The sequence below is a fragment of the Rickettsiales bacterium genome, from assembly GCA_029252805.1.
GTDB lineage: Bacteria > Pseudomonadota > Alphaproteobacteria > Rickettsiales > JALZUV01 > JALZUV01.
The window spans coordinates 1-56941 of record JAQXAR010000003.1; the positions used below are offsets into that span (position 1 = coordinate 1).

Annotated in this window: 58 protein-coding genes (1 of these 58 cut by a window edge); 36 read left to right on the top strand and 22 right to left on the bottom strand. The window is 47.0% G+C overall.

Annotated features, from left to right (window positions below):
- A partial coding sequence (locus tag P8P30_00225; protein ID MDG1285971.1) for an IS1595 family transposase occupies window positions 1-149 on the top strand: 149 nt, incomplete at its 5' end.
- A gap of 256 nt (window positions 150-405) precedes the next feature.
- Here P8P30_00225 and P8P30_00230 read toward each other — a convergent pair.
- Complete coding sequence (locus P8P30_00230; GenBank protein ID MDG1285972.1) at window positions 406-987, bottom strand: ubiquinol-cytochrome C chaperone family protein; 582 nt, start codon at window positions 985-987, stop codon at window positions 406-408.
- Between P8P30_00230 and bamE the strand changes: the two genes are divergently transcribed.
- From bamE to P8P30_00285, 11 genes are all read left to right on the top strand, one after another.
- Window positions 986-1438, top strand: coding sequence for an outer membrane protein assembly factor BamE (gene bamE, locus P8P30_00235; GenBank protein MDG1285973.1), 453 nt, complete (start codon window positions 986-988; stop codon window positions 1436-1438). The two genes, P8P30_00230 and bamE, sit on opposite strands and share 2 nt — an antisense overlap.
- 2 nt (window positions 1439-1440) lie before the next feature.
- The gene (locus P8P30_00240; GenBank protein ID MDG1285974.1) at window positions 1441-1971 is read left to right on the top strand and encodes a cytochrome b; all 531 of its coding nucleotides are present in this window, start codon (window positions 1441-1443) and stop codon (window positions 1969-1971) included.
- Window positions 1972-2021: 50 nt separating this feature from the next.
- Entirely contained in the window at window positions 2022-3266 is a 1245-nt protein-coding gene (locus tag P8P30_00245; protein ID MDG1285975.1) for a patatin-like phospholipase family protein, read from the top strand.
- A 106-nt stretch (window positions 3267-3372) separates the two neighbouring features.
- Complete coding sequence (locus P8P30_00250) at window positions 3373-4968, top strand: dipeptide ABC transporter ATP-binding protein (GenBank protein MDG1285976.1); 1596 nt, start codon at window positions 3373-3375, stop codon at window positions 4966-4968.
- A complete protein-coding gene (gene mnmE / locus P8P30_00255; protein MDG1285977.1) occupies window positions 4965-6269 on the top strand; it encodes a tRNA uridine-5-carboxymethylaminomethyl(34) synthesis GTPase MnmE in 1305 nt (434 codons plus the stop codon). Before P8P30_00250 ends, mnmE begins: the two co-directional genes overlap by 4 nt.
- Before the next feature lie 90 nt (window positions 6270-6359).
- Complete coding sequence (mnmG, locus tag P8P30_00260; GenBank protein ID MDG1285978.1) at window positions 6360-8213, top strand: tRNA uridine-5-carboxymethylaminomethyl(34) synthesis enzyme MnmG; 1854 nt, start codon at window positions 6360-6362, stop codon at window positions 8211-8213.
- Window positions 8213-8812 carry a 16S rRNA (guanine(527)-N(7))-methyltransferase RsmG gene (gene rsmG / locus P8P30_00265; protein MDG1285979.1) on the top strand — a complete coding sequence of 200 codons (600 nt, stop codon included), beginning with the start codon at window positions 8213-8215 and terminating at the stop codon, window positions 8810-8812. The genes mnmG and rsmG overlap by 1 nt, the downstream gene beginning before the upstream one ends.
- Window positions 8813-8819: 7 nt before the next feature.
- Window positions 8820-9620, top strand: a complete 801-nt coding sequence (locus P8P30_00270; protein MDG1285980.1) for a ParA family protein — start codon at window positions 8820-8822, stop codon at window positions 9618-9620.
- Between the two features lies 1 nt (window position 9621).
- Window positions 9622-10527, top strand: coding sequence for a ParB/RepB/Spo0J family partition protein (locus P8P30_00275; GenBank protein ID MDG1285981.1), 906 nt, complete (start codon window positions 9622-9624; stop codon window positions 10525-10527).
- A gap of 109 nt (window positions 10528-10636) precedes the next feature.
- Entirely contained in the window at window positions 10637-12424 is a 1788-nt protein-coding gene (locus tag P8P30_00280) for an acyl-CoA dehydrogenase C-terminal domain-containing protein (GenBank protein ID MDG1285982.1), read from the top strand.
- A 22-nt stretch (window positions 12425-12446) separates the two neighbouring features.
- Entirely contained in the window at window positions 12447-12887 is a 441-nt protein-coding gene (locus P8P30_00285; GenBank protein MDG1285983.1) for a hypothetical protein, read from the top strand.
- Here P8P30_00285 and P8P30_00290 read toward each other — a convergent pair.
- Window positions 12884-13081, bottom strand: coding sequence for a hypothetical protein (locus P8P30_00290; protein MDG1285984.1), 198 nt, complete (start codon window positions 13079-13081; stop codon window positions 12884-12886). The two genes, P8P30_00285 and P8P30_00290, sit on opposite strands and share 4 nt — an antisense overlap.
- 66 nt (window positions 13082-13147) lie before the next feature.
- Here P8P30_00290 and mutL point away from each other — a divergent pair, with 66 nt between their 5' ends.
- The 6 genes from mutL to P8P30_00320 all read left to right on the top strand — a co-directional run bounded on the left by mutL (window position 13148) and on the right by P8P30_00320 (window position 19608).
- Window positions 13148-14995 (top strand): DNA mismatch repair endonuclease MutL, encoded by a 1848-nt coding sequence (gene mutL / locus P8P30_00295; GenBank protein MDG1285985.1) that lies wholly within the window; start codon window positions 13148-13150, stop codon window positions 14993-14995.
- A gap of 34 nt (window positions 14996-15029) precedes the next feature.
- Window positions 15030-15161: a hypothetical protein gene (locus P8P30_00300; protein ID MDG1285986.1), complete on the top strand. Its 132-nt coding sequence runs from the start codon at window positions 15030-15032 to the stop codon at window positions 15159-15161.
- Window positions 15146-15346, top strand: coding sequence for a hypothetical protein (locus P8P30_00305; GenBank protein MDG1285987.1), 201 nt, complete (start codon window positions 15146-15148; stop codon window positions 15344-15346). The genes P8P30_00300 and P8P30_00305 overlap by 16 nt, the downstream gene beginning before the upstream one ends.
- 108 nt (window positions 15347-15454) lie before the next feature.
- Window positions 15455-18109: a preprotein translocase subunit SecA gene (secA, locus tag P8P30_00310; GenBank protein ID MDG1285988.1), complete on the top strand. Its 2655-nt coding sequence runs from the start codon at window positions 15455-15457 to the stop codon at window positions 18107-18109.
- Between the two features lie 4 nt (window positions 18110-18113).
- Window positions 18114-18632: a redoxin family protein gene (locus tag P8P30_00315; GenBank protein MDG1285989.1), complete on the top strand. Its 519-nt coding sequence runs from the start codon at window positions 18114-18116 to the stop codon at window positions 18630-18632.
- Window positions 18625-19608 carry an endo alpha-1,4 polygalactosaminidase gene (locus P8P30_00320; protein ID MDG1285990.1) on the top strand — a complete coding sequence of 328 codons (984 nt, stop codon included), beginning with the start codon at window positions 18625-18627 and terminating at the stop codon, window positions 19606-19608. The genes P8P30_00315 and P8P30_00320 overlap by 8 nt, the downstream gene beginning before the upstream one ends.
- A 19-nt stretch (window positions 19609-19627) precedes the next feature.
- On the opposite strand, the gene uvrC is transcribed toward P8P30_00320, so the two are convergent.
- The 4 genes from uvrC to rpiB all read right to left on the bottom strand — a co-directional run bounded on the left by uvrC (window position 19628) and on the right by rpiB (window position 22946).
- Window positions 19628-21424, bottom strand: a complete 1797-nt coding sequence (gene uvrC / locus P8P30_00325) for an excinuclease ABC subunit UvrC (protein ID MDG1285991.1) — start codon at window positions 21422-21424, stop codon at window positions 19628-19630.
- 110 nt (window positions 21425-21534) lie between these two features.
- Window positions 21535-22170, bottom strand: coding sequence for an OmpW family outer membrane protein (locus tag P8P30_00330; protein ID MDG1285992.1), 636 nt, complete (start codon window positions 22168-22170; stop codon window positions 21535-21537).
- Window positions 22171-22226: 56 nt separating this feature from the next.
- Window positions 22227-22457, bottom strand: a complete 231-nt coding sequence (locus P8P30_00335) for a hypothetical protein (protein ID MDG1285993.1) — start codon at window positions 22455-22457, stop codon at window positions 22227-22229.
- A 45-nt stretch (window positions 22458-22502) separates the two neighbouring features.
- Window positions 22503-22946, bottom strand: a complete 444-nt coding sequence (gene rpiB / locus P8P30_00340) for a ribose 5-phosphate isomerase B (GenBank protein ID MDG1285994.1) — start codon at window positions 22944-22946, stop codon at window positions 22503-22505.
- A gap of 91 nt (window positions 22947-23037) precedes the next feature.
- Between rpiB and P8P30_00345 the strand changes: the two genes are divergently transcribed.
- The 4 genes from P8P30_00345 to P8P30_00360 all read left to right on the top strand — a co-directional run bounded on the left by P8P30_00345 (window position 23038) and on the right by P8P30_00360 (window position 27240).
- Window positions 23038-23799, top strand: a complete 762-nt coding sequence (locus tag P8P30_00345; GenBank protein ID MDG1285995.1) for a prepilin peptidase — start codon at window positions 23038-23040, stop codon at window positions 23797-23799.
- 94 nt (window positions 23800-23893) lie between these two features.
- Entirely contained in the window at window positions 23894-25723 is a 1830-nt protein-coding gene (locus tag P8P30_00350; protein ID MDG1285996.1) for a hypothetical protein, read from the top strand.
- A 28-nt stretch (window positions 25724-25751) separates the two neighbouring features.
- A complete protein-coding gene (locus P8P30_00355; protein ID MDG1285997.1) occupies window positions 25752-26516 on the top strand; it encodes an ABC transporter permease subunit in 765 nt (254 codons plus the stop codon).
- Between the two features lie 64 nt (window positions 26517-26580).
- On the top strand, window positions 26581-27240 hold the full coding sequence (locus tag P8P30_00360) for a hypothetical protein (GenBank protein MDG1285998.1): 660 nt from the start codon (window positions 26581-26583) through the stop codon (window positions 27238-27240).
- A gap of 1 nt (window position 27241) precedes the next feature.
- Here P8P30_00360 and panB read toward each other — a convergent pair whose 3' ends face one another.
- Window positions 27242-28066 carry a 3-methyl-2-oxobutanoate hydroxymethyltransferase gene (panB, locus tag P8P30_00365; GenBank protein MDG1285999.1) on the bottom strand — a complete coding sequence of 275 codons (825 nt, stop codon included), beginning with the start codon at window positions 28064-28066 and terminating at the stop codon, window positions 27242-27244.
- Window positions 28067-28107: 41 nt separating this feature from the next.
- Window positions 28108-30018 carry a HAMP domain-containing sensor histidine kinase gene (locus P8P30_00370; protein ID MDG1286000.1) on the bottom strand — a complete coding sequence of 637 codons (1911 nt, stop codon included), beginning with the start codon at window positions 30016-30018 and terminating at the stop codon, window positions 28108-28110.
- Window positions 30019-30114: 96 nt separating this feature from the next.
- On the opposite strand from P8P30_00370, the gene dapB reads away from it, so the two are divergent.
- A complete protein-coding gene (gene dapB, locus P8P30_00375) occupies window positions 30115-30900 on the top strand; it encodes a 4-hydroxy-tetrahydrodipicolinate reductase (GenBank protein MDG1286001.1) in 786 nt (261 codons plus the stop codon).
- A 3-nt stretch (window positions 30901-30903) separates the two neighbouring features.
- Here the strand turns inward: dapB and P8P30_00380 are convergent, their stop codons facing one another.
- Window positions 30904-31626 (bottom strand): gamma-glutamyl-gamma-aminobutyrate hydrolase family protein, encoded by a 723-nt coding sequence (locus P8P30_00380; protein ID MDG1286002.1) that lies wholly within the window; start codon window positions 31624-31626, stop codon window positions 30904-30906.
- Between the two features lie 68 nt (window positions 31627-31694).
- Between P8P30_00380 and P8P30_00385 the strand changes: the two genes are divergently transcribed.
- From P8P30_00385 to P8P30_00395, 3 genes are read left to right on the top strand one after another with little or no spacing between them, the layout of a single operon-like run.
- Window positions 31695-32495: a MotA/TolQ/ExbB proton channel family protein gene (locus P8P30_00385; protein MDG1286003.1), complete on the top strand. Its 801-nt coding sequence runs from the start codon at window positions 31695-31697 to the stop codon at window positions 32493-32495.
- On the top strand, window positions 32495-33169 hold the full coding sequence (locus tag P8P30_00390; GenBank protein ID MDG1286004.1) for an OmpA family protein: 675 nt from the start codon (window positions 32495-32497) through the stop codon (window positions 33167-33169). Before P8P30_00385 ends, P8P30_00390 begins: the two co-directional genes overlap by 1 nt.
- Before the next feature lie 37 nt (window positions 33170-33206).
- Window positions 33207-35777 carry a hypothetical protein gene (locus P8P30_00395; GenBank protein ID MDG1286005.1) on the top strand — a complete coding sequence of 857 codons (2571 nt, stop codon included), beginning with the start codon at window positions 33207-33209 and terminating at the stop codon, window positions 35775-35777.
- Between the two features lies 1 nt (window position 35778).
- On the opposite strand, the gene metF is transcribed toward P8P30_00395, so the two are convergent.
- Window positions 35779-36681, bottom strand: coding sequence for a methylenetetrahydrofolate reductase (gene metF / locus P8P30_00400; GenBank protein MDG1286006.1), 903 nt, complete (start codon window positions 36679-36681; stop codon window positions 35779-35781).
- Window positions 36682-36775: 94 nt separating this feature from the next.
- Between metF and P8P30_00405 the strand changes: the two genes are divergently transcribed.
- From P8P30_00405 to P8P30_00415, 3 genes are read left to right on the top strand one after another with little or no spacing between them, the layout of a single operon-like run.
- Window positions 36776-37531: a VacJ family lipoprotein gene (locus P8P30_00405; protein ID MDG1286007.1), complete on the top strand. Its 756-nt coding sequence runs from the start codon at window positions 36776-36778 to the stop codon at window positions 37529-37531.
- A gap of 38 nt (window positions 37532-37569) precedes the next feature.
- Entirely contained in the window at window positions 37570-38148 is a 579-nt protein-coding gene (locus tag P8P30_00410; protein MDG1286008.1) for an ABC transporter substrate-binding protein, read from the top strand.
- A gap of 17 nt (window positions 38149-38165) precedes the next feature.
- Window positions 38166-38777, top strand: a complete 612-nt coding sequence (locus tag P8P30_00415; protein ID MDG1286009.1) for a pyridoxamine 5'-phosphate oxidase family protein — start codon at window positions 38166-38168, stop codon at window positions 38775-38777.
- Window position 38778: 1 nt separating this feature from the next.
- On the opposite strand, the gene P8P30_00420 is transcribed toward P8P30_00415, so the two are convergent.
- From P8P30_00420 to P8P30_00430, 3 genes are read right to left on the bottom strand one after another with little or no spacing between them, the layout of a single operon-like run.
- Window positions 38779-39501 (bottom strand): hypothetical protein, encoded by a 723-nt coding sequence (locus P8P30_00420; GenBank protein MDG1286010.1) that lies wholly within the window; start codon window positions 39499-39501, stop codon window positions 38779-38781.
- Between the two features lie 15 nt (window positions 39502-39516).
- Window positions 39517-39681, bottom strand: coding sequence for a hypothetical protein (locus P8P30_00425; GenBank protein MDG1286011.1), 165 nt, complete (start codon window positions 39679-39681; stop codon window positions 39517-39519).
- Window positions 39678-40496, bottom strand: a complete 819-nt coding sequence (locus tag P8P30_00430) for a carbon-nitrogen hydrolase family protein (protein ID MDG1286012.1) — start codon at window positions 40494-40496, stop codon at window positions 39678-39680. Before P8P30_00430 ends, P8P30_00425 begins: the two co-directional genes overlap by 4 nt.
- A gap of 222 nt (window positions 40497-40718) precedes the next feature.
- Between P8P30_00430 and P8P30_00435 the strand changes: the two genes are divergently transcribed.
- Window positions 40719-41057 (top strand): hypothetical protein, encoded by a 339-nt coding sequence (locus P8P30_00435; GenBank protein MDG1286013.1) that lies wholly within the window; start codon window positions 40719-40721, stop codon window positions 41055-41057.
- Between the two features lie 242 nt (window positions 41058-41299).
- Window positions 41300-43606, top strand: a complete 2307-nt coding sequence (gene metE / locus P8P30_00440) for a 5-methyltetrahydropteroyltriglutamate--homocysteine S-methyltransferase (GenBank protein MDG1286014.1) — start codon at window positions 41300-41302, stop codon at window positions 43604-43606.
- Window positions 43607-43822: 216 nt separating this feature from the next.
- Here the strand turns inward: metE and P8P30_00445 are convergent, their stop codons facing one another.
- Window positions 43823-44578 carry a hypothetical protein gene (locus P8P30_00445; protein MDG1286015.1) on the bottom strand — a complete coding sequence of 252 codons (756 nt, stop codon included), beginning with the start codon at window positions 44576-44578 and terminating at the stop codon, window positions 43823-43825.
- 134 nt (window positions 44579-44712) lie between these two features.
- Between P8P30_00445 and P8P30_00450 the strand changes: the two genes are divergently transcribed.
- On the top strand, window positions 44713-46002 hold the full coding sequence (locus tag P8P30_00450) for a glycosyltransferase family 4 protein (protein MDG1286016.1): 1290 nt from the start codon (window positions 44713-44715) through the stop codon (window positions 46000-46002).
- 9 nt (window positions 46003-46011) lie between these two features.
- Window positions 46012-46815: a methyltransferase domain-containing protein gene (locus P8P30_00455; GenBank protein MDG1286017.1), complete on the top strand. Its 804-nt coding sequence runs from the start codon at window positions 46012-46014 to the stop codon at window positions 46813-46815.
- Window positions 46816-46988: 173 nt separating this feature from the next.
- Here P8P30_00455 and P8P30_00460 read toward each other — a convergent pair whose 3' ends face one another.
- Entirely contained in the window at window positions 46989-48077 is a 1089-nt protein-coding gene (locus P8P30_00460) for a porin (protein MDG1286018.1), read from the bottom strand.
- Window positions 48078-48259: 182 nt separating this feature from the next.
- On the opposite strand from P8P30_00460, the gene P8P30_00465 reads away from it, so the two are divergent.
- Complete coding sequence (locus tag P8P30_00465; protein MDG1286019.1) at window positions 48260-48928, top strand: YggS family pyridoxal phosphate-dependent enzyme; 669 nt, start codon at window positions 48260-48262, stop codon at window positions 48926-48928.
- 57 nt (window positions 48929-48985) lie between these two features.
- Here the strand turns inward: P8P30_00465 and P8P30_00470 are convergent, their stop codons facing one another.
- From P8P30_00470 to glyA, 7 genes are all read right to left on the bottom strand, one after another.
- Window positions 48986-49288, bottom strand: a complete 303-nt coding sequence (locus tag P8P30_00470; protein ID MDG1286020.1) for a hypothetical protein — start codon at window positions 49286-49288, stop codon at window positions 48986-48988.
- A 178-nt stretch (window positions 49289-49466) separates the two neighbouring features.
- Window positions 49467-50561 (bottom strand): 3,4-dihydroxy-2-butanone-4-phosphate synthase, encoded by a 1095-nt coding sequence (gene ribB / locus P8P30_00475; protein MDG1286021.1) that lies wholly within the window; start codon window positions 50559-50561, stop codon window positions 49467-49469.
- A complete protein-coding gene (locus tag P8P30_00480; GenBank protein MDG1286022.1) occupies window positions 50558-51163 on the bottom strand; it encodes a riboflavin synthase in 606 nt (201 codons plus the stop codon). The genes ribB and P8P30_00480 overlap by 4 nt, the downstream gene beginning before the upstream one ends.
- Before the next feature lie 2 nt (window positions 51164-51165).
- Complete coding sequence (gene ribD / locus P8P30_00485) at window positions 51166-52203, bottom strand: bifunctional diaminohydroxyphosphoribosylaminopyrimidine deaminase/5-amino-6-(5-phosphoribosylamino)uracil reductase RibD (protein MDG1286023.1); 1038 nt, start codon at window positions 52201-52203, stop codon at window positions 51166-51168.
- Window positions 52151-52909: a hypothetical protein gene (locus P8P30_00490; protein ID MDG1286024.1), complete on the bottom strand. Its 759-nt coding sequence runs from the start codon at window positions 52907-52909 to the stop codon at window positions 52151-52153. Before P8P30_00490 ends, ribD begins: the two co-directional genes overlap by 53 nt.
- 2 nt (window positions 52910-52911) lie before the next feature.
- Window positions 52912-53397, bottom strand: coding sequence for a transcriptional regulator NrdR (nrdR, locus tag P8P30_00495; protein MDG1286025.1), 486 nt, complete (start codon window positions 53395-53397; stop codon window positions 52912-52914).
- 12 nt (window positions 53398-53409) lie between these two features.
- Window positions 53410-54777 (bottom strand): serine hydroxymethyltransferase, encoded by a 1368-nt coding sequence (gene glyA, locus P8P30_00500; GenBank protein ID MDG1286026.1) that lies wholly within the window; start codon window positions 54775-54777, stop codon window positions 53410-53412.
- 226 nt (window positions 54778-55003) lie between these two features.
- Here glyA and P8P30_00505 point away from each other — a divergent pair, with 226 nt between their 5' ends.
- Together P8P30_00505 and P8P30_00510 are read left to right on the top strand one after the other, a co-directional pair.
- Window positions 55004-56692: a flagellin gene (locus P8P30_00505; protein ID MDG1286027.1), complete on the top strand. Its 1689-nt coding sequence runs from the start codon at window positions 55004-55006 to the stop codon at window positions 56690-56692.
- 81 nt (window positions 56693-56773) lie between these two features.
- Window positions 56774-56941, top strand: the start of a protein-coding gene (locus tag P8P30_00510) for a hypothetical protein (protein MDG1286028.1). Its footprint extends 219 nt past the window's final position; 168 of the gene's 387 nt are visible here — the first part of the coding sequence; its start codon is at window positions 56774-56776; the stop codon falls past the right edge of the window.

A 56941-nucleotide genomic window follows, 5' to 3' on the forward strand; every position in this document is an offset into this window, starting at 1 on the left:
ATCAGGCAAAACGCCATCTTCGCAAGTTCAATGGCGTACCAAAAGAGCATTTTAATCTGTTCTTGAAAGAATGTGAGTGGAGGTTTAATATGGGCACACCAAGTGACTTACTGGCAGACCTGAAAAAGTTGCTCAAAGAACATTATTAGGTGTCAGCCCCAAAAGAATTAGATTTCTAAGATTGAAAATTCCGACCTGAGGAAAATTCTTGAAATGTATTAATTATGCCTGACATAGATGCGGGAATAATCAAACTCGTTGTTGGGGTGCGGGATAGATTTCCGGCATAAATGAAAAGAGACATAAGTAATACCCGAAGACTATACCCGATTTGCCTGTGGATAAATGTTACGGTTTGATGACAATTATGCGTGTTAGCGGCGCTCAGTCTGTAAAAGAGGCGGATTAGGCCTGTTCCATCAAATCATCAAGACTGGGGAGTTCTAGGCTGCCTTCGGCAAGTCTGGCAGCGTCATAATGGTTCAGGTGATCGGTGATATGGCCGAGATAAAGCTGCAGCAGGTTAATATCATCCGCATCGCCCTTGCCGGCGTAAACATTCTTCTGGATGGCTTCGTGGATGGCCTCCTTGCTCTCCAAAGCATCTTCATAGGCTTCCACCCTGCCATAGAGCGCTTGCCCCATCGCCTTAATACGGCGTGAAACACCGGTATCACCCACGCCGAGTTCACGCAGAACCGTATCCATATCGTCAAACAGCACTTCTAGCAGTTGTTTGGTCACGGGCTCATAAGCCTGAACATAGTTATTTTCCTGCTTCATACGGTTAATCCATAAGAAAATGTGGAGAATCAGCATCTCAAAGCGGCCATCGAGTGTATCGGGTACGTTGGCCGTCTCGTAAAACCACGGATCTCTTGCCTGTTCGTGTAGCTCGCCATAAATTAGCATTGCTTGCTCGCGTGCATCGGGTAGAAAGAACTGTGCAATATGTTTTAGCGTTGAGAGAAATGAAGAGGATGACATGGCTCGTTTTTGGCAGATAGTTTTAGCAGGGTCAATGGCCGTACTGTTATTGAGTGCGTGCGATCCGAAAATATCGGAGCGTGGCAAGCAGCAGCTGGTAGAGGCGGCTGAGCAAATTACACCGGATGAGACTACACGCGCAGAGGTGATAGAGCTTTTGGGCACGCCTTCAGCGGTTGGGCAGTTTGCTGATAAAGCGTGGTATTATGTCGCGCAGCGCAAAGAGGGCGTTGGTTTTTTTGCGCCTGAAGTGGTGGATAGCCATGTGCTTCGCCTCACTTTCTCCGGTGATACAGTGGATGATGTGCGCAACTATGATCAATCAGATACACGTCAGGTAAGCTTTTCAGATCGCGCAACACCGACAGAGGGTCAAGAATACGGCTTTATCGAGCAATTAATCGGTAATATCGGTAAATTTAACAAACAGGGTGCCGATTCGGTTCAGTAAAAATGCAGCGCTATAATAAAATTGCCATTGGATTTCATTGGATTGTGGCGCTAATCATGATTGGCCTGTTGGCGCTCGGCCTGATCATGGTTGATATGCCCAAGCCTGATAAATATGTTTTTTACGGATGGCATAAGGCGTTTGGTATTATTGTGCTGGGATTGGTGACGTTGCGCCTGATATGGCGAATCATGAGAAAACCACCCGAATTGCCCCAAAATACTCTGAAAATGCACAAAATAGCCGCTCATGTCACTCATATCGTACTTTATGTGCTTATGTTTGCGATGCCGCTTATTGGTTGGACGATGTCTTCTGCGGGAGGACATCCGGTTTCTGTTTTTGGTTTGAAGATTCCGGCGATTGTTGGGAAAGATAAAGAACTGGGTTCATTGATGCATGATTTGCATGAATGGGGGAGCTGGGCACTGATCGCCGTGATTATGCTACATTTAGGCGCGTCGCTCTATCACCATTTCATTTTGAAAGATGGCATCTTGTTGCGGATGCTGCCCGGCAAAGAATCTTCGTAAAGCCGCTCTCTGCTTAGAGTTTCTTAACATTTTCACGTTATAATGGATGCATGGTTGCCCCTTTAGAACAAAAACCCAAAATTACCCTACGGCCTGATGACTGGCCCGTTCTGACGGCCGATTTACAGAATATTGAAATGGTGGCACTTGAAGGCGCGGGGGTGACGGGCGTTGTTTATACGGGTGCGTTGCGGGCTTTGCATGAGCAAGGCCTGTTGGGGAAGGTTAAGCGATTCTCGGGAACGTCCTCTGGTTCAATTGTGGCTCTAGGGGCCGCTCTTGGTTACCGGGGCGCTGAACTTGAGTCTATCGCACTAAATCAAGATTTTAGATCCTTTTGCCGTACCAATGGTCGCTGGCTAAGGCAAATGCGTCAAAATTTTAAACGTGACGGGATCTTCAGCGGGGCTGAAATGCGTCGGTGGGTTAGTAACCTTTGTGCAAGACGCATTGGCCAAGATGCGCTCTCATTCGCTGACTTAGAAGAATATCGCAAGCAAGCTGAAGCAGGAAATAGGACATTCTTTGAAGAAAAATACAAATGGGCGATGGAGCATAAATTACATTTCCGCCGTCATTCACTCGATCGCTCCCAGTTCACATATGATTTTGAATGTGGAACACCAAAAGAATCCATTGCTAGAATGATGGAAGTGGCCGCTAGTTTTCGATCTTTAGAAGTCGCAGCAGCAGAAGTAAAAGAAGACGAAAGAGGCAATAAAAGTGAACATTCGGCCCTTTTTAACGAGAAAAACACCCCAAATCTCACTTTAGCAAGTGCAGTTCGCGCATCTGCTTCTTATCCGTTTGTGTTCCGCAATGTTCAAATTGAAGATGATAAGGGGGTAGTGCGCAGTTATACTGATGGTGGCTTCACTCAACCGATTCCGATGACTTCAATGGATGAAGAGGGAATTCCGAATAACAGAGTGCTGGGGTTCGTAAGTGAGTATTTCCCAGATAAACCACAAGAAGTGAGCCATACTCCAAAGGTGGGGTGGGCCTCAAAGAAGTTGACGAGCCTCATTGCAACAGCGGTCGGAAGAAAATATATAGAGAAACATGGTAGTGAAGATAGAACCTCACGTGAGGTCGGTTTGAGGCTGATGGATGAGGCGACAGCACGTTTTCATGAGAGAGGAAAAATCCGCGCAAATAATCCCCATTTAATGTGTAGAATCATACCTTTAGACCGAGATGGCGTGGATGGGAAAGACTTTGAACTTACGACGTCACGTAAAGAACAGCTTATCAAATCGGCTTACGCAACGACGCTGAATACGATTAAACCATAACCTGAGGCACGCAAAGAGTTGCCCCTTCTCGCTGAGAAACGAGATCATGGTCCGATTGGATTGAGAAATAGGGTGAAAAACATGCTAATTTCGTTAATCTGCGACGATGTTTGTATCTGTAAAAAACCTATCCATTTCATTTGCTAAACCTGAGGGCGGCACTGCTTTTGCGGTGAAAGGGGTTGATTTTGAGATTCAAGAGGGCGAAACCCTCGCTTTGGTGGGAGAGTCTGGCTCAGGCAAGTCTCTTACGGCGCTTTCATTAATGAAGCTTTTGCCGAGATCAGCGCAAACAAAGGGTCAGTTTGTCTTCCAAGGTGAGGAGGTTCATACAAAAACAGAACGAGAGATGCAGAAAATACGAGGTTCACGTATTGCAATGATCTTTCAGGAGCCGATGACAGCGCTAAACCCGCTTCATACCATCGGTAAGCAAATCACAGAGATATTAGAGCGGCATCAACCCTTAAGTAAGAAGTCAGAGCGGTTAGAGCAAATTCACGCACTCTTAGAAGAGGTGGGGTTGGGTAAACTAAAATCACGTCTAAGTGCCTATCCACATCAATTATCGGGAGGAGAGCGTCAGCGTGTGATGATTGCAATGGCGATTGCGTGTGAACCGGAACTATTATTGGCCGATGAACCGACAACCGCCGTCGATGTGACACTTCAGGTCCAGATACTTAGGCTGCTGAAAAAGATACAAAAAGAGCGAAATCTATCGATATTATTTATTACGCATGATTTGAAAATTGTTGAGCAAATGGCTGATCGAGTTGCCGTATTAAAGCAAGGCGAATTAATTGAAACCTCGTGTGTGAAAACTTTCTTTAAAAAGCCCAAACATGAATATTCGCGTTTATTATTAGATTCTCGTCCCAAGGGAGAGCCTCCCGCTCCCGCTTTTGAAGGGAATATTGTGATGAGTGCAAAAGACGTTAGCGTTAAGTTTGCATCGAAGAAGAACCTATGGGGCAAAGTAACTCACTGGAATATAGCAGCAAATGAGATTTCGTTAGAAATTAAGAAGGGGCAGTCTTTGGGAATTGTCGGAGAGTCTGGTTCCGGTAAAACGACGCTTGCGATGGCTTTGCTTCATTTGCAAAAGGCATCCGGGAAGATTGTCTTTATGGGAGAAGATATTTCGAATTTTTCCGCATCTGAGCTTCAGAGCTTACGTTCAAAATTACAAATTGTTTTCCAAGACCCTTTTGGGAGTTTAAACCCGCGCTTATCGATTGGTGAAATTATCGGTGAGGGGTTAAGGGTTCATCAACCCAAGCTTTCTCGTGAAAACCGCCGAGTCTTGTCTGCTAAGTCATTGGAAGGGCTGGGGTTATCAGCTGATATGTTGGACCGGTATCCGCATGAGTTTTCTGGTGGGCAGCGGCAGCGCATCGCGATTGCCCGTGCGATGATTTTAAAGCCAGAAATCGTCGTTATGGATGAGCCGACATCAGCCCTAGATGTGACCGTACAGGCTCAAATTGTTGAATTACTTAGGGATTTGCAGAATAAAACAGGCGTGAGTTTTCTTTTCATCAGTCATGATTTGCAGGTAGTTCGCGCGGTTTGTCATGAAGTGATAGTGATGCAGGCCGGAAAACTAGTCGAGCAGGGTTCGGCAAAGCAAATATTTGAGAACCCGAAACAAGAATATACACGCAATTTGGTCAATGCTTCATTGGGGGAGGCTTTATGAGTGAATTAGATACGATCTTTGCCAGAGCGACAGCATCTGGCCGTGCCGGAGTCTCGGTTCTTAGAATTTCAGGAAAGGATGCTCTAAAGGCATGCGAGCATTTTGGAAGAACGGAACCCCCTACGCCCCGACATGCGATCTTACATTCTTTCAAAGTGGATGAAGAATTTATAGATTCTGGATTAATGCTCTTCTTTCAAGGGCCACTCAGCTTCACGGGTGAAGATATCATTGAATTCCAGATGCATGGAGGTGTGGCAATCATGAACCGCATGATGAAGGAGCTTTCAGCCCTTTCCTCTTTTCGTTTAGCAAAGCCAGGAGAGTTTTCTCAACGGGCTTTTCTGAATCAGAAAATGGACCTTACAGAAGCGGAAGGGCTGGTAGATATTATCAATGCTGAGACGGAACGTCAGCGTATTCAGGCTTCTCGACTCACTCAAGGTCATGCAGCTGACTTCTTTGAAGCGCTCCGCAATAGAGTTCTAGAGCCAATGGCATTGATAGAGGCTTATATTGATTTCCCTGAGGAAGAGATCCCTGAGGAAGTGACGCGTCAGATTGATGAATCTATTGTGTCTTTGAAAGAAGAAATTACGTACCAACTTTCGTCCGGACAATCAGCAGAGCGTTTGAGGGAGGGGTTTGTTGTCCTATTGATGGGTAAGCCGAATAGTGGAAAGTCGAGTTTACTTAATGCAATTGTGAAGCGAGAAGCGGCAATAGTGACGGACATACCTGGAACAACCCGTGATTTGATAGAAATTGGATGTGAAATAAATGGATTGCCGGTTACATTAATAGATACGGCGGGCTTGAGAGAGTCGGAGGACGCGATTGAGCAGCAAGGCGTGGCCAAGGCGAGGCTTAGAGCCAAAGAGGCAGATATTATTCTCTATTTGAGAGATGCTGAGGATATGCAGAGTGAAGATGTGATTGTTTCCGAGGCTCCCATCTATCGAATTGCGACGAAAATTGACCTGGCGCCCTGCCCTGTATTTGAATCTGATTATCAAATTAGCACCCGATCACTTGATGGGCTTGATGAGCTGATGGATGCTATGAGTCGAGATTTGGAAAATAAGTTACCAGCATCTGACTGTTTTGCCCTTCACCAACGTCACCGACAATTACTCCAAGATTCGCTCAAGGCATTAGAGCTATTTGATGAATCCTCCGCTCTAGAAATTAGAGCGGAACATTTAAGAGAGGCTGCGACAGTGCTCGGTGACATTATTGGTTCTCATAGCGTTGAGGATCTTTTAGATATTATTTTTAGTTCATTCTGTATTGGGAAATAGTCTTACAGACTCATACTCTGTCCTGTATTTTATCAATCAGTCATGATATAGCCTCGTCCTGAGGCGGAACAAAAACGTTTCACGTGAAACATGGAAAACAAATTTGATGTAATTATAATTGGCGGCGGACATGCCGGAACTGAGGCTGCAAGCGCCTCAGCACGTATTGGCGCGCGTACGCTACTGGTGACACATAAGGCGGAAACTGTGGGTGTAATGTCCTGCAATCCTGCTATTGGCGGAGTTGGCAAGGGTACGCTAGTTAAAGAGATTGACGCTCTGGGCGGTGTTATGGGGCGTGCGATTGATCGCGCCGGCATTCACTATAAAATGTTAAATGCGAGTAAGGGGCCGGCTGTCTGGGGCCCCCGCGCTCAGGCAGACCGTGAATTATATCGAAATGCGGTTCAGGAAATTCTCTTTAATCATCTGAATCTGTCAATCCGCGAAGACGAAGTAGCCGATCTTTTGATTGAAGGTAGTGTTGTGCTAGGGGTGAAGTTGTCGAATGGTGAAGATATAAAGGCCTCAAAAGTTGTTCTAACAACCGGCACCTTCTTGAATGGCGTTATTCATTTTGGCCATGAGTCAGAAGGTGCCGGTCGTATAGGAGAGCGCCCCTCTCTATCTTTGGCCAAGAGGTTGTATGATCTAAAATTAAGGATGGGTCGCTTGAAAACGGGAACCCCTCCCCGCTTAGATCGTGAAACAATTGATTATAACCGATGTGAATCTCAGCCCGGAGATGATTCCCCGAGTCCATTCTCGTTCTTAACTACAGAGATTTCGATTCCGCAAATTCCGTGCCATATTACCAGAACGTCCCTAGAGACAAAGAAAGTTATAGAAGAGAATATTCATTTATCTGCTATATATGGAGGAAAGATTTCAGGGGCGGCCCCTCGGTATTGTCCGTCGATTGAGGATAAGATTTCACGTTTTGCAGATAAAGAAACACATCAAATATTCTTGGAGCCAGAAGGCCTAAATTCTAATTTGGTCTACCCTAATGGACTATCCACTTCTTTGCCACGTGGAACACAAGATGCTTTCATTCAGTCTATTCCAGCCTTAGAAAAGGCAAAAATCATCCAATATGGTTATGCAGTTGAGTATGATTATGTTGACCCTCGCGAATTGCGCTCCACCTTAGAGCTGAAAAGGATTCCAGGTCTGTATATGGCGGGGCAGATTAATGGAACAACCGGATATGAGGAGGCGGGTGGGCAGGGCCTTGTTGCGGGTGCAAATGCGGCGCTGAGTTTTAGCAATCAGTCGCTCACCCTCTCTCGAAAAGAGTCTTATATCGGGGTGATGATTGATGATTTGACGGCTCTGGGGGCGAGTGAGCCCTATCGAATGTTTACTTCTCGAGCGGAGCATCGATTGATCCTTCGCCAAGATAATGCCGACCGTCGATTGACCCAAAGGGGTCGAGAGCTGAATCTGGTTGATGATAGCCGGTGGGAGTTGTTTGCCGTGAAAAATGAAGAAATTCAGCAATGGAAATCGGTCATGGCTCAGGTTATGATGGCCCCGACTGAATTGGTTAAGCATGGAATAGAGGTGAAGCAAGATGGTCGTCGGCGTGCTATTTCAGAATTAATAGCTCACCGGCTGATGGGTTGGGAGGATGCTGAAGCGATTAGTCCGGCTTTTAAGGCTATACCCCCGGTGATCCGACGGGCATTGGAAAATGACTCTCTCTATGCTGCGTTTGAGGCTCGCCATAATCATGAGGTTGTGGCATTTGAAGAAATGCAGAATGTACGCCTTCCGGACGGCTTTGATTATTGGGCGATTAATGGATTGTCTTCCGAGCTCTCCGAAAAGTTGTCCTTGGCTCGTCCTGAAGCGATGTCACAAGTGAAGCGAATTGAAGGGATTACACCTTCTGCGGTTGCGGCGATTCTTGTCGCTTTGCGGAAACGAAAGGTCGCGTAATGGAATACGAAGAATTCACAAAATCTATAAGTGTTTCACGTGAAACACATTTGAGGCTTTTGCGTTACGTTGAGCTGTTAGAAGAGTGGGGGAGCGCTATTAACCTCGTTTCCAGCAATGAGAACCTGTGGCATAGACACATCATCGACAGTGCGCAGATGGCGAATTATGTTGATTCTGACGCGAGCAAACGGATTCTTGATTTGGGAAGTGGGGGAGGTCTTCCGGGAATTGTCCTGGCAGTTATGATGCCAAACCCAATAACCCTCGTTGAATCAGATAGACGCAAATCGCTCTTTTTAAAGCACTGCATCCATGAGCTAAAGCTTACTCATGCAGAAGTTGAGAATCAGCGCATTGAGAAATGTGAACTGGAGGGGGCTATTATTGTCGCTCGAGCTCTTGCGCCATTGAATGATTTGTTTGGCTATGTTCGCCCTTTTTTATTAGAAGACTCAACTTGCCTCTTTCCCAAAGGGCGAAATTACGTTAAAGAATGTGAAGAAGCTTCTCGCTTTTGGGAATATGAGAAAGAAGTCATTCCCAGCCTCTCTGGAGATGGTGCGTTGCTAAGAATAAGAAAAATAAGAAAAAAGTAGGGAATCAATGACCACAGTATTGGGTATTGTAAATCAAAAAGGCGGAGTTGGTAAGACAACGACAGCGATTAACCTGGCAACAGGTTTGGCCGCGATTGGCAAAAAGGTGTGTGTGATTGATCTGGATCCTCAAGGAAATGCTAGCACAGGCCTTGGTATCGAACGCAAGGACCGTAAAATAACCAGCTATGATTTATTGATTCATGGCCAAGATCCGCGCAAGGCGCTCCTAAAAACATCGATCCCAAAGCTAGATGTTATCCCGGCAACGATTGATTTATCGGGTGCTGATTTAGAATTGGCGCCGATGCGGAAACGCGAATTTCGTTTGCGCATGGCATTGGCAAAATTGGTTGCAGAGGGTGATTATCACACCATTGTTATTGATTGCCCGCCCTCTTTAAGTTTATTAACTCTCAATGCCTTAGCGGCAGCAAATAAAGTTCTGATTCCGTTGCAATGTGAGTTTTATGCTTTGGAAGGATTGAGCCATCTTTTGAAAACAATCAAGATTGTTCAATCTCGCTATAATGATGCTTTAAAGGTCGATGGGGTTGTTCTCACTATGTATGATCGGCGTAATAAACTGACCGAAAATATTGAACAAGATGTTCGGGCCTATTTGGGCTCACAAGTTTACGAAACGGTTATTCCACGAAACGTTCGTGTTTCGGAGGCCCCGTCATATGGAATGCCATCTATTCTTTATGATATGCATTGCGCCGGTTCGCAGGCTTATATTGCTCTGGCAAAAGAGATGATTAAACGAAATAAATTCAAAAAACTAACAGTAAAAATGGCGGCGTAATATGTCTCAAACAAAATTAGGAAAAGGCCTCTCAGCCTTGATGGATGAAGAATATAGCGATGCTCCAGAGAGCAAAGAGAAGTTGAATAAATTAAATAACTTGGATGTTCATAAAATTCGTTCAGGGAAATATCAACCGCGTAAGAGTTTTGAAGAAGGTGAGCTGGGTGAACTAGCGGCATCAATTGCTCAAAATGGAGTGATGCAGCCGATTGTTGTACGCCCAGTTGAAGCCGAAGGTGATGTCGCCTACGAAATTATTGCGGGTGAGCGTCGTTGGCGTGCCTCAAAGCGTATAGGCCTTGATTCGGTGCCGGCTATTATTCGTGTGATGACCGACCAGCAGGCTTTAGAACTAGCTTTGGTCGAGAATATCCAACGTGAAGACCTTTCTGGCTTGGAAGAAGCGGCTGGTTATCAACAATTAATTGAAGAATTCAATTACACTCAAGAGCAGCTAGCCGGTGCAGTTGGTAAGAGTCGGAGTCACATTGCAAATCTATTGCGTTTGTTAAGCTTGCCAGATGAAATTAAGGTGATGCTTGAAGCAGGAAATTTGAGTATCGGACATGCACGAGCTTTGATGACCGCTGAAAATGCGGTTGAACTTGCAAAACAAGTCGTCGCAAAGAATTTAAATGTTCGCCAAACGGAGAAACTTGCCAAAGGCGAAACATCTGAGGCTTCTAAGTTAAAGGCAAAATCATCGCCTTCTTCTGCGGTCATGTCACGCCAAGCAATTGAGAAGAATGAAGATATTTTGGCTCTTGAAGAAACGTTAGCAGAAAGTCTGGGACTTAAAGTTCAGATAAATGATTTCGGTGGCCAGCAAGGCGAAATCGTCACCAACTACGAGTCTCTCGAAGAATTGGATATGATTTTGCGTCGTCTGGGTGACGCCGCTTAGTTCGCTATCTACTTTCTAGGAATTTAGGACAGAATCTTAACACATTCTTGAGAATTATCGATTAGGGTGAAGTTGAATGTAATCAACTCATTGGTGAAAGAACACGCCCATGCCTAGCTATAATGCCCCCTTAGAAGATTTTGAATATCTGATTCGCGAATACCTAAAGATTGATGAGTATCAGTCTCTTGATGGATTTGCTGATGCCAGAGAACTTGTGACGCCACTGTTAGATGAGGCGGCAAAATTTTGTGAAAATGTGATTTTCCCGCTTAATCAGTCAGGTGATGAAGAGGGATTAAAATACGATGATGGCAAGGTCATCACACCGGCCGGATTCAAAGAAGCTTACAAACAATATTGTGATGCCGGGTGGATGAGCTTTACCTGTGATTCAAAATATGGCGGGCAGGGGCTTCCGGAAGTATTAAATATGCCAATGATTGAGATGACTTGCTCAAGTAATCTGGCATTTGGTATGACGCCGGGTTTGAGTCACGGCGCTTATAGTGCCATTCACCATTTTGCGAGTGACGAATTGAAACAAACCTATTTACCAAAAATGGTGACAGGGGAGTGGTCGGGCGTGATGTGTCTGACAGAACCGCACTGTGGAACTGACTTAGGGCTGATTTATACCAAAGCGGAGCCGGCTAATGACGGGTCGTTTAATATTACCGGCGGCAAGATTTTTATTTCCTCTGGTGAACAAGATAAAACCGAAAATATTATTCATCTGGTATTAGCGAAATTACCGGACGCTCCGGAAGGCGTGAGGGGTATTAGTTTGTTCCTTGTTCCGAAAGTGATGGTCAATGAAGATGGCTCGCTAGGCGATCGTAACGGTGTGCGCTGTGAAAGCATCGAGCATAAAATGGGTATCCATGCCTCGCCAACCTGTGTGATGAATTATGATAATGCTAAAGGGTATTTAGTGGGTGAGCCTAATAAAGGCTTGAAGGCTATGTTCACTATGATGAACGAGGCAAGATTACTTGTTGGAATTCAAGGGCTTGGGCTTGCCGAGGTTTCTTGGCAGAATGCGAAAGCTTACGCGCAAGAGCGGCTTCAGGGGCGTGCGTTAAAAGGTGGGCCTGCGGCTCCCGAAAAAGCCGCCGATCCGATTATTGTGCATCCGGATGTACGCCGCATGTTATTGACAATGAAGAGTTTTACGGAGGGTGCGCGAGCATTGGCTTTGGAAACGGCATTGAAATTGGATATTCTGAAACGTTCGGATAATGAGGAAGATAAAGAACAGGCTGATCATTGGATGCAACTAATGACGCCGATCATTAAAGCGTATTATACCGATATGGGTTTTGCCGTTTCAAGTGAGGCGATGCAGGTGCATGGCGGTTTTGGTTACATTAAAGAATATGGCGTAGAGCAATATACGCGCGATGCCCGTATTGCGATGATTTATGAAGGAACGAATGGAATTCAGGGGCTCGATTTAATTGGTCGGAAGTTGCCTTATAAATTTGGTAAATATGCGCGTGTTTTCTTCCATCCTGTTACGGAATTTATTGAAGAAAATCGTGTGGTTGAGGGAATGGCTGAATTTACTAAGCCATTGTATCAGAATATAAAGCACCTTCAAAATGCAACGCTTTGGTTGGCCAAAACTGGAATGGGAAATCCCAATGACCCGGCAGCCGGTGCAACAGAATATCTACGTATGTTTGCACTTTGTGTGATGGGTTATGTATGGGCGCGTCAGGCGAAACTAGCATTAGAAAAAATTGAAAGTGGCGACGGCCTACACTCAAAAGAATTTTATGAAGCGAAACTCGATACGGCGCGCTTTTTTATGCAGCGTCAATTGCCGGACTGTGTAAGCTTATTGTTGAAAATCACCAATGGCAGCAAATCGATTATGAAAGCTGCAATTTAATTATTTATTTACGGAGAATATAATGACCGAAAAAAGTCATAACACAGAAAAGAAAATATCTGTTCTGGGGTTATTAAGTATTATTTTTGGTGGCCTGAGTATGGTGCCGCTTATGGGAATATTATCCTTTCCGGGATTGGTATTGGGAGTGATCGGTCTTGTCAGGAAAGGCGGAACTTTGGCCATTGTTGGAACCGTGCTTTCTTGTGTAGGTGTGGCAACCAGTCCGACACTTTGGGCGATGGTGGGCTGTACCTTTAATCCCTCAGCATGTGAAGAAATGGCAGAAGAAGTTAAAGTTAAGCACGCAGCAAGAACAGCCGAATTGAAGAAAAAAATTAAACTGTTAGAGCGTCAGCAGACCGAGGCTGATAAAGCAGAAGAGAAACTTGAAGCGGTCACAGAGAAATTCCAAGACCTAGAAGAAAAATCAAATCAAGCGCTCGAGACACCCGCTTTTTAACGAATTAAGACTTTTATTAAAAACACTGCACCAATAATGAGGGCAAATAGATTAAATCCGAGCCATAGCGCGTAAGCACAGGCACCTAAAATGAGAGCGGGGCCGATATAGTCGCGAATATCGTGAACTTTATCCATACCTATAAGCGTGCCAAAAGCGGTAAGTGCAATGCAAATAATGATGTCTATTACCATAGGGTGAGTGTAATATTTTTCTGAATCGAGGCTAGGTTTTTATACCTAATCGCGATATAAAACAGTATGAACGCCATTCGTATATTGCCTAATAACACCGTTAACCGTATTGCCGCAGGTGAAGTGGTGGAGCGGCCTGCTTCGGTGGTGAAGGAATTGGTTGAGAATGCTATCGATGCGCGGGCGACGTCTATTGATGTTTCCGTTAAAGGCGGCGGCAAACGCGAAATTATTATTTCCGATAATGGCAAGGGAATGGCCCGCGAGGAACTGGAATTAGCCATTCAACGTCATGCGACCTCGAAGCTTCCCGATGATGATTTATTAATGGTGCAATGGCTGGGTTTTCGGGGAGAGGCGCTCCCTTCTATTGGTTCGATTAGTCGAATGAAACTGACCAGTCGTGCCAAAGGAGCTGACGAGGCGTGGAGCATTTCTGTCGGGGGAGGTGAAGTTTCACAAGCAACGCCTGCGGCTCATGCTGTGGGCACGCGAATTGAGGTGCATGATTTATTTTATGCCACGCCGGCGCGCTTGAACTTTATGAAAACGGAGCGCTCGGAGACGTCGGCGATCAGCGATATTCTGAAGCGTATTGCGATGGCAAATCCCGGAATTGGTTTTAGTTTTAGCCATGAGGGTAGGGGCTGGAAAGCGGAAGCCTCAAGAATAAATTCATCGTTGCTCGGTTTATCCGAGAAATCCATGGATCACCCGAACAAGTCGAGTGATGACGATTCGATGAAACAAAGATTATCCCAAATCTTAGGCAAAGAGTTTGCACAAAATTCTGTGTTGGTGGAGGGGGAGCGTGACGGTCTCTCTCTCTCGGGTTTTGCCGGGCTACCAACCTATAATCGTGGCAGTAGTTTACAGCAATATTTATTCGTTAATGGGCGTCCTGTGCGTGATCGTTTGCTGCTTGGCGTGGTGCGGGCGGCTTATCAGGATTTTCTTGCGCGCGACCGTCATCCGGTTTTGGTATTATTTGTCGAAGTGCCTCCGCAAATGGTCGATGTGAATGTACATCCAGCGAAAGCGGAGGTGCGTTTTCGCGATGCGCAATCGGTTCGCTCTATGATTTTACGAGGATTGCGTGAGGCGCTGGCGGCGTCGGGCCATCAGGCCAGTACCACAGTGGCTTACGATGCGCTGCGTAAAATCCAGCCGGAGCAGATGCAGGCGCAAGCGGCAATGGGTTTCCACCAGCCGGTGAATTATGCGTATAATCCGGCGAGCCATGGGGCGGGGCGCCCCTCTTCTGCGGCGGTTGCGATGCAGGCATTGGAGGTGCTTGACTCGCAAGATGAATCGGTGCCAGCGCCCTCGACGGATTTGCCACTCGGCTTGGCCCGCGCGCAGCTACATGAAACGTATATTGTCGCGCAAACGACAGAAGGCATTGTTATTGTTGATCAACATGCCGCACATGAGCGTTTAGTTTATGAGCGTATGAAGGCGCAGATCGCGAAAGAGGGCGTGAAAACTCAACCACTTTTATTACCTGAAGTGGTGGAATTGAGTGTTGATGGTGCGGCGAATTTATTGGCACGAAAAGAGGAATTAGCCGAACTCGGTTTGATCATGGATGACTTTGGTTCAGGTGCGGTGGTGGTTCGTGAAGTGCCGGCCTTGATGGGTGAGGGCGATGTTCAGGGGCTTATCCGCGATATGGTCGATGAGTTGGATGAATTTGGCGAGGCGCTTAAATTACGCGACCGGATGGAAGATATTTGTGGCACGATCGCCTGTCATGGCTCTGTGAGGGCGGGGCGCAAACTTAATATTGACGAGATGAATGCGTTGCTGCGTCAGATGGAAGCAACGCCGTATTCTGGTCAATGTAACCACGGACGCCCAACCTACGTAGAGCTCAAGCTCAAAGATATTGAGCGTTTATTTGGCCGCCGGTAAGGTTTAGTTAATATTTCTCTGCTAGGATCGATTTATGGATGAGCCAGATTATCGTGCCAGAGCTTTCATGGCAGAGGCATTTATTAAGCAGGGGTTGATCTCAATACCTGACGGGGATGCGTCGATCATTGCTCGGGGTGAAGCGTTGGAGTGGTTAAAAAAATAGAGGATGCGACTCCTTTGGTTTCAATGAAGGAAGGCGAACTGCAAGGGTTGATAATAGAGCAAGATCGCTATGGAAAGAGAGCAATTGTACCAGAATATTTTTTAGAGAGCGTTTTGAGTATTATTTATTTATCTGAAGCGCTAAAATGTATTGAAAGACAAACTGGCCCAGTAACAGAACGGTAGTTCTGCCATGTTGGCCGCTCGCCTTCTTTGCTTTTGAGGTTTCTCACACCCTTAAAACCAAATCCCCTCTAGATTTTTTGCCCCTTGTGCACTACATCATCAAGCATGATAGGAAATATTGCTAAGAGCCTTTTTGGCTCCTCGAATGATCGTTTTGTTAAGCCTCTCCAGAAGGATGTTTTGCGCATCAATGCGCTGGAGGAAGAAACCGCTAAATTAAGCGATGAAGAGTTGCGTGGCCGCAGCCTGTGGTTCCGTGAACGCCTATCAGGCAAAGAGACATTAGATGATATTCTACATGAAGCGTTTGCCACCGTGCGTGAGGCATCAAAGCGTGCGTTGGGCATGCGTCCGTTTGATGTGCAGTTGGTCGGTGCGATGGTGCTGCATAAGGGCATGATTTCGGAGATGAAAACCGGTGAGGGTAAAACGCTTGTGGCAACACTGGCTGTTTATCTCAACGCGGTCGAAGGCAAAGGCGTGCATGTGGTAACGGTCAATGATTATCTCGCTGAACGTGATGCGGCCTGGATGGGGGCGCTCTATGAATTCCTCGGCCTGTCAGTCGGTTGCATTTTGAATAATCTCGACGATGCTGAGCGCCAAGCGGCGTATGCGTGCGATATCACCTACGGTACGAATAACGAATTTGGCTTCGATTATTTACGCGATAATATGAAATTCAGCCGCGAAGAAATGGTGCAACGCCCGTTTAATTTTGCGGTGATTGATGAGGTGGATTCGATCTTGATCGATGAAGCGCGTACGCCGTTGATTATTTCCGGCCCGACGGAAGATAATTCCGATCTCTATACTCAGATCGATAAGCTTCTTCCTGAAATTAAAGAAGAGCATTTCGAGAAAGATGAAAAATCTCGTTCCGTTTCTCTCACCGAAGAAGGGGTGGAGTTTATGGAAGAATTGCTTATTCGCGGTGGGCTAATGGAGCAGGGTGAGGGCCTTTATGATATTAATAATGTTTCGCTCGTGCATCATGTGAATCAAGCCTTAAAAGCGCATACGTTATTTACGAAAGAAGTCGATTATATTGTCCAAGATAATAAAGTCGTGATTATTGATGAATTTACCGGTCGCATGATGGAAGGTCGCCGTTATTCGGAAGGGTTGCATCAGGCATTAGAAGCCAAAGAAGATGCGCAAATTCAGAATGAAAATCAGACGCTTGCGTCAATCACCTTCCAGAATTATTTCCGCATGTATCCGAAACTTTCCGGCATGACCGGTACGGCCATGACTGAGGCATCGGAGTTTGGCGATATTTACGGGCTAGAGGTGATTGCGATTCCAACCAATGTGCCGGTTGCGCGTGATGATTCAGATGATGAAATTTACCGTACAGCAGTCGAGCGTTACGAGGCGGTGATTGAACAAATTAAGGATTGTCATGATCGTGGCCAGCCGGTCTTGGTCGGTACGGTCAGTATCGAGAAATCGGAATATTTGGCGAATTTACTGAAGAAAGCAAAAGTGCCGCATCATGTTTTAAATGCGAAGCACCATGAATCGGAAGCACAAATTGTCGCGCAAGCAGGGCGTCCGGGTGGCGTAACAATTGCGACGAATATGGCCGGTCGTGGTACGGATATTATGCTGGGCGGGAATCCTGAATTTGAAGATGAAAAAGGTAAGAAACTCTCATCATCGGCCTATGCGGCGAATAAGCAGAAAGTGCTGGAGGCGGGTGGCCTTTATGTGATTGGTACGGAGCGTCACGAATCTCGCCGTATTGATAATCAGCTGCGGGGGCGCTCTGGTCGTCAGGGAGATCCGGGTGGTTCGAAATTCTATCTGTCGTTGGAAGATGATTTAATGCGTATTTTTGGTTCCGAGCGGATTGATGGCGTATTGAAAAAGCTTGGCCTGCAAGAAGGTGAGGCGATCACCCATCCATGGATGAATAAAGCAATCGAGAAAGCCCAAGGTAAGGTCGAAGCACGCAACTATGATATGCGTAAGAATTTGCTAAAATTTGACGATGTGATGAATGATCAGCGTAAGGTTATTTTCGGCCAACGCATTGAAATGATGGAAGAAGAAGATCTCTCAGATGTGACCGAAGAAATGCGCGAAGACGTCACGAGCGAAACAGTTGAGGGGTATATTCCGCCGAAATCTTACCCAGAACAGTGGGAACCTGAGTCGTTAGAGAAAGAGGTTTACCGCCTCTTTGGTTTGCATCTTCCCGTCACAGAATGGGCAGCAGAAGAAGGCATCGGTACAGAAGAAATTTCAGAACGCGTGATGCAAGCGGTGGCGGCATTAATGCAAGATAAAGAAAAGCGCTTTACCGAACCAATGATGCGCATGGTAGAAAAGCACGTGCTTTTACAGACACTTGATGAGTTATGGAAAGATCATTTGCTACAACTCGATCAACTTCGTCAAGGCATTGGCCTGCGTGGTTACGGTCAGAAAGACCCGCTTAACGAATATAAACGTGAAGCTTTCGCTTTATTTTCTGATTTGCTTACACGCTTGCGTGAGTTGACGACGAATCGTTTGGCGCATATTGAAGTTCAGACGCAGGCCCCAGAAGAGTTGGAGCCGTTACAGCAAACCCAAGAAATGCATGAAAACCGTGGCCCTCAAGCCGAGTCGGAAGGTGCTTCGGCTCAAATGCGTGTACGTCCTGAGCATCGTGATGCAAATAATCCTGAGAGCTGGGGGCGAGTGGGGCGTAATGAATTATGCCCTTGTGAATCCGGTAAAAAATATAAACATTGTCACGGTAAATTGGATTAAACTTATGTGGAAATGGTTCAGACTTATTTCGCTGCTTATCGTTATCCCAGCGGCAATATTTCTGGTGATCTCAGCTGATGAGCCGCTCGATATTTATCAAAAACGCCCAATGCCACCGCTCGAATTAAATGGATTAAATGGCGGGACTGTTTCGACGGCAAAATGGGCGCTGGAAACGGATGGCCCGAAGGTCATCAATTTATTTGCCAGCTGGTGCAGCCCGTGCATTAAAGAAATTCCGGCACTTCAAAGTCTCCGCCGCCATCTTCCTGTTTATGGGATTGCCTTTAGAGATAAACCAAAAGATTTAAAGAAGTGGCTGGCCAAGCACGGTAATCCGTATACGGAAATTGGTATTGATAAAGGTCTGACTTTTATTTGGGATTTAGGTATTACGGGCGTGCCGACCACCTTGTTACTAGATGCGACACAGAAAATAGTCTATATTCATCAAGGGCTTTTAACGGAATCGGATATTCAGAACGAAATTCTGCCGCGATTGGAGAAATTGGAAAATGACTAGATTTTTTATTTTATGCGGCGTTATTTTGGGCATTATCGCACCTTCTTTAACAGGCTGTGCAAAGCCACGACCCACAACACCGGAAACGGCAAAAGCGCAAACATTAACCTCATCGAAAAATAAAGTGAGAGCTGGAAACGAAGTGTATCATTACTTCTATGGATTAAACAGTGTGCGCTATGCAGAGCTGGCCGGTTCTCATGCCGCAAAAATAATGGTGGTGGATGTTGATGATGCAAAACTCACTGCGGCGCAGGTAAAAGAATTACGTGACACTCAGAAAACCGTTTTTTCCTATCTTAGTATCGGTGAGGCAGAGAATTATCGGACTTATTGGAAGCAAAGCTGGTCGGCAAATAAACCAGACTTCTTATTAGATGAAAATAAAGATTGGCGTGGGAATTTCCGTGTTAAATTCTGGGATAAGAATTGGCAAAATATTATTATTTCGAAAGCGAAACAAATCGCGCAAATGGGTTTTAATGGCGTCTATTTAGATATTATTGATGGCTATCAGCAAAAATCAGTTATTAAAGCTTATCCTGGAAGTAAGGCACAGCTGCGTCAGGAAATGGAGAATTTTGTGATTCGTATTTCGAATGCGACAAAACAAATAAACCCATCCTTTAAGGTTATTCCACAAAATGCAGTCGAGTTAATTGCGATGCCAAAGGATGAAAACGTACCGAATACGAATTATCTGCGTGCCATCGATGGGGTAGGCGTTGAGGACTTATGGTACGATGATGATGATGAAGCGGATTGGACAAAATATGATCTTCAGAAAATTCGTCTCGCGCAAGTTCAAGGTAAGTTTATTCTCGCTACGTCCTATCCGACCGATGCGAATAAACAGGAAAAGTTTGTCAATAATGCATTAAAGGCAGGTTTTATCGCGTTCGTGGGAGAGCGTGAATTATCGAATAAAGTTCCGACCATTAATAAGCAGCTCCTAAAGAGAGTCCTAGCTAAATAAGCGATTAAAACGTTATGGATTAACTGTGAAATTGCCGCCAGATGGTTTGGGCTGTTTTGGTGTTAATGCCTTCGACGGCGGAAATTTCTTCTAGGCTGGCATTGCTAACGGCGCGCGCTGAACCGAAATGTTGTAGCAGCGCCTTTTTACGTTTGGCGCCGATGCCGGGGATCGTGTCGAGCTCAGATTTTTTTAAGGCGGAAGAGCGTTTGCTGCGATGCGCGCCAATGGCAAACCGATGCGCCTCATCGCGCAAGCGTTGGAGGTAATGCAGGGTAGGATCGTTTATCGGAAGTTGGAATTCTGGTTTACCTTGCAGGTGGAATTTCTCTCGCCCAGCATGACGGTTAGGGCCTTTGGAAATAGCAACCACGGGCACTTCGCCCCATACGCCGAGCTCTTCCATCACGGTGCGCACGGCAGAAAATTGGCCTTTTCCACCATCAATAAGTAGGAGCGGGATGGGAGTATCCTCTTCGCCGAGCCGTTTAAGGCGGCGGGTCAATACCTCGCGCATCATGGCGAAATCATCATCGGGCGCGGCTTCTTTGATGGTGAATTTGCGATATTGGTTTTTGATGAATCCGTCTGGCCCTGCGACAATCATTCCGCCGACAGCATGCGTACCAGAGATATGGCTATTATCGTAAACTTCGATTCGCTCCGGCGGGGCGTCGAGGCCGAACAATTCAGCTATTTTCTCCAGCTGTGCCGTTTGGCTCATGCGTGTATCTAGATGGCGGCGGAGCGATTGCTTAGCATTTTGAATCACTTGCTTCATCGCATCAGCTTTATCGCCGCGCTTGGGGGTAATGACGCGAGTGTTTAGGGCTTCTTGTAGTAACTCAGTTTGCTCGGTCTCATGGCTCAGCAAGAGCTGTTTTGGCGTTGCGCGATTTTGGTAAAATTGTGGAATAAACGCACTGAGAATTTCGATTTCGGTTTGTCCGTCTTGGATTCTCAAGAAATGCGGCTGGTTGCCATAATTTTGTCCGTCGCGGAAAAAGAATACCTGCACACAGGCCATGCCTTTTTCTAAGGAAATACCAATAATATCGGCATCTTTGACTTGGGGAAAATACAGCCCTTGTTCGCGCTGAATTTGCGACAGGGCACGTAAGCGGTCGCGCAATTTAGCGGCTTGCTCGTAATCTTGTGCCTCGCTTGTTGTGGTCATTTCGGCGAGTAAATCATTCTGCACATCACGGCTTTTACCGCGTAAGAAATCTTTAGCCTGCTTTAGCAATGCACGGTAATCAGATTTCCCGATATAATCGACACAAGGGGCCGAACAGCGTTTGATTTGATATTGCAAGCAGGGACGATTGCGGCTTTCAAACATCGTATCGGAGCAGGGACGAAGCAGGAACGCGCGTTGAAGTTGCTTAATGACTTTATCGACATCACCCGCCGAAGCGAAGGGGCCGAAATAATCACCTTTATCTTCGCGTGTGCCGCGATATTTGCAGATTCGCGGAAATTCATGCTCGGTCATGCGCAGAAAGGGGAATGTTTTACCGTCGCGCAGTAAAATATTATAGCGCGGTTCGAGTTTTTTGATGAGATTGGCTTCGAGTAGAAGGGCCTCGGCTTCGCTACGAGTAGTGACGAATTCCATACTCACGGTTTGCATAATCATGGTCGCAAGGCGATTATTCTTTCCTGCAAGTGAGGTGTAATTTGTGACACGGTTCTTGAGATCACGTGCCTTGCCGACATAAAGAATCTTGCCGGCAATATCGATCATGCGATAAACTCCCGGCCCATGAGGCAGGGTTTTGACATAATGTTTGATGGTTTCAGTGCCAGCTTCCATGCGGGCAGTCTTATCAGGTCCATTTGCTTTGTCTCAGAATAAATGGCTTCACGCCAGAAATTTGACGAGCAAGCGTTGTTCGCTATTCCTTTGGGCTTGATAAAAGAATGCTAGAATTTATATCCGAGGCCGACGCCATAGATGGTGGGATCAAAATTCACTTTGGCATTAGCGGCGCCCCCGTTGATTTTTGCTTCTGTATCCGCCCATATTTTTTTCACGTCTAAATTGGCATAAAATTTATCCGTAATAGCAATATCGACACCGGCTTGAATAATGGCTGCGATATCATCCTTATATTGCAGTTGATCCACGGTATCATCTTCAAAATATTTGACATAAGCCATGCCGATACCAAGGTAAGGCTTTATACGCTCGGTCACGTCTTTGTGATATTGCAACATAACCGTGGGGGCGAGCGCGTAAATATAGCCCGCATCACGTGTGCCAAGAGCGGTGTTTCTTGCTTTGGCGCGGTGGGGGATAATACCGATGATACCTTCAACGGCGATATTATCGGTTAGAAAATAACTTAAGCTTGGCTCAGGCAAAATAGCGGTGGAGATGTGAGGCTCGCCGCCGATGGGTACGATGTTTCCGCTCGTGTCGGGTACAACGGCGACAACGCGCCCACGAAACAAGGTATCGCCTTTCTTCGGAGAGGAGTTCTCAAAGGCTTGCGCACCCCAAGCCACCAAAGTGACATAGAGCATGCAAGAGGCAAGTGTGAGTATTCGTAATAACATGAGCCCAGCATAGCGGGCAATTATTAAGGAACCTTAAAGATGGTGGGAGAGTTTAGCTAAAGACCGAATGCTGCTTTGACAATCGCGATCGCCCAATTAATGAGATGGTCCCCAATCACTTGGAAGCGATCAATCCAGCTTGCTGCATGGGCGACACAAGCATCTGCTTTATCGATATCGAAAAGACAATCGCCAAAACCCATACCAAAGCCAGCGAGTGATACACCTGCTATCCCGATAAATGCTTGTTTACGCTTTGAAATACTTTTAATTGCGGTCATTTCCATAAAGACATCCTAACATAAAACTATGACAGTTGGGTTAACGGGAGGTTAAGGCTCAATTTTATCGACACGTTTTTTGTGTCGGCCACCCTCAAATTCGGTACTGAGAAAGTTGCGTAATGCGTCTTTTGCATTCTCAATGCCGATAATGCGGGCGCCGAGCGCTAAGACATTCGCATCATTATGTTTACGAGAAAGTCTGGCATCCAGGCCGCTGTGGCAAAGGGCCGCGCGGATATTTGTATGGCGATTTGCGGCGATAGAAATACCAATGCCGCTACCACAAATCACAATGCCGCGACTCGTTTCGCCGGATGATATTTTGCCTGCGACGGCATGTGCATAGTCAGGGTAATCAACGGACTCAGTGCTATGAGTGCCGAGATCGAGCGGCGTGTAACCGAGTGCATTGAGCTCTTTAATGAGCTGGGCTTTGAGGTCAACGCCCGCATGGTCAGAGGCAATGGCGATAGTTTCAGACGTGTGTGGCATGGATGCTCCAGAATTTACATTTCAGACTTTGGGTTCTAGCAGGATTGTGAAGGAGCTGTCACCCACAACCTGAACAGGATAGTTTATTTTTATGGATTATGTTCTCGTTATTTTGGTGGGCCTGTGTTTTGGCAGTTTTGTCACTATGGCTAGTTATCGCCTACCGTTAGAGAAATCGATCGTCACTCCAGGCTCTTTCTGTACCTTATGCAAGCATGGTCTCAGAGCTTTAGATTTAGTTCCTGTGTTTTCGTGGTTGTTTTCAGGCGGAAAATGCCGCAAGTGCCAAGCGAAAGTGAGTGTGCGTTACCCGCTGATTGAATTAATCTGTGCGTCGCTCTTCTTACTGGCCTATGAATTATACGGCTTGACCGCACAGGCGACCATTATTGCTTTATTCGGCGCGACTCTACTGACCATGATTATTTCGGACTTGGAGACTCAACTAATTCCAGATGAGATTCATTTATTTCTTATCCCATTGGGAGTCGGATATCATTGGCTTGTTGGGACACTCATGGCGGATATAGTTGGATGTGTTGCTCTTGCCGGAGGGGTCGGGTTGCTGTTGCATTATGGTTACTATTGGTTGCGTGGAATACATGGGTTAGGGTTCGGCGATGTAAAGTTTCTGTTTGTTGTCGGAGTGTGGTTGGCATCTTTAACGCAACTCTCAGCTTTTATATTTTACAGTGGGTTGCTTGGTATTTTGACGGGGATTCTCTGGAAGTTTATCTCCAAGGATCCTCGCTTTCCCTTTGGCCCGGCGCTAGCAATTTCATTGTTTCTTTTAGTTGTTTGGCCTGATTTGACGCAGCCTTTCTGGGATATGCTGACCCGAATGCTCGCTTAAGAAAAAAATAAGAATTTTTACTTGCTGCTAGGGTCATTGAGGCGCTAGAGTACCGCTTAAGAATTATAAAAATAAGAATAATAATAGCTTGGGCATGGGTAGTTCTATCACCAAAGTAGCATTTTTAGCGGTCGTCGGCCTGCTTGCGTTAAGCGCATGTACCGATAAGCTACGTGCTAAATTTGACCCTGAGAACCATGATCACATTGATACAGCGCTGGATTTGAGCCGTGAAGATTACCGTCAAATGGCGCGTCCTGAGATTCGCGAAAAGATCAATAAAGTTGAGCTTCTGCCGCCACCGCCACCGCCACTTCCCAATTTAAAGCAAATTCTTTCGGCCCCTAAGCCACCTAAAATCTCAGAGACACAACTGGTCTCGATTGCTGTGACGGATGATGTGCCGTTGAAAGATGTTTTGCTTGAGCTCGCCCGTCTTGCCGAGGTCGATATTGAGTTGGATGCAGGAATAAAGGGCGGTATTTCGTTCATCGCGAATAATAAACCTTTTAACCAAGTGGTTGACCGCATCGCCTCAATGGCCGCCTTGCGTTATACGATGACCGCGGGCGTTTTGCGGATCGAGCGTGATTTACCTTATATTGATAGTTATCCGATGGATTTTCTTAATATTGAGCGCAGCAGCACCAGTGATGTTAATATCAGTACGAATGTACTTTCTTCAGGCGGCGGTGAAGGCGGTTTAAATACCGGTTCAACGCAAACGATTAACTCAGTGACCGAAAGCGATTTCTGGCAGTCGCTAGAAAGCGGTATCCGCCAAATTTTAAGTTACACGCCGGCTTCGAAAGTAGCAACGGTGAGCCTCTTCTCGGTACAGGGTGAAGACGTTGCGGTAACCGGTGCGGCTGCGAGCGATGCTGCTGCATCTGCCGTCGTTTCAAGCGCTCCTGCGGGAGCAGAAGTTCTTCCGGGTGGTGGCTTTTATGTTCTGAATAAGCAGGCCGGTATTTTAACGATTTCAGCGTCAGAGCGTCAGCATGAATTGATTGGTCGTTTCATTAATCGCATTCGAACGAATGCCTCGGCGCAGGTTTTAATTGAAGCAAAGATTGTTGAAGTGGCATTGAATGACCGCTACCAAAGCGGTGTCGAATGGTCGACGATCAGCGATAAAATTGGCTTGGTAACAAATTTTAATGCGGTTGATTTCACGAATGGCGGCTTCACGGCGACGCTTTCGGATAAGCTTTTGGGCGGACTCGGTGGAGATGTCGATGGCGCCGCGGGCCCCGATCTAAACGACTTTCTGCAACTTGTCGAGGGTTTCGGAACGACTCGGACATTGTCTAGCCCGCGCTTACACGCGATAAATAATCAACAGGCGGTACTGACTTTTGCTGAAAATTTTGTTTATTTTGAGATTAATGTAGAGCGTGAAACCGATACGACGACGGGTACTAACCAAGAGTTGCTGACCGTTGATAGTCAGGTAAAAACCGTTCCGATTGGTATTATCCTAACCTTGCAACCATCGATTAATGCGGATACCGGCGAGATTACGTTGATGGTTCGTCCGACGCTTTCTCGCGTGACGAATTTTGTAAGTGATCCGGCAGTTGCCTTCCTTGCAACGCAAGGGGGAGGGGCCAATATCACGAACGAAATTCCGGTGGTTGAGGTGCGTGAACTGGATTCCATCCTCAAACTTAAGAGTGGTCAGGTGATGATCATTGGTGGTTTGATGGAAGATTCATCTCGCAACACAGATAATGGCGTGCCGGGAGTCAGTTCGGTTCCATGGCTTGGCAATCTTTTCAAATCAGTTGATAAAACAGATACGAAGCGTGAGTTAATTATCTTTATTAGGGCGACTTTGGTTGGTACAGACGGCTATGCTCACGATGCTGATAAAACGATCTATGAAAAGTTCACAGATGATCCGCGCCCATTAAAGTTCTAGAGAGCGATTTGAGTTTTAAGAGGGACCCATGATTACTAATATTCGATATATTCTACTCACTGCTTTGCGGGACTATTTATTCCTAGGGCTTTTAATTGCACTTGCGCTTGCAACTTCTGTTGCGGCGATATTGGGTGGCACGGCAATGGTTGAGAAAGAAGCCATGACGCTCGTCTTTAGTGGTGCTGCATCTCGTTTGATTTTGATGTTCGGCTTAACCGTATTTATCGCATTTCATATTCGTCAAGCCTTCGACCAAAAGGAAATTGATGTTCTTCTATCGCGCCCCTTATCGCGTTTCCAAATTCTCTTTTCTTATTGGCTCGGTTTTTCTTTCGTTTCATTTCTGCTCGTACTCGCGGCGGTGATGATTATCTCATTCTTACCGATTATTAATTTAACCGGTTTTGCTTATTGGGGGGTAAGTTTGCTGCTAGAGAGTTGGTTAATGGTAGCGATAGTGCTTTTTGCGAGCTTCACCCTGTCCAGTGCGGTCACGGCAGTTTTAGCCTCCATGGGGCTGTATATTGCGGGGCGTATGATGGCATTTTTTCTCGCCACCTCAGAGTCGCACATATTATTTAAAGATCATGCACTTAATGAATTTTTACGTTTTATTATCGAGGGCACTTCAATGATTATTCCGCGATTGGATTTATTTACACAATCGGAATGGTTGGTTTACGGGGTGCTGCGTCCTGAAGATACGGGCATCGCCTTGCTGGGAGTGTTGATTTATATTCCACTCCTTATCTTTGCGGCGACGATTGATTTTAAACGTAAAGAGTTTTAGGCGGAGTCTGCTCATGCGCCCCTCAATGACAATAAGTTGGCTGGTATTTGGGATTTTCCTAAGTATGCAGCTGCTCTTTTGGATTGAGACGCGGCCTCATAAACCAACGATGGAGATCGTACCAGCGGTACCGGGGGAGCTGGCAGTGAAGGCGCTTGCCTTTGGGGATAATGAAGTATTTTTCCGCTTGCTGGCTCTTCATTTGCAGAATTTTGGCGATACATTCGGTCGCTTTACCGCGTTGCGAGAGTATAATTTTGAACGCCTGAGTGCCTGGTTTGATCTGATGGATACGCTCAATGATAAGTCCGATTATATCCCGACCTTGGCGAGTTATTATTTCAGCCAAACGCAAAATAAGCCGGATGTGATTCATGTGGTGAATTACTTGCGCAAGCATTCGCAGAATCGTCTAAATGAGAAATGGTGGTGGCAGGCGCAAGCGGTTTATTTAGCGAATCACAAGCTGAAGAATGATGACCTAGCTCTTGAGCTTGCAAAGCCATTACTTTACGCAGAAAATGTTCCGCTTTGGGTGAACCAGCTGCCGGCTTTTATTTATGAAAAACGCGGTGAGTTTGGCGATGCTCTCGCGATTATGGAGCATATCAAGGCGAATGCGAAAGATATCAAGCCAGGCGAGTTACGCTTCATTAAACACTTTATTGATGAGCGCCTTGGCGCGCTAGAGCGCAGCCAAGCGATTGAAGAAGTAACGCCGTAATTTAACCGGTTTCTTTGGGCAAGTAGCATTGTTCTTTGCCAGGAAAACTACGCGACTTTACTTGATTCGAGTAATCGCTCACCGCTTGCGTAACCTGCTCTTTTAGCTGCGCAAAAGCATGTACGAACTTGGGAGGGTTGTCCGTTAGACCTAGCATATCTTCGGTCACGAGCACCTGACCATCGCATGCGGCAGAGGCGCCAATACCGATAGTGGGAATCGCAACGGCTTCGGTTATTTCTTTGGCTAGCGGCTCAAGCACGCCTTCAATGACCATGGCAAAAGCACCCGATTTATCAACCGCAACTGCATCGCGTAGAGCTTTATTCCAGCTCGCCTCATTTTTGCCCTGTATTTTAAAGCCACCCATTTGCTGGACATGCTGTGGTGTGAGGCCAACATGCCCCATCACTGCAATCCCGCGCTGGGTTAGATAGTGGATCGTATCTACCATTTCTTCGCCGCCTTCAAGCTTGACGGCCTGTGCACCGGTTTCTTGCAATAGCTTTGCAGCGTTGCGGAAGGCAAGTTCTGGGGATTCTTGGTAACTGCCGAAAGGCATATCAATGATGACAAGTGAATGCTTGTTGCCTCGCATAACGGCCTGTCCGTGTAGGATCATTGCTTCGATGCTAACAGGCAAAGTCGTTTCCATCCCCAAGCGTACCATCGCGAGAGAATCGCCAACGAGCAGCATATCGCAATGCTTATCGAGCAGGGCTGCGATCAGCGCATCATAGGCCGTGAGCATCACGAGAGGCTCGCCTCCTTTACGATTACGGATGGCGGAAGTCGTCAAGCGACGTGCTTTAGAATGTTTACTCATAACAGTGATATAGGCATTTTCTGGAAAAATGCTAGAGCAGATTAGCGTTCCGAAGGCTCTGACGTGTCGGTAGGCACTTCAAAGGCAGACTCAGAGAAGCCTTGTTTCGAGGGTGCTTGTGTGAGAGCGGGGTCTTGCAAAGGGTTTACAAAAGGCTCGGACTCAGCAGGAGCTTCTTCAGCTACGTTTCGCTCCAGATCTTCAGTCGCCGGAACTTCAAAAGGTTGAGGTTGTACGGCTTCTTCGGCTTGAGGCTCTGGTATTTCGGGCTCGGTTGGCTCCGCGGGTGGGGGTGCACTAAATGCTTCAGCACTCTGGGGTGCTGGTGTTTCGGCAGCGGTGGCGGCAATAATAGGTGCGGCGGCTGGCACAGCTTGTGCTTGTGGTTCTGCGGCTCTTGTTTCAAGCGCCTTAGGCGCTTCTTCCTCAGCGGCAGAAACAACATTCATTGGTAGGCTAAAGCGAACTGATGTTCCTTGGCCCTCTTCGCTCTCCATGACAAAGGTGCCGCCCATAATTTCCACGAATTTCTTCGTAAGCGGAAGGCCAAGGCCGGTTCCTTCATATTTACGACTAAGGGCGCTGTCTACTTGTCCGAAAGGTGCAAGCGCCTTGGAAATATCTTTCGGAGCGATACCGATACCACTATCTTTGACTTCGACGGAGAGTGAGTTTTCCATTACATCTTGCCACAGGCTCACAGTGATAGACCCGCCTTCAGGGGTGAACTTCACGGCATTAGAAAGCAGGTTAAGCAAAATTTGTTTCACTTTTTTGCCATCCGTGTGGATGACAAAATGCTCTTTTGGTACTTCGGTTAGCAAGGTTACCTGCGCATGTTCTGCACGGGGTGAAACAAGGCGCATGCTGGAATGGATGAGTTTTGTTACATCCACTTCGTCCATATACATGTCGAGTTTGCCCGCCTCCGCTTTAGAATAATCGAGGATGTCGTTGATCAGGCTGAGTAGGTGAACGCCAGAATTATGAATATCTTTGATATAATCTTTATATTGTTCATTTCCGATCGCGCCCATGGTTTCATTTTTGATGATCTCAGAGAAACCGATAATCGCATTGAGTGGGGTGCGAAGTTCATGGCTAATACTAGCAAGGAATTGCGATTTATTTTCATTCTCAGTTTCGGCGGCGGCGGCGTGGGCCGCGAGTTCTAGGTTGGCATCATGTTGTTTTGCGATAATCCCTTCGGCCTTCGCTGCCACCAAAATAAGCGTTCCAATAAGTAGCAGGAAGATGAGGATAATTGCTCCTGTACCGACATACTGGAATTGATAGAGCTGTTCCCATTGACGAGTGACATCGTAATAAATTTCGACCATGCCCTTGATATTACTTTTCTTATCGTAACCGGCGGATCCAGCGACAAGAGGAACATAGCTATCCGATAGGATCGGCACGGCGGTTTGCACGAGCGTCCCTGTTTTGCGCGAGCTATCGGCAATTTGGAATATAGAATCTTGCAAGACGGTTGAGGCCACAGAGCCAGAAAGGGCATTAAGCACCGTACTCTGTGCTTCGTCAGTATCTTCCGATTGTATGCCCATCGCAGATGTATCAAGGATTCCAGACTGGTTTAGCGATAAGAGTTTCGCACCACTACTATCGTAAATTGTGACATGTACGACTGGCATTTCTTCAAAATATTTAAAAACATCGCGGCTAAAGGTTTCGTAATTTTCTTTATACCCACGATAGCGGTTCCAGTTATCTGGGGTGACGTTGTGTTTGCGAAAGAGCTCCAGCATCTTCACCATTTGGTGCTCGCTCCACACATTATTGATAAAGCCTTGAGTGAGTACCTTATTGTTCTTAATCACCAAATCACTCAAGTCGCCTTCGGCGGAGTTGCGGAAATAATAGCCAAGCGCAATGGCTGCTATCGTGACGATAACAGCGCTGATCATTGAGAAATAGCGTAGGTATGAAAACATAATACTCCTATTCTCAATTAAGCACGATGGGACTTAATTTTTCACTAATAAAAGGTGTTTTTTGACAATAAACAGACAAAGCCTTATCGATGGTGGATGAAAATTATCATTACAGGCATAAATGGCCGCATGGGGGGTGAAGTTGCACATGCTATATTAGCCGGTCCAACATACGAAATTATAGGGGCAACCCTACGCAATCCCTCACTTATCGGTAAAGATGTTGGCGAAGTTTTGGGCGTGAAACCTTTGGGTGTTGCGGCAACGCCTCTGTCAGAAACCGATTTCACTGCGGCCGATGGGGTGATTGATTTTACCCTGCCAGCAGGTTTGCCCGAATTAGCAACCAAATGCGCTCAAGCTGGTGTTGCATTAGTGACCGGCACCACGGGTTTATCTGATGAACAGCAAGCGGTCGTAAATCAGGCGGCGACGGAAATTCCAATCGTACAATCTTTCAATATGAGTCTCGGTGTGAACCTACTGGCGGCGCTCGTGGAGAAGGCTGCCGCGACCTTGGATGAAAGCTTCGATATTGAGATTAATGAGCTGCATCATCGTCATAAGAAAGATGCGCCTTCCGGCACGGCGAAACTGTTAGGTGAATCAGCAGCAAAAGCGCGTGGAGTCACTTTAAGCGAGGCGGGTGTTATGGATCGCGACGGAGAACGTAACGTTGGTGATATCGGTTTTTCGGTTCAACGTGGTGGTGGGGTGATTGGGGATCATACGGTGATGCTGGCGGGCGAGAATGAGCGGCTAGAGTTAATTCACCGTGGTCATAATCGTGCGATCTATGCGGATGGCGCCCTTAAAGCGACCAAATGGTTGCAAGGCAAGCCCGCCGGCTTATATTCGATGCGTGATGTGCTAGGGCTTTAAGCGTTAGCGCTTTGCCGCCTCAATAAACGCCGCGAAGATTTTCGTGTCGGCGCCGGTAATATGAAATTCAGGGTGCCATTGTACGCCGAGGCAGAATTTATAATCGCTGCATTCTACGCCTTCAATCACACCGTCAGGTGCGGTGGAGTTGATGATAAGCCGATCGCCGACCGTTTCAACGGCTTGATGGTGGGCGCTATTTACCTCAATTTTATCTTTGCCGACAATGCGGTGCAGCAGGGTATCATGTTCGATCTTCACGCTATGGCCGGCCTCATTACGAGGGTTCGGCTGTTCATGCGGTAGCGGATTTTCGATAGTATCGGGAATGTGTTGTATTAATGTTCCGCCGAGTGCGACCGCGAGAAGCTGCTGACCGCCGCAAATGCCCAGTACAGGCAGGTTACGCTCCAATGCGCCACGTGTCATGGCGAGCTCAAATGCAGTGCGCCTCTCTTTGAGGCTGACCGTATCGCTTTCGACTGCTTGTCCGTAATAATGGGGCGGGACATCGAAGTCTCCGCCGGTCACAATTAACCCATCAATCATGTTGAGATACTCTTCGACTAGATCTAGCTCATGCGGTAGTGGAAGCGGGATTCCGCCTGCTTGTGTCGTAGAGGCGAAGTAGTTCTCACGCATGGCGTACCAAGGATAAAGGGAATATTCTCCTTTGCCACCGAACTCGAAATCCAGCGTATAGCCGATAATAGGTTTTTTACTCATATACCGAATATGAAGGAAAGATCCGCGATCTCAATACTTTTTTAACTTCTTGGCGTTCTAATGGTCTCATGTCTTTTTCGTCTTTATTAGGAGTGCTGTTTGGGTTCGGGTTGTTTTTTACCTCAATCTACATGAGTACCGATAACTGGATCGCTTTTGTTAGCCTTTCCAGTATTTTAATGGTTGTGGGTGGTACGACTGCCGCAGCCTTTATGAGTTTTCAAGCACGTTATGTGTTCCAGGCGTTCAAGGCGCTGTGGTGGATGCTTAAGGCGCCGCAATCGACGCGTGAAGGGTTGAATACGGAAATCTTACGTCTCATTCAATGGGCCTATTTGGTGCAAAAGAGCGGATTACCGTCGCTTGAGAATGAAATTAAGAAGGTGAATACAAATGATCCGGTACTGCGTTTTGCGCTGACCATGGTTTCCAGCGGTTATAAGCCTGAAGAGGTGCGTGAGATTATGGAAACGGCGGTGGAGAGCGAGTTTGACCGTCATACGGTTCCTGTGGCGGTACTGAAACAAATGGCAGCCGCGGCTCCGGCTTTCGGGATGATCGGTACGTTGGTGGGGCTAGTTGTGATGCTGCAAGGGTTAGATGGCGATATGGCCAAGCTAGGCCAAGGTCTCTCTTTAGCGCTTTTAACGACGCTTTATGGTGTGGTGCTTGCGCGGATGTTCTTTATTCCGGCGGCCTTAAAATTAATGCAAAAAGAAGAGATTCAGCGTTTTCGTAATGAGATGATGGCTGAAGGTCTGATCATGCTCTCGGAGAAGAAAAATCCGCGTTATATGCAAGATCGTCTCAATAGTTATCTGGATCCAGAAATCCACTTTAACCTCGATAAGCAGTTGCGAGGTAGATAATGGCGCGGCGTAGATCGAGAAAGCCTCGCGATGATAGCGAAGATGAGGCATGGCTGAGTACCTATGCTGATTGCGTCACGTTGCTTTTATGTTTCTTTGTGATTTTGCTTTCGGTCTCAGAGCCAAAGATTGATAAATTTGAAGCAATTACTGAGGCGATGACGTCCGGTTTTGTTACCGATATTATCGAACTTCCGTTCAAATCCCTCTATGATGATTTTCAGCTTATTATTGAAGATAATGCGGTGGAACTGGATGTTGCAGCTGAATATACCGATCAAGGTGTGCGGTTAGATATTGGCTCAACGGCCCTTTTTACGTCCGGTTCAGCTACGCTAAAGCAAGGGGCGATGCCGATTTTGCGTGAAATGGTACTCGCGATTAAAGAGATGAACCTAGAAGATTACCGCGTGGAAATTGAAGGTCATACGGATGATGTGCCTATTATGGGGGCACGTTTTGCCAGTAATTGGGAGCTTTCAGCGGTACGTGCTGCGGGGGTCACCCGTGTGATGATCGCCGAAGGGATTGAAAAAGAGCGGATGCAAATGGCTGCATTTGCAGACGTGAAGCCCAAGGTCGATAACTTAGATGCTCAAGGGTTGCCTATTTCTGATAATCGCGCGCTCAACCGAAGAATCGCGGTCCATATTATGCGTGGTGACGGTGAGTAGTCATGCTTTATTAACTTTATTCTGTTATAAATAACTCATGATAGATATGCAGATTCTTGAAGATTTACCAACAGGCTCAACCATTATTCTTTCGACCACTTCGCCGGATAAGCGAGCGGAATATGAGATTATGTTTCAGCGGTTCGACATTAACTTCATTTTTTTAGAAGATCTTGGTCTCTCCCCCCAAAAGACCGATGAAATGACCAACAGTTATGATGGTAATTTATTACAAAAAGCGGCGGAAGTTTCGCTCTCCCTGCATACGAATATAGAGGCGATTAAAAATCGTTTAGCGACGGTCGAGTTTGATATGTCAAAACCGATTGTGGGCATGGTCGAAGATTCCGGTATCGAAATTTATCCGATTAATAAAGATCGTAAAATCCGCACCGCGTTTCGCAAGGAGTTTCGTAAACGCATTGATGATCGAATCTATGACGAATTTTTGACGAATAAGGAACTCAAGGCGGAAGTCTTCCCAGAAATGTCGAATGATGAAGTCCTAGAGTTTTTAAGCAATGTCGAAATTAATAATCTTTGGATGACAAAGCTTAAGGGCGCCAAGAATTTTCCCGGTCCTAATTATAAACCGATTTATGAAGTACTGCCGGGTGGAGTCAGGGAATTCTACGATATTATGCACGAGTCGATGGAAACGGTATCAAAAGAATATGAGCTCGATAGCCGTTCTTACGGGAGCCGATCGTTGCTTCGCTTCCGTAACCATTGTTCGATGATGTTAGTCGCGCCGCATGAGTTGCCACAAGATTATTTAACGGCAGAAGACATTATTGAAGGCGAGAGTAAAGGGCGTATTGCCAGTCAGGATGAGATTGATAGTTTAATTCAATATCGCCTTGATTCACCAAAGCCAAAACACCGTTTGGGACGATTATTTACCAGTGATTTTATTATTCCCGATAAACAAACGAATCGTACCGATTATACGCAACGTCAATTAATTGAGAAATATAACCTCCTCGAAAGTGAGGGGAATACTGTCGCGCCGTATTATCGTTTGCATGCGATTAGATCGTTACAAGAGAAATATAATATTCCAATGGTTGGGCGTGATGAAGAAGGTCAATGGAAATATACGCAACGTGTGCAGAACGAACAACCCCCTGAAGTTCTGGTCTTATATAGTGGGAAAAAGAAACCGTCGTTAGTCGAAGAATTTGAAAAGAAATTAAAGAAAGAGGGATTCGATACGCTCCAGAGACTGACCCAGACGCAATTATTATCGAATCCAAATGCACGCCTATTGGGACATGCAGATATTGTATTTTTAATTCCATCAAAGGCGGCGACTCATTTGCAAAATGCGCAACTTATTTTAGGGGCGACGGTTGATAAGCAAGTGATGCCCTCTGCTAAAGAAAAAACACTGGTGATATTAAATCCGAAGAATAAAAAGAATATGGGTCCGTTTGATGGTGCTTTAAAAATATTACGTCATAAGAAATATACCGGCCTTAAAAATGGTATTTCAGAGGTGAACCATGTTTTCGAATATGATCCAAGTGATTATAAAGACGAGGCGGGCGCGCAACAGTTATTTGAGAATGTCAAAAAGCTGTTGGACAAAGAGCGTTCGCGTAAACGCCACCGCCTGACAGGGGTGGAGCGGATTCAACCAAAGAAACATATACCGCCAGAGCAAATTCCGGCGCTTGAAGTAGAAGAAAAGTTCACGGTCTTTGTCGCAGGCGGTGCGGCGAATGAATATCCGGGATTTAAAGCGCCGGCCAATCAAATGGGGCGATTTATTCACGATCAAGACTGGGTGCTGGTAACGGGTGCCGGTCAAAAAGAAGGGCCGATGGGTGCGGTGCATTCCGGCTACGTCGAAGCCTATTTAACGCGTCACCTAAAAAAGAGATCAGACGCATCTGATTTAAGTACAAAGCAACTGGAAGCGATGAAGAAGATCATCAAAAAACTTACCGTACAAAATACGACCGATCGTCGGTTGAGTGGTGAGAATGCAGAGTCACATCAAAAAGCGATTATGAAGGCTGTCTTTAAAGTACCAAATGTGGAGTTTTTATTGCATGAAGCACTGGAGGTGTTGTCTAGGATATTACGTCCACGCGAAGGCAGTCAGGTTGAGGAAATATTGGGTTCGCTGAAGGAGTCAGGCAATATGGTGGGCTACTCAATGCCACCGCTATTGATCTCGGAAGGTTCGGGTAAATGGCCGTTAGGGATGCAAGGACATAATGCCGGAAATATGCAACGACGTATGCATGAGATGCTTCGATCTGCCGCGCATGTTTTTTTGGCGGGTGGTCAGGGAACGGATCAAGAATTGGTCGAAAGTGCGTTACTGGCGATTGAACAAAATAAAGATCGATTGGATGCAGGTTTAAAACCCAAGCCCATTTATATTTTAGACCAAGAAGCCTATAAAGATGGAATTTATTCGCAAGATGGGACGGTCTTTTTACCGTCTTTTGAGATCATCGATAGTGAATTAAAATCGCACGGGCTGACCCGTGAAGAGATTGGATTAAAAACCCATGATAATATGCGCTCCATGGAGTCCAACCTTAAAGCTTACAGGGATTCCCACTGGCAGGGTGACAAAGAAACTAGCGTGTAAATCAGCTATTTTCCGTAATCCCCAGCATCCGGCAGAGTGCATAGGTAAGGCCTGCGCGGTTTAGCGTGTAGAAATGGAAATCTTCGACTCCAGCTGCGCGTAGACGTTGGCAAATTTCGGCGGCGATAGAAGCGGCGACCATCTCATGCGTGCGTTCATCTTCTTGCAGGCCCTCAAACATTTTATCGAGCCACTGAGGAATATCCGTACCGCACATGGTGCCGAATTTTTTTACCGTCCAGAAATTCCCAATCGGAATAATCCCCGGAATAATAGGAATCGTAATACCCGCATCCACCGCCTGGTCGCGGAAACGTAAGAAGGAATCCGGATCAAAAAAGAATTGGGTGATAATGCGATCGGCGCCGGCATCAGCTTTGCGTTTTAAATTATCCAGATCCTCTTGGGCTGAGCGTGCCTCAGGGTGAACTTCCGGATACGCGGCGACGCTAATATCAAAATCGCCAATTTTCTTGAGACCGGCCACAAGATCGGCCGCATAGGCATAGCCTTGCGGATGGGGTGAGTAGGGAACCGAGCTATCCGGGGCATCACCGCGAAGTGCTACGATGTGTTTGACTCCTGCCTCCCAATAATCACGTGCGACTTCGTCCACTTCATCCTTACTCGCATCAACACAGGTGAGATGTGCGGCGGGAGTGAGTTTGGTTTCTTTGGCTAGGCGACGTACCGTATCGTGGGTGCGCGCGCGGGTCGTGCCGCCGGCGCCATAGGTCACGGATACAAATTCGGGGCTCAAAGGTGCCAATCGTTTGATATTCTTCCAAAGCTGGCGCTCCATCTTTTCGCTTTTCGGCGGAAAGAACTCAAAAGAAATGCGTGGCTTATTTGCCACAACGGCATGTTTTAATCCGATGGGGTCGTTGGTATGAGCGAGTTTCATGATGATGAGTAAGGCTTTGTTAAGAGTTATACGGTAGAACGGTTATCAATAAGTTACTTGATATAAAGCCTGTTTATGGTAGATGGCAAGGTGTATGGATAAAATGAAACATTTTTTGATGATTTGCGTGCTCGCGGTATTTTTGCCGGTTGCCGCAATGGCAGATGCTGATGAGTTTGAAGCAGATGATTATTTAAACTTCTCAAAAGAGGCGCGTGCAGGTGATTCGGATCCCTTTGAAGGATTAAATCGCGGCGTGCATGAGTTCAATTATGTGGTTGATAGCGTTCTATTCGACCCCCTAGCCAGTGTTTATAATACGGTGTTACCTGAATTTGCTCGCACAGGGGTTCATAACTTCCTCGAAAATATTGAAGCACCGGTGGTTTTTGTGAACTCGCTGCTTCAAGGCGATCCGCAAAATGTATTTGTGACCTTTTGGCGTTTTGTATTTAATAGCACTTTAGGGGTGGCTGGCGTTTTTGATATTGCGACTGATCTGGGTATGCCAGAGCGCAACCATGAAGATTTTGGCCAAACACTCGGAGTATGGGGTGTCGGGCATGGCGCTTATCTCGTGCTGCCGCTCATTGGCCCCTCCTCTTTGCGTGATGCGCCGGGTATGGTGATTGATGTGTTGTTGAACCCGCTAACCTATAATGTTGCGAACTGGCCTGAAGATTATGGTCTGGCAGTGACTCGCGCAATTGATACACGTGCACGTTTGGATAAATTTATTGATCAGGTGAATGGGTCCTCGTTGGATCCATATGCGACTTTCCGTAGTCTCTACTTGCAGCGTCGTGATGGGTTGGTTAATAACTTTGCAGATGCGGATAAAATCCGCTAAACTAGCGCAGCTTTAGCTTTTAAATAGGATACAGACTTATGAAACAGGTGGTTTTGTCACTTTTTTTGATGATCGCTTTTGCGTTCACTGCGCAAGCAAATGAAGAGGGTGCTCGTAAATTTGCATTAGATACTGCGAACCAAGCGGTGGAGGTGTTGGCTTCTGGCACGTCGGATTCAGCGAAATTGCAGTCATTAGAAGACCTCTTTAAGGCGGCGGTAAATACCGATTGGATCGGTCGATTCGTGGTTGGTAAGCATTGGCGCAATATGGACGCGACGCAACAAAAGAGTTATTTGGCGAATTACAAAGCATTTCTTGTAAAGCATTATACATCCAATTTTACGGAATATGCTGAAGGCACTGAATTTGAAGTGACTCGTAGTAAGGTATTGAAGAAAAATCAATATATGGTGAGCATGAATATTAAGCGCCCGACGGGTGGCGCGGCAGTAAAAGTCGATTACCGTATGCGTCAAAAGAGCGGTAAATACGCAATTATTGATATTGTGGTGGAAGGTGTGAGTCTGTTGAACACGCAACGTTCAGAATTCTCATCGGTTATTCAGCGTAAAGGCTTTGATCATTTAATCGAGCAATTGCAGCCGAAAAGCTAGCGAGATAGCATTATCTCATGAGCATTCTTGAAGCTGGCTTTCCGGCTATTTGGCGCGCGGTTTCAGAGCAAATTTCTTTGGCAGCGCAAGGTCGCGGCCATCCGTGGCATTTAATGAATTTAGCCACAATTTCGCCAGATGGTTTTCCGGAGGCACGCACGGTGGTGTTACGCGAGTTCGAACAAGATAAGCCTGCGCTATGGTTTCATAGTGATGCGCGCAGCCCGAAAGTTTTAGGGTTAGAGATCAGCGACGGCGATGTGGAGTTGATGGTGTATGATCCCAAACAGCGCCGTCAATTGCGCTGCCGTGGCAAAGCTATTTTGCATCACGCCGATAACCGTGCGCGTATGCGTTGGGACGCCTCGAAAGATAGCAGCCGTCGGTGTTACATGGCCGGTACGGGCCCATCCGAGAGAGTAGAGTCACGTGATTCGACCTTGCCGGCAGCCGTCACTCATAAAGTGCCAACTCATGCCGAGGCTGAGCCGGGGTTTTTGCATTTCACGGCGGTAGAATGCCGGATTAATTATATTGATGTGTTGCAGTTAAACGCCCTTGGCGGCGAGCGCTGTAAATTGCATTTTCAGCAAGGTGAGCTAGAAAAAGGCGAGTGGCTCGCGCCGTAAATTAGGCGGCTTTGGCTGATACTTCTTCAAACTGGTAAAGCTTCTGCGCATTGCTATAGAGCAGCTGCATCTGTAGCATTTCGAAAGATTTATTGCTTTTACTCGCCGTTAGCTCAATCAGACGATTGAGGTAATTAACGATCATTTCATAGCCGATCACTTCCAGGTTCTTTTGGCCAGAAAACTGACTGCCTTTTTCAACCACCGGGCCAGCAAAAGGAGCATCCGATGCGCCGAGGATCAGTTGGCTATCGCCAAACATCTTAATGATTTTCACCAAGAAGGGTGCGGTCTTTCTCGGTTCGAAACTGGTGCGATAGCCGGGGCCTTTAAAGTAAATCGGTTGGCCGCCCTTAAAACGCGAAGAAAGATCAGCAAGTAGTAGCGCATAATCATTCTGGTTTTCGCCCTCATGCGCATTGGGCATACCCAGATGGTCGATCAAGAGTGTAAGGTCGTTCGGTAGCTGCGCCACCAGTGCGCGAGCCAGCGCCGGAGTGCCAAACACACAAATATGTTTTTTAGAGTGACGTATGAGCGTGAATAATCGGTCCCATTTTGCTTTATCTGCCGCGAAATTGGGAATTCCGGTTATCCCGTAAAGGCGGATCCCGGCGACATTTGGTTGTTTAATCCAATCAAAGCTGCGGGCATCTTCGATATTACCACGAATGATACCTTTGGCGGGGATCCCGGCGGCGGCTAGGGGGGCGAGCGACTCCATCACATGATCGGAGGTTTAAGCCATGCTGAAATCGACAATCACGGTGCCTGCAGGTCGGTTCGCTTGTAAGCCCTTGGTATAAGTTTCCACCGAGTTAAAACGACCCTTAATGAGCACGGGCTTTTTGCCCGCGGTTTCTTTTGTGAAAATATGTGCGTGGCTATCGATCCATTGGGTCATAAGGTGAACTTTCTATCATGGTTTAAGCTGGGCATAAGTTGGCGAGTTTGGGGGACTTCGGCAAGGTCAATCTCGGCGTAGATAATACCTGGTTGGCCGGACCCTTCGGCGAGGATTTCGCCCCAAGGGTTGATGATAAGCGAGTGGCCATAGGTTTTACGGCTAGCCCAATGTTCGCCGCATTGAGCGGGGGCGATTACAAAACACCCGGTTTCCATCGCGCGGGCGCGGCACAGGACATGCCAGCCGCCTTTTTCACCGGTAAATTGGGTAAAGGCGGCGGGGATAGTCAGAATCTCGGCACCGGCTTTGGCGAGCGCACGGTAAAGGTAAGGGAAGCGCACATCATAGCAGATGGATAATCCGAGCGCCGCATTTGCCGCTTTGGTCAGGATGGCCTGCTCGCCATATTCAAACCGCGCCGATTCCTGATGCGATTCGCCTTGGGGGATAGAAATATCGAACAGGTGAATTTTATCATAGCGCGCGGTGATGTCTGCGTTAGGGGAAATAATAAGTTGTCGATTGGCGTATTTGCGTGCATCGACTGTATCTTTCACCGTGACGCTGCCGATGATAATCCAAACATTCAGTTCTATTGCCCAAAATTGCGCGGCGGCAATGCCCGGATGTTCGTTCTCTAAGGTGACTTGTTCATGGAATTTTCGCCCTGAGGCCATAAGGAAAGCATTTTCAGGCAAGGCAATCAACGTCGCGCCCTCGGCTGCAGCTTGTCTCACCATGGGTGCGATCATCATGATATTATCTTGGATCGAATCCGTACTGGTGATTTGAATGCAGGCGAGTTTCATCATGCACCCAGTGTGACATAGGCAATGGTAAGGTCAAAGGTCAAATGACTAATGCCACCCCGGCGTCATTAAGTTGTCATGAAGCGCGCGTATAATACTCCTGTTCCCTTGTGTCTTTGATTTTTAAAGACCACTATATTTGATTTATTAATATCAAATCTCAGTCTGAGTTTTTCTAAAACTCTACAAGGGAACGTTTTTCCTAATGTCAAAAACATAAACGACATGAAACGATTCCTTTTATTAACTATCTTCGCGATAGTAACAACTCTCTATTTTAGCAGCTGCGATTCTTTCAAAGCTGATCCACTCGTTTCCGCTTCCGAAAGACTTCACGAAGCATGTGAAGCTGATGGATTTCTTAGTTGGAAAGCCTGTGCGGAGATTGAAGTGGTCAGAGGCTTACAAGCAACCCGAAAACATCTTTTAGAGGAAAAGGCTGCAGGTAACTGTGTCCCGGCGCTCGTGATGAAGACCTATCTTTCAGCAGCTAAATCTTATTGTCAGAATGATGATGAGAAAAAGTTGGTGGAACGACAGGTCAAGGATGTGCCGCGCTGCTAATAACACCAGCAGCTTCGTGCCCTCAAAAGGCTCAATACGTAATTTTTTATTACGGGTTGAGCCTTTTCTTTTGCCTAAATTTACAGTTATTCTTGGTGGTATAATAGGAATCAACATGCATATTAGGTGAAAAATGTGGAATTCGGGCTATCTTCCGCTTGAACCTAAGGAAATTCTGCGTCATGTTGCTTGCTCGCTCTTTTTGAAAGGGTGAATTAATAGATAAACCAAGGAGTAAGAACATGGTCATAGCGGCTAATTTAGGATTTCCGCGCATTGGCGCGCAACGTGAGTTAAAAAAAGCAGTTGAGAGCTATTGGAAAGGCTCCATGACCGCAGACATGCTCATGCAAGTGGCCGCTGACTTACGCCGCGAACATTGGACCTTGCAACACCGTCAAGGCATCGACCATATCCCGTCGAATGATTTCTCATTCTACGACCAAGTCTTGGATATGATCTGCACGACGGGCGCGATTCCAGAACGTTATAATTTTGAGGGCGAGCAAGTGGATTTAACCACCTATTTCGCGATGGCACGTGGTGCGCAACAAGGTGGTTTGGATGTTCCAGCGATGGAAATGACCAAATGGTTCGATACGAACTACCACTATATTGTTCCAGAATTTTCCGCTGAGACAGACTTCAAATATCTTTCTCGCAAAGCGGTAGAGCAATTTAAAGAAGCAAAAGAGCAAGGCATTCACACGCGTCCGGTGATTATCGGCCCGGTGACATTCCTATTGTTGGGTAAGATGAAGGGTGCGGAAAATGCACTTGGCCTATTGCCGAAATTGCTCCCTGTTTATGAAGAACTATTGGCTGAATTAGCTGCCGCTGGTGCGGATTGGATTCAAGTCGATGAGCCAATGTTGGTGATGGATTTGCCAGCGGGTGCGAAGGAAGCTTACACTACTGCTTTCGATAAGCTCAATGCAGTATCAGGTAAATTGCATCTGATGGTCACAACGTATTTTGATACATTGGGCGATAATCTTGAAACAGCGGTGAACCTCAATGCAGCCGGTTTGCATATTGATTTGATCCGCGCGCCGAAACAGCTAGACGCTGTGCTTGCCGCATGGCCGGGTAAGAAGGCACTTTCACTCGGTGTAATTGATGGCCGTAACATCTGGCGTGGCGATTTGACCCAAGCCGTGAAGGTGATTGAGAAAGCCGCTGATGCGATTGGTACGGAATGGATTCAAGTGGCGCCAAGCTGCTCACTCCTGCATACGCCAGTCGATCTGGATCAAGAGAAAGAATTGGATGCTGAGCTAAGGGGCTGGCTCAGTTTCGCCAAGCAAAAGCTTGCAGAAGTCGCCGTTGCGGCGACGGGCGTGAGCAAAGGTCGTTCAGCGATTCGTAGCGAGATGGAAGCCAATGCCGCGCTTCTACGGCAACGCGCTACTTCGCCTAAAACGAACGATACGGCTGTACATGAGCGCATGAAGCAAGTGACGCCTGAAATGGCGAAACGTGATTCTGCTTTTTCCGATCGTATTGGCAAGCAAGAGCAAGCCCTTGGTTTACCGATGTTGCCAACCACGACGATTGGTTCATTCCCACAAACGCAAGAAGTGCGTGCAAAACGTGCGGCCTTTAAGAAAGGTAACATTGATGCGCAAGCCTATGATGCTTTCTTGAAAGAAGAGACGGAACGTTGCATCCGTGGTCAGGAAGAAACTGGCCTCGACATGCTGGTGCATGGTGAGTTTGAACGTAACGACATGGTTGAGTATTTCGGCGAGCAGCTGAAAGGTTTTGCCTTCACGAAATTTGGTTGGGTTCAATCTTACGGTTCACGTTGTGTGAAACCACCGATCATTTTCGGTGATGTGTCGCGTCCAACGGCGATGACGGTTTTCTGGGCGGAATATGCGCAGAGCCTGACGTCGAAAATTATGAAGGGCATGTTGACGGGTCCCGTTACGATCCTTCAATGGAGTTTTGTGCGTAACGATCAACCGCGTTCTGAAACTTGCCGTCAAATCGCACTTGCGATTTGTGATGAAGTGCAGGATTTGGAAGCCGCCGGTATTCAAGCTATTCAAATCGATGAAGCCGCATTCCGTGAAGGTCTGCCACTTCGCCGTAGCGATTGGAAAGAATATTTGGATTGGGCCGGCGAGTCATTCCGTCTGTCAACGACCGGCGTGAAAGACGAAACGCAGATTCATACGCATATGTGTTATTCGGAATTCAACGATATTATTGAAGCCATTGCTGCGATGGATGCGGATGTGATTTCGATTGAAACGTCACGTAGCCAGATGGAGCTATTGGATGCATTTGTTGATTACAATTATCCGAACCAGATCGGCCCTGGGGTTTATGACATTCATAGCCCGCGTGTACCAAGTGTGATGGAGATGGAGTTATTGCTTCGCAAAGCACTCGAAGTGCTCGCGCCAAGTCAGGTTTGGGTAAACCCGGATTGCGGTTTAAAAACGCGTGGCTGGGCTGAAGTGAAGCCTGCTTTGCAGAATATGGTGAAATCAGCCGAGAAACTCCGCGCTGAACTAGCCGATAAGAAAATAGCTAGCTAAAGCCTATTTGGTTTAAGATATAAAAGGGGCAGGGGAGTTATTCTCGGCCCCTTTTTTGTGTTTGCTGCATGGGTGATAAAGTAAAGTAGCGCTGCTGCCCCACTTTGAAATTCTGCCGCTCAGCTGGGCATTATTGAGTGATCGTGAGGCACATATTATTGCCTCAGATTTTGTCTATGATGGGCCAGATAGGTTGCGGTTGGTAGAGAGGTGATATTAATTCATTCGGAAATAGACGCTACATTTCGCATCTTTAGATAAGTGGGTCGCATAATGTGCGACCTGTTTGCCAACGAGCGTCTCGCGGTGGTAATTTTCTAAACACCCTTCTTCAGGCGTGCTGTGTGACAGGACCGTACCGGTAGAGGCGATACCATCATCCATTTTATGGTCAATGGCCATGGCATCGGAAAGGGTAACGGCGGCATTCTCAAATTGCCAGCCGCTCATCGCTCCAACTTTGAGGTGGTGCGCATTATCCCATGATGCGTGATGGTAGGCGATATCGTGACTAATCAGGTAGCCTGAATCTTTATAAGGGGCAGCGGGGATATTCTCACCTGGTACGTAGTAACCGCTGATTAAGTCGCCAGAATAATTCTCTGAGACCATGCCTGAGAGGGATAAATGTTGCCACACTTGCGCTGCTTCAGGGGTGCTGTCGCTGGCTGAGTTGCTGATGACGCCATCTCCATTTCCATTACAAGCGGTCATGTCGTGGCGGCAGTTCGCCCAATAACTTGAGGCATTGCTCATATCACCCGGCAGGGCGTTGTAAGTGGTTTGAAAGTGATTCAGCAAGGATTCGTAGTGTGCCACATCGCTGGCAAGGGCTTTTGTATGTGATTTATGTGTGAAATCAGCACCGACCGTAATGCTTCCAGCAAGAAACGCCACGAGCACCAATAACATCAAAATATAGATGAGTGGAAAGCGTGTGATTTGCAGAGTGTTCATTACGAGTGATGTCATTAAAACTGAACCCTTTATATATTAATTTCCAGCAACCTAGCATAAAAGTATGAAGAAGTTAACTAAATATTAACTATTAGGAGAGAATAAATAGCAGATCTTGCGCTTTTGGTGATCTATGCTAGCTAAGGGGAATGAAAATACTCTTTATTCACCCCAGCTTTCCGGCCCAGTATAAACATCTCATCAAACATTTTGCGGCGAGTGCTGAACACCAAGTATTGTACATTAGCAAAAAGCACCAAAACCCAGTGCCAGAAGGGGTTATAAACGTCATTTATGAAGTTCCGCGGGACGCCAGCCCTGTAACGCACCGCTATTTGATCGGGGCTGAGAAGGCGGTCTTGCAAGGACAAGAAGTTTGGCGAATCTGCCGTCAGCTGAAAGAAACAGAAGGTTTTACGCCAGATATTATCTGTACGCACCCGGGGTGGGGTGACGGGTTATTTTTAAAAGATATTTATCCGGAAGTACCGATTCTCTCCTATTTTGAGTTCTTTTACCGTTTCCACGGCGCGGATGTGAACTTTGATCCTGAAACACCGAGTGGTTTGGATGATGGTGCCCGCGTACGAATTAAAAACACGACTAATTTGCATAATTTAGAAATGAGCGATTGGGGTATCTCACCGACCCATTGGCAAAAATCGCTGCATCCAGAAGCCTATCAAAATAAGATTAGCGTGATTCATGAGGGCATTGATACCGATAAGGTAAAACCGGATGACTCCGTCAGTATTACCCTGAAAGAGGGAGTTACGCTGAAAAAGGGTGACCCTATCATCACCTATGTGACACGTAATTTTGAGCATTATCGTGGTTCACATCAATTCTTACGTGCGGTGAAACATATCCAAGAAATGCACCCAACGGCAATGGTTGTCGCCGTGGGCGCAGATGAAATATCCTATGGCCGCGCGGCTCCAGATGGAAAGCGTTATCGCCATATATTATTAGATGAAGTGAAGCCGGATATGTCGCGCCTATTCTTTACCGGTGCAATTCCATACGAGGGTTTCTTGAAGGTTCTACAAATATCCGCTGCGCATGTTTATTTGACGGTACCATTTGTGCTTTCATGGTCGATGTTGGAGGCGATGGCGGCTGAATGTTTGGTTATCGGTTCTTCCACTGCGCCGGTGCAAGAGGTGATTAAAGAGGGTGAAAATGGGATGCTGGCAGATTTCTTCTCCCCGAAAGAGATTGCTGAAAAGGCAGTCGATGTCTTGAATAATCCAGAGAAATATGCCCCGATGCGCAAAGCTGCACGCCAGACTATCTTGGATCATTATGATATTAAGAAATTGCTGCCGAAACAGATTCGCTTGATTGAGCAAATTGCCGCGAGGCAGCTACCCCCGAAAGTTCATAAAACCCTCGATGCGCCGATCTCACAAGAAACATTATTCAAGAAGGTCGGTTAGGAAATAGTTATGCCTCGTAAAAAACAAAAACCTCGTAAAGCGACGATTCAGAAAAACCTAAAGCAAGCCGTAAAGCCGACCGTTATTCAGGCCGAACCGGGGCAAAAGCTCGTGCTGCATGTTGGGTGTGGGCGGGCTCGAAAACAGGATATGCATCAGGGTTTCCACGGAGATGAATGGAAAGAAGTGCGTCTTGATATCTCCAACTCGGTCAATCCTGATATTGTAGGCGATATGCGCGATATGCCAACCGTGGCAAGTCATTCGATGGATGGTCTATTTTCCTCGCATAATTTGGAACATGTCTATGCTCACGAAGTACCAAAGGTACTTGGAGAGTTTTTCCGAGTTATTAAACCCGGTGGATTAGCGGTCATTACCTTGCCAGATATTCAATCGGTTGCGTTTAGTATTGCGAAAGGTGGATTGGAAGAGGCGTTATATGAGTCTCCTGTTGGCCCTATTACGCCGTTGGAAATGCTCTATGGTTATAATAAGTCACTCGAACAAGGTGAACATTATATGGCCCATAAAACAGCCTTTACCGCCCAAACATTAGCGGTAAAAATGCTGAATGCGGGTTTCCATAACGTCACTGTCGCACGACAGGCTGAGGGGCATAGCCTTTGGGCACGGGGCTTTAAGCCGGGCGAGAAGCTAAAGAATGCAGTGCACAAAGCCGAGCTGAAGGGGAATTACGATAAAGCTGTTATCGACCTGCCTAGGCCAGGCGAGAAAAAGGATGATTTGGATGCAAGCCCCAAGCTGTGGAAAGCTCTAGGTCTAAATAAAGGCCAGCAGAGTTTATTCTAACTCTTTCATAAGATCATAAGCGGAGTGGTGCTCTTCTCTTGAGAGAGGGAAGGTGTAGAATATTGCTTATTTTTAGGAGAAATGGTGGCGGTGACTGATTTACAGTGAGAAGCATAAAGAAAGGGTGGCACGCGGCCACCCTTTCTTAATTCTAAAACTGAATTCTAGTTAGACTAGAATGCTAGTTCAGTACCGATGATAACAACAGAACCGTCATTATCAGAAGCTGTACCAGCTGCGTCAGCGTCAAAGAAGCTAACTTCAGCATATGGCGTTAGGCCAGGTGCTAGAGAGTAGTCAGCGCTAACAACGAGGTTGTTAAAGTCGCTTGTACCTACTTCTGAATCTAACCAAGTCACAGAAGCGCCGAATGGACCGAAGTCATAAGCAGCACCAAGTGTGTAATAGTCAGCAGAAGTGCTAGCGCCTAGAGTATCACCCCAGTCACCGTATGAACCAGCAAGAGCAACGCCCATGTAGCTAGTTGCTAGACCAGCGTTCCAACCTTCAAGGTCTTGTGCGCCAGCGATTTCAGCATCACCCCAGATACCGGTAGCTGCAGCAGCAATACCGAATCCAGCAAGATCACCTTCGTAGCTCAAACCAGCTTCGATAACGTCGCCGAATGAACCAACAGTGTCAGTACGAGCAACAAGTTGACCGCGATCATCTAAATCAGGAGTGTAAGACAAGCCGACTTGGAAGCCACTGAAGCGTGGGCTGTAATAGTTGATTTTGTTTGAGTTATAAAAAGCTTCGCTGCCGTAAGCAAGAGTTGAACCATGCTCAGCCAATAGTGCTGGAGTCGTAATGAACGAAGCGCCAGTTGGGTTAGCAAAATAAGTCCAATCACCATCAATACCACCGGTACCGCGAGCGATGTTATCAGCTTCTACAGCAAGCGTTTCAGCTGCACCAGAAGTTGAACCCATTTCGAAGCGACCGAAAGAGCCGTCCAAGAACACATAAGTGTTTGAAGCGTTTAAGCCTTCACCGTCAGCATCACCTGTTACGTCTGCTTCTAGATCAATTACAGCACCATAACCGAGGCCGTTGTCAGCTTTTCCGTGTACGGAGAAAGAAACTTCAGTATCGTTACGGAAACCGTGTCCACGTTGTGCAGCGTCGTTGTCCTGACTGGCGAAACCAGCTTGGAAATCAATTACACCACCAACCATTACTTTTGGGTCTTCAGCTTGAGCCGCGCCTGCAATCATTGCAGCGCCGATCAGAGCAGTTGTACCAATCAAAAACTTTTTCATGATAATATCCTAATGCTTTGTTACTACTATCGTTAGATGCAAAGAGAAATTCCTCGCATCACCTGTGGCCATATTTAGCTGTTTCGGTTACGATATACAAGTACCAAAAAACATCTGTGGATAAAACAGCAGCATTATGGCCACGCTGTTGCATTGAAAACACAGCAATACTGGGGGATAGGGTGAGTATAGAGACGAAAATCAAAACTGTGGATAACTACCTCGGGGCGCTGTCAGAGCGGCCTTTAACTGCAAATAATGTCCCGAAACTGATCGCTATTAGTAAACGACAGCCTGATGACAAAATTGATGCAGCTTTAGCGGCAGGCCATCGTATCTTTGGTGAAAATCGTTTGGATGAAGGGATTGAGCACTGGAAAACTCGAAAAAATGAGGTCGAAAATCTCGAATTACACTTTGTTGGAGCCCTGCAGAGTAAAAAAGCGGCTGATGTGGTCGGTTTTTTTGATGTGATCCATTCTATCGATAGAGAGTCGGTTGCAAGCGCCGTTTCCAAGGCGATGGATAAGACCGGTAAACGCCCTGATTGCTTTATTCAGATTAATACGGGCGAGGAGCCGCAAAAGTCCGGTATTTTACCGACAGACGCCGCCGCCTATATAAAGAAGTGTCAAAAAGAGTGGGATTTGCCGATCGTAGGGCTGATGTGTTTGCCGCCTCAAGGCGTGAATCCGGTCCCACATTTCGCCTTTCTAAAGAAACTAGCTAACGATCACGGTCTCACACAGTTAAGTATGGGCATGAGTAATGATTGGGAATTAGCCGTAAGAATGGGTGCGACGCATATAAGGTTGGGCACGGCGGTGTTTGGCGAAAGAGAACAAAAATAAAGCCCCAATAAAACTGGCGAGTTCTACGAGGGCTTTATTTTCTTATCAAAATTGATTTCAATCTGTCGAGACGGATAAATTGATTGTTTCAATCAAATTTGTTGTTCCGTGCTCGTCAATTTGTACAGAGTGAGGTTGAGAGGTTACACTTGCACGGTGGGATTGCCCCGTGGTGCGAGTGCTTCCTAACCAATCATCCCCACATGTAAGGTTTTCTCCGTACATTGTGTGGCAAGAGACTTTTGGGCCGTGATGCCAAGTGTAAGTTGATTGACTTTCTTGGCCTTCGTAAATTACCTCTACTGAAATACTTCCGTCAGAGGATTGTCCTGTTAATTTTATTGCTTTTGGTACTTCCATGATTGGTGTGGTTTAGTTTATGAAAAATATAATGATTTCAAATCTGGGTGCTCTCTAAAAAGAGAGGCTAGTAAATATAAAAATTATATACAAAAATCACGCTATGATACCAAAAGCTAAGAGAGAGAGCAATCTTTGGCGAGCTATTGTCATGAAATCTTCATAATTGACGGTAGAGTTATATAGACTTGTAATCCGAGATACTCAGACCGTAGCCTTCTAGGCCGATGACGGCGCTGCGGCTGTTGGATAGAAGGGTCATTTCGCGGATGCCTAGATCGAGCAAGATTTGTGCGCCGATACCGTAATCGCGTAGCATGGGCGGGCGTGTTTTGCTGTCACCGCTGCGAAGGCTAAGTAGATCAGACAGCGTTGTGCGGCGGGGTTCGCGGATGATAACGACGATCCCTTCGCCGTGATCTGCAATTTTGTTCATCGCTTTGGCGAGTTCGCCGGTTTTATCGCCGAACATATCGCCCATGGCATCGCGCAAGGGGTCGAACGCATGCATGCGCACCCAGACTGGCTTGCTTGTGTCAGGATTGCCCTTTTTTAATACCAAATGCTCGGCATATTCTAGGGTGCTGGTATAAACGCTAGCACTCCAGTCGCCGCCAAACTGGCTTTGGAGGGTGGTTTCAATGCCGGCCTCGACCAATTTATCGGTACGACGGCGATAGGCGATGAGGTCCGCGATGCTGGCAATCTTCAGCTCGTGTTTTTCGGCAAAGGGTAGGAGGTCTGGCAAGCGGGCCATTTCGCCATCATCTTTCATGATCTCGCAAATGACGCCGGAGGGGTTGAGCCCTGCCATGCGCGAAATATCGACAGCGGCTTCGGTATGACCGGCGCGAACAAGCACTCCGCCATCACGTGCTTCCAGTGGGAAAACGTGGCCGGGAGTGGCGATCTCGGTTTGGCGACATTGTGGGTTAATGGCAGTCAGAATGGTATGTGAGCGGTCAGCGGCGCTGATTCCGGTCGTCACACCTTCGCGCGCTTCAATCGAAACGGTAAAGGCCGTTTCGTGACGCGAGGTATTATGCTGCGCCATTTTCGGTAGGCCAAGGCGTTTAATTTGTTGGCTCTCGAGCGGCAGGCAGATGAGGCCACGACCATGCATCGCCATAAAATTGACGACTTCAGGGGTCGCAAATTCAGCGGGGATGACCAGATCACCTTCATTCTCGCGGTCTTCATCATCGACCAAAATGAACATTTTACCGGCTTTCGCATCGGCAATAATATCTTCAATAGGAGAGAGTTCGGTCATGCCGCTTCCTGTTCTTGTTTTTGTGCGAGCAAATAGCGCGCGATTAAATCGGCTTCTAAATTGATGAATGAACCTTTTTCTAAATGGCCCAAATTGGTTTCGTCTAGCGTATGCGGAATCACCATCACGCTAAAGATGAGCGCATCTCGTTTCACACTATTGACGGTGAGGGAGGTTCCGTTAATGGCAACGGAACCTTTTTCGGCCAAGTAAACACCAAAGGGTTTGGGGTATGAGATCACTAAGGCCCAAAACTCGCCGTAATTCTCAAATGCTTCGACTTTGCCAACGACATCGACATGTCCGGTCACGAAATGTCCGCCAAATTCATCGCCTACGCCAACGGGGCGCTCCAAGTTTACCTTAGTGTCAATTTCCCACGCGCCAAGCGTGGTGCGCTCGAGTGACTCTGGCGAAATTTCAACCGTGAAGTTATTGGCAGTTTTCTCGATTACCGTCATACACGCGCCATCACAGGCGATGGAGGCGCCCATTGGGATGGCATCCATTTCAAAGTTGCAGGCTAGCGTCATGCGTTTGCCGCTCTCCATATTTTCGATAGCAGTGACGGTCGCGACATCGGTGATAATTCCAGTAAACATAGTTAGCTCTGTAACAGGCTTTGCGGATCTGTAAAACGATAAACCGTGAGTGTGTTGATGCCGAGTTGAGTTTCGCTCATTTTGAAGGCGTCTAGACCGATGGTTTTATACGCGCCATGGAAGGCTTCGATCCCTTGCTCAAGGGCTTGAGGAGCGCGGTACCAATAGAGTTCGTCGATGAGGCCTTCTTTTAAGAACGCGAGTGAGAGCTCGGCGCCGGCTTCGACCATCAGATAGTTCACGCCCTCATCAGCGAGGTGGCGTAGGGTGTTTTGGAGGTTATCATGGCGCAAGAGAGTGAAATCAGATTCCGTAACTTTGCCGCTTCGATCTAAAACGTAGCGGGCAGGGGAGGCATCTTCCAACCCCTCAATGCGGCAGGTGAGTTGAGGTTGATCATAAAGATAAGTGCCACTGCCCGTTAGAATCGCATCATTCTGCGCTCGCACGCGATGGCCGTGATTACGCGCATCTTCAGAGGTAATCCATTTGCTGCTGCCATCCGGTTTGGCGATGAATCCGTCAGACGAAGTGGCGGTTTTGAGTGTGACCCACGGGCGCAGGCGGCGGACACGGCTAAAGAAGCCCCGGTTAATCTCGATTGCTTGAGTTTCGCCGATGCTGGTGACGACCTCGATACCCGCTTCTCGCAGTTGAGTGATGCCATTGCCATCTACCTTTATATAGGGGTCGGTGCAGGCGACGATAACGTTAGCGATCCCGGCGGTGATAATCGCATCTACACAAGGCGGCGTTTGGCCGTGATGCGCGCAAGGCTCCAATGTAACATAAAGCGAGGCCCCTTTGGCGGCATCCCCGGCTTTGGCGAGCGCTTGGGTCTCGGCATGCGGGCGGCCACTATTGGCAGTGCGAGCTTGCCCGATAATCTTCTCATTCTTTACGATGACGCAGCCGACGGTTGGGTTAGGCGCGCAACGGCCAATGCCTTCCCTCGCAAGGTCGAGCGCTTGCTGCATAAAGGCGGAGTCAGTCAACGCAGAGTACGGGTGCGTTTGGATCGCTCGTTTTCTTAACGACATCTACTTGCCCATGATTGCTGATACGAATGTCGCGGTTCTCACGCGGGGCGCAATTGACGAATACATCCGTGTTGCGAAGCATCCAGCCGTCGGAATATTTCTCTAACACTGCCCCGCAGAGTGCTTTGGCTGAGAAGCCTTGATTGCCCATGCCTTGGCCTAAGCTGCCCGAAAGGTAAGCCCATGCGAGGGCGGCTTCGTCACTGGTGAGAGTCAAAGGCACATTCTTGAGATCGGCTTTGGTTGCAATAATGCTTTCGCTACCATCCGAGCTATCCTTAATGATAAGAAGTGAGAACCATTTTCCGGCAAAGCCGTAGTTGGTGAGGAGATCTGCTTTCTCAGCATGGCCGCCGAGCGTTTCTTTGACAAGGGCAGGAGCGAGGCCTTCATTATTAGGAAAGCCAGGGCTAAGCAGTTCTGATTTACAGAGGTATAGCGCCACCTGATTTTCCATACGCACACCAGAGAGTTCGAGCAAGTTACAGGCTTTACCAAAGCGGTGGGCGCTGGAATCGAGTTTTTTGCTACCGGGGAAAGCCTGATTCTGGCAGATTTTCTCTGTGATGGAGAGTGCGGTGGGCGCAATTTCAGCTTCGGTTTTTGTTTCTTTGACAGGCGCAACAGGTTCGCTATTGCTTTCTGCCTCCTCAATGCAGGCAGTTAGTGTGCCGAGAAGGAATATGAGGGATAGCAGCAAGCGCATGTTTATTTTCCATCCATCGTTTCGTCGGAGTGTGCGAGGGTGCCTTGTAGGCTCTCAACAAAGGTCTCAAAGTCGCGCGCTTCACGGAAGTTACGGTAGACGCTTGCATAACGGATATAAGCCACCTTATCGAGTGTTTGCAGGCCGTCCATTACCAGCTCTCCAATGCGAGTCGATTTAATTTCGGACTCACCTGACGTTTCGAGCGAGCGCATGATGCGATTAACCAATTGGGTCACTTGTTCAGGTTCAACGGGGCGCTTACGTGTGGCAATGGAAATAGAGCGGTGGATCTTGTCACGATCAAGCGCCTTACGGTCGCCATTATTTTTGACCACGGTCAGCTCACGTAATTGCACCCGTTCGTAAGTGGTAAATCTGGAATCACAAGATGGACAGTTACGGCGGCGGCGGATAGACTCCCCTTCTTCGCCAGCGCGAGAGTCCTTAACTTGCGTATCTAGATGACCACAGAACGGGCATTTCATGGCGTTACCTTACTATCCTTTATAGTGCGCGTAGATTGGGAAGCGATCGCATAAGGCTTTCACCTGCGCTTTGACTTCGGCTTCTTTCGCACCGTTATTATCAGGGTTTGCAACAAGGCCATCTAATACATCGGCGATGAACGTTCCAACCTGGCGGCATTCTGTTTCGCCAAAACCACGGCTGGTAATGGCCGGAGTGCCGAGACGTAAGCCTGATGTTATCATAGGCGGTTGTGGGTCAAATGGGATTGCGTTTTTATTGGCGGTGAGACCGGCGCGCTCCAAACATTCTTCCGCATCTTTACCGGTGAGGCCTTTGGGGCGAAGGTCAACCAGTACCAGGTGGTTATCCGTACCGCCAGAAACGATATCGAGGCCACGTTCTTTTAAGGTTTCACACATGGCGCGTGCGTTGGTGATGACATCATGGCCATATTGTTTGAACTCAGGGGTGAGGGCTTGGCCGAATGCAATGGCTTTACCGGCAATCACATGCATTAAAGGTCCGCCTTGAATACCCGGGAAGATGGCCGAGTTAATGGCTTGGCCAAGGGTGATGTCTTTGCCTGATTTGGTCTGACGCACGACCTTATCGGCTTTGGTAGAAAGAATGACACCGCCACGAGGGCCGCGTAGAGTTTTATGCGTGGTTGAAGTGACGATATCTGCGTAAGGCACGGGCGATGGATAGCTGCCAGCGGCGATGAGACCAGCGACATGTGCCATATCGACCATGAACCAAGCGCCAACTTCATCCGCGATTTCGCGGAATTTTGCCCAATCGACTACACGGGGGTAAGCAGAGAAGCCAGCCACGATTAGTTTAGGTTTGCACTCAATGGCTTGTTGGCGAATCACTTCATAATCTAACAGGCCATCTGTCTCGGATACGCCGTATTGTATTGCGTTAAACCATTTACCAGATTGGTTCGGTGCGGCGCCATGAGTGAGGTGACCCCCGGCTGCAAGCGATTGACCGAGAATCGTATCGCCCGGCTTTAGGATGGCGTTAAACACGCCTTGGTTAGCTTGCGAACCTGAGTTCGGCTGAACATTAGCGTAAGTCGCGCCGTAAATTTCGCAGAGGCGGTCAATCGCCACCTGTTCGATTTCATCGGCAAACTCGCAGCCGCCATAATAGCGCTTGCCGGGATAACCCTCGGCATATTTGTTTGTGAAGACGGAGCCTTGTGCTTGCATGACTGCAAAGCTGGTTAGATTTTCACTGGCAATGAGTTCAATTTGATTTTGCTGGCGCTCTAATTCGCGCTCCATCGAACCAAAAATGGCAGGATCTGCGAATTCTAGCGCCTCATTAAAAAATTTAGGGGCGTTATTTTCAGTGTTTTCATCGGCTTTTTGTGCCACGGCGCTGCTCATCTTTATCTTTTCTCCAAGCTAGGGTTGTGTCCTTTATGCCGCTTATATAGAGTGTTTTAAGGGATTTTACAAGAAATGGCTGACAATAAAAGACATAAAACTCTCAGTTGTTAACGTTGTGTTAACCTTTAGTTGTTATTCTGGTATCTAATGGCCGGAGTGGCTATTGTATTTGTGAACAGGTAGTTCGAAAATAACTTTATTAAATCCAAGTAGGAGAATTAAAATGGCTTTAAATTCAATCAATACAAACATTGCTGCGCTTTCCGCACAGCAAAACATTAACAGAGCTTCTTCATCTGCAGGTGGCTCAATTGCTCGTTTGTCTAGTGGTAATCGTATCACTCGTGCAGCGGATGATGTGGCTAGCCTATCGGTTGGTACTTCACTTCGTACGCAGGTGACTACACTACGTCAAGCGTTGGTAAACAGTAACCAAGCGAATAGCTTGCTACAGGTTGCCGATGGCGCACTTGGCCAAGTAACTGACATTCTACAACGTCAAAAATCAATTTCGGTGCAAGCCGGTTCTGGTTCATTGACCGATACAGAACGTGGTTTCTTGAACCAAGAATTCCAAGCACTCGCTCAAGAAATTGACCGTCTCGTAGACAGCACTAACTTTAACGGTGTGTCGCTTATCGGTGGTGGATTGGGTAATTCAACTTCAATTATTGATACTGACGCTCAAGTTGCGACGATTAACTTGGCTGGTACTGACGCGACCGTGACCAACGCGGCTGTTTCTATCCAAGCATTCAACACTGATACTGGTGCTGAGTTGCAAGGTGTAGCTGCAGCGGGTGAAGTAGAACTTGTTGCTGCTGATGGTACAACTCCATTAACAGATGGTGAGTATCTCGGTGTTAACTCTGCGGTAGCCGGTGCATTCGATAGCTTCACGCTTTCAAATGTGACCTATGGTGCGGCAAACGTTGGTACTGCGACTCTAACCGTATCAATCGGTGGTACTGATTTTACCGGTAACGTAGTTGCAGGTGCAACTAGTGTAGTTGTTTCAAACGGTGAAACGCGTATCGGTTTAGGTGTTACAGCAGTTGCTTTAACAGATGCTGGTACCGTGGCACTTGCTGAAGTGACACTAGATAATGACTTCGTTGATACGGAGATCGTTCGTACATCTACCGTTACTGGAGTAGACTTTTCTGGTACGGCACTTGAAGGTGCTGTCGGTTCGGCTGCATTTGGTGGTACTGCTGCAGTTCGTGTTGGTACTTCAGGTGATGTTGATATTTCAAACTTCAATTATGTTTCAGGGGCTGCGGCCAATACGAACATTCTGACGGTTGATATTAACGGTGAAACCTACACGGCGACCGCTGTAACAGATCTTATCTCTGCTGCAACGAACATCGTGTTCACTAACGGTGACCAAGAAGCACTCAATGTTAACCTGACCGGTATTGCGGCTGCGGATAACATCACGAACATTCGTACTGAAACAGATGATCGTGCTGATTTCCTCAATGCACTAAACACTGCATTCTCTCGTTCAGGCGGTGGTTTGAACTTTGCGGTTGGTGCAAGTGCTACTGATACAATCCGTGTGCAAATTAGCGATACGTCGACTAACGCGCTTTACGGTGGTCAAGCACTAACGGTTGCTTCTTCTGCAGAAGCAGATGTAGCGTCAGCGGCAATTGATATTGCGATTAAGAACGTAACTGCAGTTCGTGCCAACGTTGGTGCATTGCAATCTCGTTTTGACTTTGCATCCGCTAACGTTGAAAGCTCAATCCAAAATCAGGATGCCGCTCGTGGTACTCTTTTGGATACTGATATCTCGGCTGAATCTACTGCCTTTGCTTCGGCTCAGGTACAGTTACAGGCTGGTATCTCCGTGTTAGCTCAGGCAAATCTGTTACCACAGAACTTGCTCAAGTTGATCGGTTAATTTTGAACTGACGGAGATGGGGGTTTCGGCCCCCATCTCCAGCGTTCACTAGCATAATAAAGTTTAAGGGAGTTTGGAAAAATGGAAATTAGCGGAGTAAATGCTCAGCCATCCAATCCCGTATTTAGCGGGGCCAAGAAGGCAGAGGCAGTCAAAGAAGTTGCGCCACAAACGCAAAATGTACAACCAGACAAGGTTGTATCTCAGGAACAACAAGTACAAGATGTGCAGCGCACAGAACGACAACGC

What these genes read in the sequence shown, in the direction of transcription:
- bamE (MDG1285973.1), top strand. Translation starts at nt 986, where the DNA reads ATGGCTCGTTTTTGGCAGATAGTTTTAGCAGGGTCAATGGCCGTACTG.
- P8P30_00230 (MDG1285972.1), bottom strand. Translation starts at nt 987, where the DNA reads ATGTCATCCTCTTCATTTCTCTCAACGCTAAAACATATTGCACAGTTC.
- P8P30_00240 (MDG1285974.1), top strand. Translation starts at nt 1,441, where the DNA reads ATGCAGCGCTATAATAAAATTGCCATTGGATTTCATTGGATTGTGGCG.
- P8P30_00245 (MDG1285975.1), top strand. Translation starts at nt 2,022, where the DNA reads ATGGTTGCCCCTTTAGAACAAAAACCCAAAATTACCCTACGGCCTGAT.
- P8P30_00250 (MDG1285976.1), top strand. Translation starts at nt 3,373, where the DNA reads ATGTTTGTATCTGTAAAAAACCTATCCATTTCATTTGCTAAACCTGAG.
- mnmE (MDG1285977.1), top strand. Translation starts at nt 4,965, where the DNA reads ATGAGTGAATTAGATACGATCTTTGCCAGAGCGACAGCATCTGGCCGT.
- mnmG (MDG1285978.1), top strand. Translation starts at nt 6,360, where the DNA reads ATGGAAAACAAATTTGATGTAATTATAATTGGCGGCGGACATGCCGGA.
- rsmG (MDG1285979.1), top strand. Translation starts at nt 8,213, where the DNA reads ATGGAATACGAAGAATTCACAAAATCTATAAGTGTTTCACGTGAAACA.
- P8P30_00270 (MDG1285980.1), top strand. Translation starts at nt 8,820, where the DNA reads ATGACCACAGTATTGGGTATTGTAAATCAAAAAGGCGGAGTTGGTAAG.
- P8P30_00275 (MDG1285981.1), top strand. Translation starts at nt 9,622, where the DNA reads ATGTCTCAAACAAAATTAGGAAAAGGCCTCTCAGCCTTGATGGATGAA.
- P8P30_00280 (MDG1285982.1), top strand. Translation starts at nt 10,637, where the DNA reads ATGCCTAGCTATAATGCCCCCTTAGAAGATTTTGAATATCTGATTCGC.
- P8P30_00285 (MDG1285983.1), top strand. Translation starts at nt 12,447, where the DNA reads ATGACCGAAAAAAGTCATAACACAGAAAAGAAAATATCTGTTCTGGGG.
- P8P30_00290 (MDG1285984.1), bottom strand. Translation starts at nt 13,081, where the DNA reads ATGGTAATAGACATCATTATTTGCATTGCACTTACCGCTTTTGGCACG.
- mutL (MDG1285985.1), top strand. Translation starts at nt 13,148, where the DNA reads ATGAACGCCATTCGTATATTGCCTAATAACACCGTTAACCGTATTGCC.
- P8P30_00300 (MDG1285986.1), top strand. Translation starts at nt 15,030, where the DNA reads ATGGATGAGCCAGATTATCGTGCCAGAGCTTTCATGGCAGAGGCATTT.
- P8P30_00315 (MDG1285989.1), top strand. Translation starts at nt 18,114, where the DNA reads ATGTGGAAATGGTTCAGACTTATTTCGCTGCTTATCGTTATCCCAGCG.
- P8P30_00320 (MDG1285990.1), top strand. Translation starts at nt 18,625, where the DNA reads ATGACTAGATTTTTTATTTTATGCGGCGTTATTTTGGGCATTATCGCA.
- uvrC (MDG1285991.1), bottom strand. Translation starts at nt 21,424, where the DNA reads ATGGAAGCTGGCACTGAAACCATCAAACATTATGTCAAAACCCTGCCT.
- P8P30_00330 (MDG1285992.1), bottom strand. Translation starts at nt 22,170, where the DNA reads ATGTTATTACGAATACTCACACTTGCCTCTTGCATGCTCTATGTCACT.
- P8P30_00335 (MDG1285993.1), bottom strand. Translation starts at nt 22,457, where the DNA reads ATGGAAATGACCGCAATTAAAAGTATTTCAAAGCGTAAACAAGCATTT.
- rpiB (MDG1285994.1), bottom strand. Translation starts at nt 22,946, where the DNA reads ATGCCACACACGTCTGAAACTATCGCCATTGCCTCTGACCATGCGGGC.
- P8P30_00345 (MDG1285995.1), top strand. Translation starts at nt 23,038, where the DNA reads ATGGATTATGTTCTCGTTATTTTGGTGGGCCTGTGTTTTGGCAGTTTT.
- P8P30_00350 (MDG1285996.1), top strand. Translation starts at nt 23,894, where the DNA reads ATGGGTAGTTCTATCACCAAAGTAGCATTTTTAGCGGTCGTCGGCCTG.
- P8P30_00355 (MDG1285997.1), top strand. Translation starts at nt 25,752, where the DNA reads ATGATTACTAATATTCGATATATTCTACTCACTGCTTTGCGGGACTAT.
- P8P30_00360 (MDG1285998.1), top strand. Translation starts at nt 26,581, where the DNA reads ATGCAGCTGCTCTTTTGGATTGAGACGCGGCCTCATAAACCAACGATG.
- panB (MDG1285999.1), bottom strand. Translation starts at nt 28,066, where the DNA reads ATGAGTAAACATTCTAAAGCACGTCGCTTGACGACTTCCGCCATCCGT.
- P8P30_00370 (MDG1286000.1), bottom strand. Translation starts at nt 30,018, where the DNA reads ATGTTTTCATACCTACGCTATTTCTCAATGATCAGCGCTGTTATCGTC.
- dapB (MDG1286001.1), top strand. Translation starts at nt 30,115, where the DNA reads ATGAAAATTATCATTACAGGCATAAATGGCCGCATGGGGGGTGAAGTT.
- P8P30_00380 (MDG1286002.1), bottom strand. Translation starts at nt 31,626, where the DNA reads ATGAGTAAAAAACCTATTATCGGCTATACGCTGGATTTCGAGTTCGGT.
- P8P30_00385 (MDG1286003.1), top strand. Translation starts at nt 31,695, where the DNA reads ATGTCTTTTTCGTCTTTATTAGGAGTGCTGTTTGGGTTCGGGTTGTTT.
- P8P30_00390 (MDG1286004.1), top strand. Translation starts at nt 32,495, where the DNA reads ATGGCGCGGCGTAGATCGAGAAAGCCTCGCGATGATAGCGAAGATGAG.
- P8P30_00395 (MDG1286005.1), top strand. Translation starts at nt 33,207, where the DNA reads ATGATAGATATGCAGATTCTTGAAGATTTACCAACAGGCTCAACCATT.
- metF (MDG1286006.1), bottom strand. Translation starts at nt 36,681, where the DNA reads ATGAAACTCGCTCATACCAACGACCCCATCGGATTAAAACATGCCGTT.
- P8P30_00405 (MDG1286007.1), top strand. Translation starts at nt 36,776, where the DNA reads ATGGATAAAATGAAACATTTTTTGATGATTTGCGTGCTCGCGGTATTT.
- P8P30_00410 (MDG1286008.1), top strand. Translation starts at nt 37,570, where the DNA reads ATGAAACAGGTGGTTTTGTCACTTTTTTTGATGATCGCTTTTGCGTTC.
- P8P30_00415 (MDG1286009.1), top strand. Translation starts at nt 38,166, where the DNA reads ATGAGCATTCTTGAAGCTGGCTTTCCGGCTATTTGGCGCGCGGTTTCA.
- P8P30_00420 (MDG1286010.1), bottom strand. Translation starts at nt 39,501, where the DNA reads ATGGAGTCGCTCGCCCCCCTAGCCGCCGCCGGGATCCCCGCCAAAGGT.
- P8P30_00425 (MDG1286011.1), bottom strand. Translation starts at nt 39,681, where the DNA reads ATGACCCAATGGATCGATAGCCACGCACATATTTTCACAAAAGAAACC.
- P8P30_00430 (MDG1286012.1), bottom strand. Translation starts at nt 40,496, where the DNA reads ATGATGAAACTCGCCTGCATTCAAATCACCAGTACGGATTCGATCCAA.
- P8P30_00435 (MDG1286013.1), top strand. Translation starts at nt 40,719, where the DNA reads ATGAAACGATTCCTTTTATTAACTATCTTCGCGATAGTAACAACTCTC.
- metE (MDG1286014.1), top strand. Translation starts at nt 41,300, where the DNA reads ATGGTCATAGCGGCTAATTTAGGATTTCCGCGCATTGGCGCGCAACGT.
- P8P30_00445 (MDG1286015.1), bottom strand. Translation starts at nt 44,578, where the DNA reads ATGACATCACTCGTAATGAACACTCTGCAAATCACACGCTTTCCACTC.
- P8P30_00450 (MDG1286016.1), top strand. Translation starts at nt 44,713, where the DNA reads ATGAAAATACTCTTTATTCACCCCAGCTTTCCGGCCCAGTATAAACAT.
- P8P30_00455 (MDG1286017.1), top strand. Translation starts at nt 46,012, where the DNA reads ATGCCTCGTAAAAAACAAAAACCTCGTAAAGCGACGATTCAGAAAAAC.
- P8P30_00460 (MDG1286018.1), bottom strand. Translation starts at nt 48,077, where the DNA reads ATGAAAAAGTTTTTGATTGGTACAACTGCTCTGATCGGCGCTGCAATG.
- P8P30_00470 (MDG1286020.1), bottom strand. Translation starts at nt 49,288, where the DNA reads ATGGAAGTACCAAAAGCAATAAAATTAACAGGACAATCCTCTGACGGA.
- ribB (MDG1286021.1), bottom strand. Translation starts at nt 50,561, where the DNA reads ATGACCGAACTCTCTCCTATTGAAGATATTATTGCCGATGCGAAAGCC.
- P8P30_00480 (MDG1286022.1), bottom strand. Translation starts at nt 51,163, where the DNA reads ATGTTTACTGGAATTATCACCGATGTCGCGACCGTCACTGCTATCGAA.
- ribD (MDG1286023.1), bottom strand. Translation starts at nt 52,203, where the DNA reads ATGTCGTTAAGAAAACGAGCGATCCAAACGCACCCGTACTCTGCGTTG.
- P8P30_00490 (MDG1286024.1), bottom strand. Translation starts at nt 52,909, where the DNA reads ATGCGCTTGCTGCTATCCCTCATATTCCTTCTCGGCACACTAACTGCC.
- nrdR (MDG1286025.1), bottom strand. Translation starts at nt 53,397, where the DNA reads ATGAAATGCCCGTTCTGTGGTCATCTAGATACGCAAGTTAAGGACTCT.
- glyA (MDG1286026.1), bottom strand. Translation starts at nt 54,777, where the DNA reads ATGAGCAGCGCCGTGGCACAAAAAGCCGATGAAAACACTGAAAATAAC.
- P8P30_00505 (MDG1286027.1), top strand. Translation starts at nt 55,004, where the DNA reads ATGGCTTTAAATTCAATCAATACAAACATTGCTGCGCTTTCCGCACAG.